Raw genomic sequence first — 57671 nt, forward strand, 5'->3', positions numbered from 1 at the left:
AAAAGGTGGAAAACTTCGTTTCAGTGAGCTCCGAAAAGCTATTTCAGGAATAACCGAAAGGATGCTGACTTTACAGCTAAGAGAGTTGGAAAAAGAAGGATTGGTAACGAGAACCGTATACGCTGAAGTTCCACCAAGGGTAGATTATGAACTTACTGAAATTGCAATCGATTTGATTCCAATATGGAACCAGCTTAGTAAATGGGGTGGAAAACATAAAAATTTAATACAAAATAAAGAAGCAGATGTATAAGTATTGCCACGAATGCACGAATTATTTTATACTATTTGCTTATTTAATTATAAAAAACTCATAGTAAGATATAGGTTTTAAGGATTAAAAACTATAGTGTATTCGTGGCAATATTTTAATTAAGCCTTATTCACTTTATTACAGAAAAGAATATGGGCAATGAGAGCCAAGACTCCAAATAAAGTTCCTACAAAACAAACGCCTGTCCATTGTGCCTTTTGCCATGCTATAGAAGCAAGCCAGGTTCCCAGTGACCCCCCGATAAAATAGGAAACCATATAAACCGTATTGAGCCTGTTCACCGCATTGGATTTAATCATAAAATAATTCGTCTGGTTCATGATGTGACTGGATTGCACACCCAAATCCACAAGGATTACCCCTATAATTAATCCCCAATATGTTTCTCCTGCAAAATAAGTAAAGCCCCAGCTTCCTATCAGAATCAGTAAGGAATATAAAATAATCCTATTGATATCCAGATATTTCTGTAAATTTCCAACTTTCGCTGCCGCTAATGCTCCTACTGCTCCTGCCAATCCAAAACTTCCCACAACGGATGATCCTGCATTAAAAGGAGGCTTCTCCATATGAAAAACCAACGTGGTAAATAAAGCACACATAGAACCGAATGCCATAGCACCACGGAACGAAGCAAGCTGAAGAATCGGCTGGGTTTTCGCAAGGAGAGCAACGGAATTCATTAATTCTTTATATGAACCTTTAAAATTCGGGTGAAGTTCCGGCAGTATTTTGTAAACGGCTAGCCAAACCAAAATCATCAATCCAGCTGCAATTCCGAACATGGCACGCCACCCCCAGACTTCTCCTACAATGCCACCTATAAATCTCGAAAGAAGAATTCCTAAAAGTAATCCGGACATTACCAGCCCGATGTTGGCAGATTTTTCTTTATCGGATGATAGTTCGGCTGCAATGGGAACAAACAATTGTGGAATAACCGATGTTGCACCAATCAATAAACTTGCGGCATATAACATCCACAATTGATTGGCAAAAGTCATCCATAATAAAGCTCCAAATACGAGGAAAAGATCTGTAAGAATCAGCTTTTTACGATAAAATTTATCTCCAAGCGGTACAATCAATAGTAATCCTAAGGCATAACCAATTTGGGTAAGTACTGAAATTCTGGAGGCTGCAGATTCAGAAACATTCAGATCTTCTGAGATAAGGGCCAGCAAAGGCTGATTATAATAATTATTTGCTACAACCAGTCCTGAAATAATGGACATTAACCAAATCACCGTTCGTGAAATTCCGTTGGTAGAGTTCTCCTGCATGTTATTTTTTATTGATTGAAATGATGATATACAATAATTGAATATGTGTAAAATATATCATTTTAAAGGTCTCAAAGGTAATCATTTTCATAAAATATTTAAGATCTGATCATTGATTTAACCTTTGAGAATTATAGACGAAAAATTGAATTATTTCTTTATTTAATCGTTTTTACCGATGATTTATATTGATAAAAAACCTTTCAGATTTTAGAAATAATCAGGAAATTTGCAACATGAAAATCATTCCACTTAAAGAAGGAAATTTCTCTGCAAGTAAAACCAAAGACTTTACACTTTTAACAGAGGAAAACTTTGATACCACTCCCGGGATAAAAATGTCTGTGCAGCCTTTTCTTATCATTACGGAAAATGATTATATCCTTTTAGATGCAGGAATTAATTGGAAAAATGAAAATGGAAAGTCTGTAGTTTCTGAAATTCTGGAAAAAGAAAATATCAATCATACGCAGATTACCAAAGTGCTTCTCTCCCATCTTCACAAAGACCATATTGAAGGTGCTATAACATTAAAAGAGAATGGTTTTGAAGCTACTTTTCCTAATGCAGAAATCTACATCCAAAAACGTGAATTTGATTTTGCTATGGAAAATAAAGGTAATCCATCCTTTGATTTTGAGATTTTAGAAAAAATGATTCAATTACCTAATATTGTCTGGATGAATGATGATCAAGGGCAGATCAATGGTGAAATTTCTTACGAAGTGGTTGGCGGGCATACTCCATTTATGCAGGTATTCTGGATCAAAGAAAACGAAGAAACAGCTTTTTATGGTGCTGATGATCTTCCGCAGGCATCTTACTTAAAGTATCATTTGGCCTACAAAAGCGATTTTGACGGTAGAAAAGCAATGGAACTGAGACTTAAATGGGAAAAAGAAGCAAGAGAAAATAACTGGAAGATTCTCCTTTATCATGATCTTGAAAAAGCAGTGATAGAAGCATAAAAATGGTTTAAAATTCATTAAACCATTTATAAATATCTAATTCAGAGGGAATATTAAGCTTCTTTCTGATCCTGTTTTTCCTATTTTGTATTGCTTTTGGTGTAACGAAAATGCAGGTCGCAATTTCTTTTGTTGTCATATTGAGCTTAAGGTAAATACAAAAAATCAGCTCAGAGTTTTTTAAGGCTGGCTGTATAGAAGATAACTTTCCGAAAAAATGCGGATACACCAGTCTGAACTTATTCAGCAGACGGGGAGAATTTGCTTTGGCTAATGCCATGATTTCATCTTGTACAAGAATCTTTTGATTCAAATCCTCTAAGCTGGATTCAAGGTTTTTGTTTTTCATAATACTTTCTCATCTCTACTAATTTCCAATAGACATCCTTTGTCCATGGGCGCAAAATCTTTTTTTATCAATAGTGTTTTAATATCAGGGATATGAAACGGCTTTACTTATGCAGGAGTTTCATCAGCATTTCTTAAAACAATTGACATAAGGTTTGTATTTATCGAATAATTAGGTTGAAATATTCACACATTGGAATTTTAATTCATTTTTATATGGGGCAAAGAAAGAAAAAATGATTAAAATTTTATCATAATAGCGTACCACATACATACCACGTTCCATTTTTAAGTGAAATATCATAACTGCTTTTATCAGCCTGTTTGCAATTGTTTTGCTTTCCCTTTTTGATACGGTTGTAAATGTAACCAGTTTTACAGTTTACTTTTTATGATCGAGATCAATACTTTGAAACCTTTCTGAAATAATGTGGTATATGAATGGTACCAAATACCTATGCATTATTATCAGATAGGAAAAGGAAAGATCAAGCTGAATAATTATATTGAAGATGGAAAAGAATTTATTCAGAATATATTTTCAAATGGTCACAGTTTCGGAGAATCTCTTTTTATTTGTAGAACACCCCCTGGTTGCTATTCTGTTTTCAGAATGCCAAAATCCAGTTTTTTAAATTTAATACAGACTAATCCGGAGATTTCGCTCAGCATTTATCAATGTCTGGCAGAGAGAATGTATCATAAGTATATTATGTTCTATAATCTGTCTTTTCAAAATCAGGGTTCTAAGCTAAAACTCCTGTTGGACTATATGAAAAGCTATTATGAAGACAAAACGCCATACTTTTTTCTCCTCTTACAAGGCAGCAATTGGCATCCTTAACCGGGCTTTGCGTAGAAACAGTAATCAGAACCATAAAACAAATGAAAAAGATCAGATTGTGAAAATTGAGAAAAAGAAGATTTACTATTAATATCGAATCTCTTTTAAACTAAAAACTTCCAGATTGTAATACCTACTGATCAAGCTGTCTTTGAAATTCCTCCACATATTTTGCAAGGTGAATACCGTCTGCAAGCCCATGATGAGCTTCAATAGAAACTGGAAGGAACTTTTTACCATCACAGATACTGAACCTTCCGAAAGCAATTTTCGGGATAGATTCGCCTGTATTAAAATTTGTAGGATGAAGAATCGCACTGAATGAGTTCCATGGAATTGTAGTATGTCTTACATGATCTTTACCAAGCCTTTCGTTACTTAATCTAAGCCCTGTAGAATTATGAACTCCTTTGATTTCTTCCTGTAATTCTGCATTGAAGGTTTCAAAATCTTCTGAGAAATGAGTAAATGAAAAACCAAAAGTACCATCGGGTCTTCCAATTGTACTTCCGGCATGAACTGTATCAAACTGAACTACCTTCCCATCATCAATTCTAAGCTTTAGTTCATCTACTGTATTAATGGCAACCATAGATTTATGAAAGTAATAGGCAAAAAAAGAATATCCGTTTTCCTTAGCTTTGTCATAGGCTATTGTACAATCCACTTCTGTTGTAAAACCAAAATAAGGACTTTCCATACCGGAGAAAAACTCAAAATGTTCCTTTCTGTTCCAGCTTTCAATATCTACAATCTTCATTAATCTTTTATTTGGCGCAAATTTCGGGATTTTTTATCAGCTTTTACTATTAAAACGAATATTAAATTTCCATAAATATTACAGTTTTTAATAAACAGGAAAGATTGATAAGCATGATTATTGCATGTCATTTTGATAGTTGAAAATTGTAAAACTTCAAAAAATTATGAATCGTGAGAATATTTTTTGATTGCCGCGGATACACGAATGATTTCATCTTGCTTTTATATTATTATAAGAAGTATTATGTTACAAATAATTCGTTCATCTTATAAATCATTCAGATAAAAATTTTCACCTCCTTCCCTTTTCTAATTCATCAAATATACATTATTATGGAAATACTAAATTTAAAAGGAAATCACTGGTCTGCAAGAAAAACAGATCAAATTTATATGGTAAGTATTAAAAACAATTCAAGCATTGTGGAGGCTTTAACGGATTTTGTTCAGAGTCAGAATATTCAGGCTGGAGAAGTTACCGGAATTGGTGCTGTAAGTGAAGCCACGCTGCGATTCTTTAATCCTGATACAAAAAAATACATCGACAAAACATTTAAAGAACAAATGGAAGTTACCAATATTTCAGGAAATGTTTCTATAATTGATGATCAACCAATACTTCACCTGCATATTACTTTAGGCAGAGAAGATTATACAGCGCTTGCAGGACATCTTTTGGATGCTAAAATACGAGGTGCCGGAGAATTTATTTTGTACCCTTTACATACAAAAGCTGTTAAAACCAAGAATGAAGAAATAGGAATTAATCTCTATGATTTTGAAAAATAAGATTCTCATTGGTATTGAAAGTCTTATTTTTGAGGAAATATTTATCAAATGTTTGACGTCCTGCTTTCCCATATTCAGAATAAAGTTGATATAACTGAACACCAGAAAAATCAGATCCCTTCTTTTTTTACTTTAAAAAAACTTAAAAAGAAACAATATCTCTTGCAGGAAGGTGATGTCTGTAAATGTCTTTCATTTGTAAGTAAAGGCTTATTGAAATCTTATTTTCCGGATGAAAAAGGTAATGAACATATCAACATGTTTGCTTTTGAAGGTTGGTGGATCTCAGATTTCAATAGTTTTATTCATCAGGAAAAAGCAGTTTTAAATATCGATGCAATAGAAAATACGGAAGTATTAATAATCACCCTCGAAAATTATGAAAAAATGCTCCTGGAAATCCCTATAATGGACCGTTATTTCAGAATCTTATATCAAAATAGCCTGGTAACAAAAGATTACAGACTCATTGTTTCAAACAGCTATACAGCTGAAGAGAAATACATGCAGCTTGTACAGAAGAATCCTGAAATGATCAAACGTGTTCCTCATAATTTAATCGCATCATATCTTGGACTTGCCCCGGAAACCATAAGCCGCATCCGTAAAAAGAATTCATTGAAAAATACTTGATCCAGATCAATTCAAATGCGTGATCCATATCAAGAGTTCAGGCAATAATCATCCATAATTTTGCTAAAGAATTTTACAATTATGGAAAACACAGAAAATATTGCACTGGTAGTAGGTGCTACCGGAATTACAGGAAGCAATCTTGCAGAAGAGCTTATTGCACAAGATTTTAAAACCTACGGATTATCAAGAACTCCTAATGATAACATCATTGGTTTACATACTGTTAAAGCTGATTTACTGGACTTACAGAACCTGACAAAAGCGTTATCGGAAGTATCTCCTACCCACGTTTACTTTACAACCTGGATGCGAAATGATACAGAAGAGGAAAACATTCGTGTAAACAGTCTGTTAGTAAAAAATCTTTTGGATGTTTTATCGCCTAAAAAATCGGTTAAGCACGTTACATTAGTTACAGGATTAAAGCATTATCTCGGACCTTTTGAAGCTTATGCTAAAGAAGGAGTATTACCGATCACACCCGTAAGAGAAGAACATCCGAGGCTTCCTCTTCCCAATTTTTATTATGCGCAGGAGGATGAAGTATATAAGGCTTCTGAAAGAGACGGCTTTACATGGAGTATTCACAGACCACACACTGTAATAGGATACGCTGTCGGTAATCTTATGAATATAGCTGTTACATTAGGCGTATATGCCAGTATATGCAAAGAAGCAGGAAAACCTTTCATATACCCTGGTTCAGAAGCGCAATGGAATGGTATTTCAGATGTTACAGATGCTGGAATACTGGCAAAACAATTAGTTTGGGCTTCCACTACTGAATCAGCAAAAAATCAAGCATTTAACATCACAAATGGAGATGTTTTCCGTTGGAAATGGCTTTGGGAAAGACTCGCTAATTGGTTTGAAATACAAGCAGAAGGCTATAATGGTTCCATAAGACCTTTAGAAAAAGAAATGGAAAACACTCAGGAAATATGGACAGAGATTGCTAAAAAATATAATTTAAAAGAGAAAAATGTAAACCGCTTATCTTCGGCTTGGCATACTGACCTGGATCTCGGCAGACCGCTTGAAGTAATGTGTGATATGTCGAAAAGCAGAAAACTAGGATTTAAAGCTTATAAAAGTACCGAAGACTCTTTTATAGAAGTATTTGAAAGATTAAGGTCTGAAAATATAATTCCCTAATCTATTCTCTTTCACAAAACTTTTTTATCGCCACGAATGCACGAATTATTTTATATTATGCGCTTATTTTTTTATAAAAAACTCATAGTAATATATAGTTTTAAGGATGAAAAATTAACTTTTAATAATTCGTACATCCGTGGCAAATAAAAACTTTGATTTTTTAGTTTATACTTTAGTTGTCGTAACTCCAAATTTCTGTTTGAATGAAAAATAGAAATGAGACAAATTTTCAAATCCCAGATCAAGATAAATATCTGATGGACGTTTATCTTTATTTTTAATTAAATAATAAGCTTCCTTTAATCTTCTTTCTTTAAGCCATTGTTTAGGGGTCATATTAAAGATTTTATTAAAATCCCTTTTAAAACCTGAAAGACTACGACCAGTAAGTCTTGCAAAAGCTTCAATAGAAACATTAAACATAAAATTCCTGTTCATAAATTCCTTGAGATCAATCTTATGAGGTTCTGAAAAATCAAATAACAGATTCTTAATATCAGAATTACTTTGAAGAAGAAGTTCTATAGCTTCTTTTACTTTTAAAGCAGCCAGTCTTGGAGGAATATCTTTTGTCCTGTGAGCATAAGGAATAAGTGATGTAAAGTAGGTCTTAAAAAATTCATCCGGTTCAAAAAATATTTTTTGAGGATCAGGAAATGAATGATTGGTAACAATCTTATTTTCAGTAGAATATTGTCTCAACGTTTCATCATCCAAAGTAATGGAAAGGAACTGATACTTTTCATTCTTAGAAGGGTATTTCATTGTTCGTATCAATTGATTTTTTCTGACCAGAACTACTGTATTTTCTTTGATGACAGTTTTTCCATGTTCATGAAAGGCATGCGTTTCTCCTGACAACTGAAACCCTAAAAAATGATCAGGAATAAATTCTTCATGTCCTTTATAAGATTCAAAAGCACATGAATATACTAATTTATCAAATATGATCTCAGAGGTTTTTTCCATGATACAAATATCTAAAATTTAAGTAATAGCAGAAGCTCCAGCTGTTGCAATTTCTTTATCCTGCTCAGGAGTCCCCCCCGACGAACCTATTCCTCCAATTACTTTCCCATTTTTATCTTTAATAACAACTCCACCTGCAATAGTTAAAAGTCCATCATTGGAGTTTAACATCCCATATGCATGAATCTCATTTAAAGCAATAATACTTCCCATAATATCACTGTCTACCCCAAACATAACAGCTGTTTTTGCCTTTTTCACAGCAAAATCAATAACTCCATACACGCTGTCTAACCTCGCAAAAGCAACCAGATGCCCGCCGGAATCTATAACGGCAATACTTACTGGAATACCCAAAGTTCTTGCTCGTTCTATTGCGGATTGCAATACTTTTTCTGCTAAACCATAATTGATTTCCATTCTACTAACTTTTTGAAGTCCAAGCATCTGCCTGAAGTTGTTTTACAAAATCTTCCGTTTCTTTAGGATGTACATTTCTGAAGCTGCTTTCGTCATTCAATGTAACATTCACAATAACCTCTGCCATAGATTTTGGATCCAACTGATTAGCAAGAGATTCTGAAACTCCATCAAAAGCAGATTCTGGAGTGAAATTTACCTTCGGATCATACCAACGGAATATAGAATCTACTCCTCTATCATTAAAGCCCGTCCCGAATACACCTGGATTACAGGTTGCGATTTTAATGTTGAAGGGTGCCAATTCAGTTCTTAATCCCTCTGCAATAGACTCCAAAGCGTGCTTTGATGCACAATAAGCAGCTACATAAGGGACAGTCCATAATCCTCCCATTGAAGACGTGAAAACAATCTTTCCGCTTTTTTTCTCAACAAACTTTTTAATGAATCCCTGAGCAAGCTCCAAAGCCCCGAATACATTTACATCAAACATAGATTTTACTATGTCCAAAGGCTGCTCTGCAATAGGTCCGCCCTCCATTACCCCTGCATTACTGATCAGAATGTCAATATCATATTTATTTAAAATATAAGCGATATCTCTTGAATCCGTTACATCCAATTTATCAACAGTAAGATTTATTTCCTTTTCCTCTGCTTCACGAATTAAATCACTCATCTGAGGGTATACCTGCGTGGTTGCAATTACATGATGTCCTTTTTTCGCAAGATCAAAAGCGGCAATCTTTCCGAATCCACTTGCTGCTCCAGTAATTAAAATTGTTTTGCTCATTATATTTCTTTTTAGAATGATTACAAATTTCAAAGATTTTAAATAATAACTTGTTGCTGTAAAGTTCAAATTGATATTGTTTGGAGGTCCACTATACAACATAGAGATTCCTATCGCTACGATTGCACGAATTATTTTATAAAACAATTAAAAATATTACCTTAAAGTATATTGTGAAAAATAAGGAGTAATCCTTACTGATTGGTGCATCCGTGGCAATTTTTATTCAGAATACACTCTTATCTTCAATAAAATCTTTACGTCTAAAATGTTTTCCAACACACACAGGTTGTAAACAACTTTTCTTTCATCATAGACACTGAATTACAATAAAATCAACAGTTTATCGTAAATTGGTTAAGTTTTTGAAGCATCTTACCCAAACCAATCACACCATTGAAGCTAATCACATTTACAAAAAAAGGAATTTACTGCCCTCAGGGAAAATTCTACATAGATCCGTGGCGACCTGTAGATTTTGCCATTATTACTCATGGACACGCTGATCATGCCCGCTGGGGAATGAAGAACTACCTTTGTCATCATTTTACAAAACCAATTTTATATCAAAGAATTGGTGTGGATATTAATTGTCAGAGTGTAGAATATGGTGAAAAAATCAACATTAATGGAGTCAATGTTTCATTGCATCCTGCGGGACATATTATAGGTTCGGCACAGATAAGACTTGAATATAAAGGATTTGTAACGGTTGTTTCCGGTGATTATAAAGTTCAGAACGATGGTTTAAGTACCCCTTTTGAATTGATAAAATGCCATGAATTCGTTACAGAAAGTACTTTTGGGCTACCCATTTATAACTGGCTTGAAATTGATGATTTAAATAAAAAACTACAAAATTGGGTATTAAAAAATAAAGAAAATAATAAAACGTCTGTATTCATCGGTTATTCCCTTGGAAAAGCACAACGCATAATGAAAGCAGTAGAAGGATTGGGCAAAATTTATGTTCACTATTCTATTGGAAAGCTTAATGAGGCATTTGAATCCGTAGGAATCCATCTTCCAACATATGAAATTGCAGACTTCAGAGAACATCCTAAAGATCTGGAACATGAAATTGTTATTGTTCCGCCTGCTTTATTAGACAGTAATGTGATCAGAAAGATTCCTGATCCGGCAACCGCTATTTGCTCAGGGTGGATGCAGGTTCGGGGTGCCAGAAGATGGCGAAGTGCCGATGCTGGGTTTGCGATGAGCGATCATGCAGATTGGAAAGGATTATTGCAGACCGTAAAAGCTACAGAAGCAGAGATCGTTCATGTTACCCACGGACAGACCGAGATATTTTCAAAATATCTGAATGAAACTGGCATAAAAGCAGATGTTGTAGAAACATTGTTTGGAGAAGAAGAAGAAGAAGAAACAGAACAGGAAACCATCAAAACCTCTGAATCATGAGACATTTTGCAGATCTTATCAACGCTTTGGAAACTACTAATAAAACCAATGCTAAAATAGATGCCATCATCGATTATCTGGAGCGTACTCCTGATGAAGATAAAGTGTGGTTTATTGCCCTTTTCACGGGAAAAAGACCCAAAAGAAATGTGAATACCAATTATATGAAAGAATGGGCGTTGGAAATTACAGGACTCCCGCTCTGGCTCTTTCAGGAAAGCTATTCTTCCGTTGGAGATCTTGGGGAAACCCTTTCATTAATTCTTCCGCCACCACAGGAAAAGATTGAACGAAGTCTTTCTCAATGGATGATAGATATTGTTGATTTAAAAGATAAAACAGAAGCTGAAAAGAAAGAATTTGTACTCAATTCCTGGAATGGTTTAGATTACACGGAACGTTTGATTTTTAACAAATTAATAGGCGGAAGTTTCAGAATTGGCGTATCTGATAAAACTTTGATCAATGCACTGACAAAATTCTCAGGACAGGAATCCAGCACACTGATGCACAGCTTAATGGGAAAATGGTTCCCTGATGAAGTCTCTTTTAAAGAATTAATCTCCGCTGAAAATATAAACCCTGATAATTCAAAACCGTATCCTTTCTGCCTTGCCTATCCTCTTGAAAAAGAAACTAACGCATTGGGGGAACCCGATGAATGGCTGATAGAATATAAATGGGACGGTATACGAGGGCAGATCATCAGAAGAAATGACGAAGTTTTTATCTGGTCAAGAGGTGAAGAACTTGTCACAGAACAATTTCCTGAAATCACGGAAGTAGTCAAAAATATGAAAGGAAACTTTGTTATAGATGGGGAAATTCTTGCGGTAAAAGAAAATAAGGTTTTGAATTTTAGTGAATTACAAAAAAGATTAAACAGAAAAACCTTAACAAAAAAAATGCTGGAGGAAATTCCGATTGAAGTATTTGCTTATGACTTATTGGAACAGGAAGATAATGACCTTCGCGAAAAACCAATTTCTGCAAGAAGAGCAATGCTGGAAGAACTATTATTAAATGAAAATCCTAAAAATATTAAGCTTTCTCAAAGTATTGATTTTGAAAAATGGGAAGAACTTAATGATATCAGAGAAAATTCCCGATCTGTAAACAGTGAAGGTCTTATGCTAAAACAGAAAAGTTCGCCTTATCACTCCGGACGAAAAAAAGGAGATTGGTGGAAATGGAAGATCAATCCCTTTACCATTGATGCTGTTTTAATCTATGCACAAAAAGGAAGCGGCAGGCGTAGTGCCTATTACACCGATTATACTTTTGCTATAAAAAATGAAGATAAATTGGTGACCATTGCCAAAGCATATTCCGGACTTACAGACAAGGAGATCATGGAAGTAAGCAAATTTGTAACAAAAAACGCGATTGAAAAGTTTGGTCCTGTACGAACAGTAAAAGCAGAGCTTGTTTTTGAAATTGCCTTTGAAGGAATTGGGTTCAGTAATCGCCATAAAAGCGGTGTAGCACTCCGTTTTCCAAGAATTGTCAGATGGCGCAAGGACAAAACGGTGGATGAAATAGATAATCTTGAAGAAATTAAGAAATTAATACAATAGAAATGACAGCCTTTGAACATACCAACGGATTTACAATGATCCAGCAATGGATGAAAGATAAAGGAATGTCTCCTTTTAAATTTCAAACCGATGCCTGGCGGAAGTTCGGAAGCGGATATAGCGGAATGGTCGTAGCTCCTACAGGTTTTGGGAAAACTTTTTCTGTTTTTCTGGCTTTAGTTTCAGACTTTCTAAATCATCCTGAAAACTATAAAAAAGGGCTTAAAATGATCTGGATCACTCCCCTGAGGTCTTTGTCTAAAGATATTGCCAAAGCAATGCAGGAAGCAATGGATGAAATCGGTCTGGATTGGGTCGTAGGTGTAAGAAATGGAGATACAGATCCCAAAGTACGACAACAACAGGTCAAAAAAATGCCGGAAATCCTTGTTGTAACCCCTGAAAGCTTACATTTACTTCTTGCTCAGAAAAATCATGAAACCTTTTTTAGTGGCTTAAAATGTACCGTTGCAGATGAATGGCACGAGCTACTGGGCTCAAAACGAGGAGTCATGGTAGAACTGGCAATCTCACAGCTTCGAAAATATACTCCGAAGATGAAAATCTGGGGCATTACCGCTACCATTGGAAATCTGGATGAAGCAATGGAAGTATTAATTCCTTATAATATTAAAAAAGTAAAAATTACAGCAAAAGAACATAAAAAAATCGATATTATTCCCGTCATTCCCAATGAGGTTGAAATATTACCTTGGGCTGGACATTTGGGAAACAAACTTGCAGATCAGGTAGTTCCTATCATTCTCAATTCGAAATCAACAATTGTTTTTACCAATACGCGCAGCCAAAGCGAAATGTGGTATCAGTTACTTCTAGATGCACACCCTGATTTTGCAGGACAAATTGCCATCCATCACAGTTCCATTGATGCCCATTTACGAATCTGGATTGAAGAAAACCTAAGTTCAGGAAAGCTGAAAGCCGTTGTTTCTACATCGTCATTAGATTTGGGAATAGACTTTAAACCCGTTGATACCGTAATTCAGATCGGATCTGCAAAAGGTGTTGCAAGATTCCTTCAAAGAGCCGGACGTAGTGGACACTCCCCTTTTGAAACTTCAAAAATCTATTGTGTTCCCACTCATTCTTTAGAACTTATTGAAGTAGCGGCATTAAAAGAAGCTGTAAAACAAAAAGTGATAGAGCCTAGAGAACCACAGGTTTTATGTTTAGATGTATTGGTTCAGTTCCTGATGACTTTAGCAGTTGGAAACGGTTTTTATCCCGATGAAACCTATGAAAGAATCAAAAAAGTATATGCTTTCCGGGAAATGATGGATGAAGAGTGGAAAAGCATTCTGGAATTTCTTACGATTGGTGGCAGTGTTTTAAAAAACTATGAAGAATTCCATAAAATTGTCATTTTGGAAGATGGGTTGCATAAAGTAACTTCACGAAAGATTGCCATGCTTCATCGCATGAATATGGGAGTCATTGTAAGTGATGCGATGCTGAAGGTTAAGTTCATTTCAGGCGGATATGTCGGAATGATTGAAGAATATTTTATTTCAAAACTTAAAAAAGAAGAAAAATTTATTTTGGCAGGACGAACCTTGGAGGTCGCGATAATCAAAGATATGACCGTATATGTAAGAGCAGCAAAAGGAAAAGCTTTAGTCCCCAGTTATCTTGGAGGAAGACTGCCTCTGAGCTCTGATCTGGGACATTTTTTAAGAGAAAAACTCTCCCATGCTTTGAGTCCTAAAGCCTCTGAAAAAGAACTGAAATTTTTACATCCTTTATTAATCAATCAGGAAATAAACTCCCACATTCCCAAAGAAGATGAATTCCTGGTAGAAATGATCAGAAACCGCGAAGGCTATCACCTTTTCATGTACCCTTTTGAAGGACGTCTGGTTCATGAAGTGATGGCTGCATTAATTGCTTACCGAATTTCAAAACTGGCACCTATCTCTTTCTCTATGGCAATGAATGATTATGGTTTTGAACTTTTCAGTGATAAGGAAATCCCGTTGAATGAAGAGAATTTACAACAGATTTTAACCCGAGAAAATCTCATGAACGATGTTATTGCAAGTATCAATTCCGCAGAAATGGCAAGACGAAAATTCAGGGATATTGCTGTGATTTCAGGAATGGTAATTCAAAATTATGCAGGCAAACAGCGTTCAAATAAATCATTACAGAGTTCAGCAGGATTGATTTTTAAAGTCCTGGAAGATTATGACCCTAATCATTTCCTAATCAGGCAGGCTTATACGGAAGTTTTTAATATGCAGCTTCAGGAACAGAGACTGGTGGAAGCATTTAAAAGAATTGAAAAATCAATAGTTATTTTAAAACATTCCCGTTCCTTTACTCCATTAAGTTTTCCAATCAAGGTAGACAGTCTGAGACAGACGCTTTCCAGTGAAGGATTAGATGCAAGAATCAGAAGGATGTTGAAATTATGAATGAATAAAATAAACCTTAAATCACTTTTACAATAAGGTTTTTCATTGATTTCAAATATTTTTTTAAGTTTGTTATATCAATTAAAATTAAGACAAAAATCATCTGTTTCTTTTTTGATAAGTTTAAGAATAGCTGTACCTTAGAGTATCTTCTCTGAAGAGTAAAAAATTAAATGATGACAAAATTATTTTTAGTCCGACACGGGCAGTCACTCTGGAATCTTGAGAACAGATTTACAGGCTGGCAAGATATCGATATTACAGAAGTTGGCATTGAAGAAGCAAAAAAAGCAGGGATATCTTTAAAAAAAGAAAAGATAAATATTGCCTTTACCTCAGTACTGATCAGAGCAAAGCATACCCTTTCCATTATCCTTAATGAAATAGGAAATCCTAATATTCCGGTTATTATGGATAAAGCTCTTAATGAACGTTCCTACGGAAATCTGGAAGGACTTAATAAAGCTGAAACAGCCCTGAAATATGGTGATGAACAGGTTCATACATGGCGAAGATCTTATGACGTTGTTCCGCCTGGAGGGGAAAGCCTTAAAGATACTTATAACAGAGTTATTCCTTATTTTGAAAAAGAAATTATTCCTTTCCTGAAAAAAGGTGAAAATGTTTTGATTGTGGCTCATGGAAACAGTCTCCGTTCATTGATCATGTATCTGGAACATCTTTCTCCTGAAGAAATTCTGGAAAGAGAGATCGCAACCGGAATTCCGATAACGTATATCTTTGATGAAAATTTTCATGTAAGCAGAGTGGAAAATTAATAATTAATCTTAAATTCAAAACTTTAAACCCTCTCCTGTGTTTATAGCTACAAAAGAAATCCTTATTCAAAATGAAACCTTTACGCTGACCAATCAACGGGCTGTATTTTGGAAAACCGAAAATGCGCTGATCCTTTCTGATCTTCATATTGGAAAAACAGCACATTTCCGTAAAAATGGAATTGCCATAGCCAATCATATCATGAAAAGCGACCTGGAAAGACTATCCGCTCTGATTGAACTTTTTCAGCCAAAAAAGCTTATTGTGGTGGGTGATCTGATTCATGCTGGTGATAATTCTGACGTAGATGAATTCTGCACATGGAGAAATCAATATCCTGATCTGAAATTTCACCTTGTTGAAGGTAATCACGACCGTATTACAAAGACATTGGAACAGAAACTTTGTCTGGATTTTAAGGCTTCTTTGCTGGAAATAAGAAGATTTTCTTTTATTCATGATTTTGATAAAACGAAATCAGATTTTCAGATTACCGGGCATATTCATCCGGGAATTATGTTAAATTCTGCAGTTAAAAGTATCAGACTTCCCTGTTTTGTTATTAGTGATAACCAGTTGCTACTTCCTGCTTTTAGTGAATTTACAGGTTTGGATACAAAGAATTTGCCTAAAAAAAGTAAGTTTTTTGTATTTACAGATTTGGAAATTTATGAGATTTGATTTACCACATAAATCATTACAAACAAAGAATGCAGACAAAAAATCTGCATTCTTAATATTACTACCCTATAAAAATATTTAGTTTTCTTTTTCATTCAGCCATACTACTTTCTGTATTGACGAATGCGTCTGTCCAATTATATCTTTGTATAGCTCAGGTCTCCTTGCCTCCAAATATCGGTAACCACCAGCCTGATTCAGTTTTTGAGGAGTAATAATCGCCGTTTCAAAACTATTCTCAAATGAACGACATTCTGCAATAATATCACCAAAAGGATCAATAATCATAGAACATCCATTTTTAAGCTGATCATCATCCATTCCTATAGGATTGGAAAAAACAATATAAGCACCGTTGTCATAAGCTCTTGAAGGAAGCCATTTCATCAACCAGTCTCTGCCTTTCATTCCATTAAATTCCAATCGTAAGGAAGTAGGATCAGATTCCTTGTTTTCCCAAAGTTGAGGATCTACAAAACCAGCTCCCGGTCTTGTAGAAGGTGTACACATTGTTACGTGAGGCATAAAAATAATATCAGCCCCCAAAAGCTTGGTTGCTCTTACATTTTCTATAATATTGTTATCATAACAAATAAGAATACCACATTTCCAGCCTAGGATTTCAAAAACACAATATTCATTACCCGGAATTAGATGTGGGTTGATAAAAGGATGCAGTTTTCTATATTTTGCTTTCAATCCTGTTTTATCCACACATACATAAGCTTTGAAAAGGTTATTATTTTCATCCTTCTCAAAAAGTCCGGCAAGAATTGTAATCTTATATTCGGAAGCTATCTGTTGTAATCTTTTAATGCTTTCTCCGTTAGGAATAAGTTCAGCAATATCAAGAAGTTGATCCTTTGAAAGTTTTCGGGCAAAAGTATATCCCGTGATGGAACATTCATGAAAGGCAATAACATCAGAGCCATTGGCAGCTGCCTGTTTAGCAAGTTTTTCAATGACGGATAGATTGTAATTTTTATCTCCGCTTCTATTTTCAAACTGTGCGGTTGAAATTTTAATATTCATTGATTTTTTTCAGCAAAACTAGACAGTATAGCCCCTGAAAAATTGTATAAAACCGACATATCTGTTTTACAGCTCAATGAAATTAACAGCGATTTTATTTTCCGTTTTTTGATATTGTTTAGGAGTAAGCCCGATATTATTCTTAAATTCTCTGATAAGATGTGACTGATCAGAATATCCGGCTTCATAAGAAAGTGTAGTCAGGTTTTTATCATCAGTACCTTTATTCACAAGGCTTAAAAAGTAATGTAAACGGATAATATTTGCATATTTTTTAGGACGCATTCCCATATGATATTCAAACTTTCGTTCTAAATGACGTTCAGAATATCCGGTAAAATGTTGCAGATCCTTGGAAGATATTGTCCCCTTATTATTCAGAATATACTGTTGAGTAGCCGAAATAAGATGATGATCCATACTCGTTCTTTCTGATAAAAAATGGGTAAAAAAGATATTCAGGTCTTCAATAATACTTAAAGGATTTGTTTTATTAAACAGTTTTTCTTCAAATACTTCCATCTTATTCTTCAATACATCTTCTACGGAAATAATTTGATTACTCATTTCTTTCGCAGAAGTTTTCAGAAGGATATTCAAAAAATAAGGTTGAAAAACAACAGCAATTAGGGAAAATCTACCTTTCGAAGAGAAGTCTTTGTATCCGTTTAGAGTTCCATAAAAAAAGGAAAGTGGCATCCGATCTTTTGAAACTTTGGAATACAGATTCATATTTCCGGATAGAATAAGCCCGGAACTTCCATCAGTGAAGAGCCTTAAATTCCTCATATCCTCTTCGGAGTTCTCCAAAAAGATATAATGCCTGATATAAGGAGCCAAATGCTTAGGAGGTGAAATCTGCATTTATCAAATGTACATAAAACTTATTTGTAGAAAAAGAAGGCTTCAAAATATCTTTTAGTTTTTAAGCTGAGATACCACATTTAATTTGCTTTTGGTCAGGTATTTGAATGATTTAATGCATATTATTCTCCATTTTGTTGGATATATATATTTAATCAAAATACCAACCACTTAAAATATTATATCATGTCGACACAAAACCTTACCCATCTGGAAGCAATCAGGAAGATCAAAGAACTATCTGAAAAAGCAAAAATATGTATGTTCTGTACCGAATTGGAAACAGTTCCTGTTAATTCAAGACCTATGACTTTGCAGGAGACGGATGACAATGGTAACCTTTGGTTTATCAGCAGTGGAACCAGTAACAAAAATTTTGAAATAAAGGAAGACCGAAGAGTACAGTTATTCTTCATGAACAACAGTGATGCTCAATATCTTTCGGTCTACGGGAAAGCTTCTGTTTATAAAGACAGAGAAACCATTGAAGAAAAATGGTCACCTTTGGTAAAAGCATGGTTTGATGGTAAAGATGATCCTAATGTTACAGTCATTCGAGTAGAACCACAGGAAACCTATTATTGGGACACAAAGGCGGGAAAACTTCTAAGTCTTTTCAGTTTTGTAACAGCTGCAATTACAGGACAGAAAACCAATAACTCTGATGGTATAGAAGGAAATGCCATTATCTAAAGCTTTTTTCCACGAATTCACGAATTTAATTATTACTTCATAAAGCCTATGTTCCTATGTGATTTAAAAATATTATTGAATTATGTTTAATTCATTTTAACAACATAGAGACATAGGCTTATATGTATACGTGCATTAGGGGTACTAATTCTTTATTCCAATAAGAATCTTCCTGAACTCTTCAAATTCTTTTTCAGTCAGAGGTTTTAAAGGTTTTCTTAAATGTCCGCTTTCCTCTCCTAGAATATCCAATCCGGCTTTTACCGCCCTTGGTAATCCTTTCGCTACAATAAATTTTAATAACTCAACTTGTTTATAGAAAACATTCTGAGCTTCAGCAAGCTGGTTCTTCTCAATGGCTTTATAAAGATCAAGGTTCAATTCCGGGATAAGATTCGGAGCAGCTGTACACCAACCTCTTGCTCCTGCAGCAAATGCCGCAAGTGCTAATGGATTAGAACCATTATAAAAAGTAACATCTTCGCCCAATTCTTTTCTCAAAAAATGCATTCTCTGTATATCACCAGTACTTTCTTTGATCATCGTAACATTTGGTATCTCAAGCAGTCTTTTTAATAAAACCGGAGACATATCTACTCCACCTGTTGCCGGATTATTGTATGCCATAATCGGGATTGAAATTTTCTTTGCCACAGCATCATAATGAGCCACTATTTCATCATCTGTAAGCTTCCAATAGCTCATAGGAATGATCATTACTGCATCTGCACCTGCTTTTTCTGCAAATTGGGCATGATGAACAGTTCTCTCCGTAGTAAGATTTGAAACTCCTATCAGAGTAGGAATTCTACGATTTACCTGTTGGATTGTGGCTTCTGTAACAGCTTCTTTTTCATCATCAGACAGATAAGGCATTACTCCGGCACTTCCCAAAGAAGCAATACCATGACTTCCTGTAACCACCAGTTTCTCAACCATATTCCTGAAAAGAGGAAGATTTATAGTATCATTTTCATCAAAAGGAGTGATTGGATAAGCGATAATCCCTTTAAATGGAACGTTTTTCATATTCTTATTTATAAAATTAAAAGTTATAGTAAAGTGTGTTGAAATGAAAAATTAAGAGGTATCTGGCTGATTTTTATTAATATGAATGAACTAAGTAGTTTTTTTAAGCCTTAATACCTCTTAATAATTAAAGATCCCTTCCTTCTTCCTCTCTTAATGCAACTCCAAGATTCTGTAACTGAGGTGCATTTTCACAGGCAATATATTTGGCAGGCTCCGTATCGCTTAAATTCTGATGCTTATGCCAAGCCCATGAAGGAATATATACCGCATCTCCCGCTTCCCAATGAACGCGCTCATCTTCTACCTCTGTCCAGCCTTTTCCTTCAATTACAAATAATACGGTTTCGTAGGTATGGCGGTGTCTGTTGGTCTGTTGCCCCGGCAACAAGCCTCCGATAGTCATACTTACATTTTTGCTGGGAAGATCGACAAAGAATACAGGATGCTTTCTTTCCGTTGAAAATTGATTGTGCTCCCCTGCATTTTCTACATTCTTATGAATTAAATGACTTGGCTTTACATACTTTGGTCTTGCAAACGTTTCGTGAAAGTCTTTTGAACTGAACTCTTTTTTGTTCATGATTTTAAAATTTAAAAATTCTGTGCTTTATTGCATGACAAAATTATTTTATATTTGGACTGTTTAAATAACTCAGTTTTTACATAAATAAGTAGTCCAGATGCTTCGACCTTGGAAATTAGAATTTGAAATTGATAAAAAGCTAGATAAAGCAGTCTATTTACAGATTGCAGATACAATAATTACCGACATCCGTTCAGGAAGACTGAAAGCAGGTGATGCTCTTCCCGGAAGCCGAAATATGGCAACAATGCTTAAAATCAATAGAAATACTGTTGTAGAAGCTTATCAGGTATTGATTAACGAAGAATGGGTCATTTCCAAAGAAAGACGGGGAATCTTTGTCTCCGATAATATTCCCGTTATGCATTCAAAAAGAATGAACAGTATTTCAGAGGTTCAAAATATCCAGGTAACAACTGATAAAATGATGATTAACTTTGATGATGGGCATCCGGATAGTAAAATTGCACCGGTTACAGAACTAGCAAGAGCTTATCGTCAGATATTTGGTATAAAAGCTAAATGGCAGATGATGGGTTATGGCAATGAACACGGAGATATTGAGTTCCGGAAAACAATTTCCAAAATGCTGAACCACCAGCGTGGTATGCAGATCAATGAAAACGAAATATCCATTACCAGAGGCAGCCAGATGGGGATGTTTCTGGTAGCACAAACTCTTTTGACTTCAGGAGATTGCGTTATTGTAGAAGATCCGGGATATCAACCGGCATGGCAGGCTTTTGAATACACAGGAGCAACATTATTACCTGTATCTGTAGATGAAGAAGGCATTGATGTTCAATCTGTAGAAAATCTGTTGATTCATCACAAAAATATAAAAGCAATATACATCACTCCTCATCGTCAATATCCTACAACGGTTACATTAAGTTTGTCAAGACGTTTAAAACTGATTGAATTATCCAATCAATATAATATTACCATTATTGAAGACGATTATGACAATGAATTTCACTTCGGATACCGTCCTATTCTTCCATTATCAAGCTTTCCTGAGCTCAATAATTATGTTTATATTGGAACATTAAGTAAAGTAGTTGCTCCCGCTTTGAGAATAGGTTATCTGGCTACTAAAAACGAAAATCTCTTGAAGAAAATCGGGGATTTAAGGAAAATCATTGATGTGCACGGAGACGTTATTATGGAACAGGCAGTTCTCCAACTGATCAGAGAGGGAGCGGTAAAAAAGCATATCAAAAAAGCCACTGTTCATTACAAAAATAAGAGAGATTTTGTATACAACCTTTTGACTAAACACCTGAAAAATGTTGCGGATTTTACTTTACCGGAAGGAGGATTAGCATTTTGGATCGTCCCTAAAGTCGTATTGGATTGGGATGTAGTAACAACGCTTTTATCAGACAAAAATATCAGGATCATTCATCCGAAACAATACAGCAGAAGTTCTGTTAATGGCTTTAGATTAAGCTATGGTTCCCTAGGAGAAGAGCAATTGGAGCAAAGTATAGAAGTTATTTCCGAAATATTGATAAAGCTTTCTAAAAAATGATCAAAACGACTTTAAACAAAGATGCTAATAAGAAATTCGTGCATTCGTGGCGAAGAAATATACCACGAGTACACGAATAAAGTTTATATTATTACAGATTACTTTAAACATAATAATCTATAAAATCTGCGAGAGTAATAAATACTATTCCACTTCAAAAACAGCCTGAATTTCAACAGAAGAATTTACAGGGATAGATGATGCTCCAAAAGTAGCTCTGGCATGCTTTCCTTTTTCTCCAAAAACTTCTACCGTCAAATCAGATGCAATATTCATTAAATCAGCATGTTTTGTATAATCATCCTTTGTATTAAAAATACCTGTAAGCTGTACACATTGTTTTACTCTGCTTAAATCTCCGCCTACTGCTTCATTTAATACAGAAATAACATTTAGCATCGTAACTTTTGTAGCATCTTTTACCTGCTGATCCGTAACATCTACCCCTAATTTTCCGGCATTGAAAATCTTACCATCTTTTAAAGCAACCTGATTGATGAATATAAGATTCCCTGAACGTACAAACGGCTGATAATTTCCAGCTGGTTTAGGAACTTGAGGAAGTATAATATTCTTTTGTTTTAAGATTTCACTGAAATTTTGGTGGTTTTCAACGATTGGACTATTTTTTTTAGGACGGGTATCCTTTAAAGCTAAAGCAATCTTTGCAAAATTTTTCCCTTGAAGTTCCGCCAAATGTCTTTCTCCTTTTGTGGGTCTATCAACATCTTTTAAAGAAGCCATACTCGTGATTCCCAACACTGTATTTCCCTGTGGTATAGCTTTATTCAACTCTTCAGTTCCACGGATTCCATTGGAAACTAGTACCATTCCATGTACGGCAAGACTATTCCAGAATGCCTGTAGAGCAAGTTCTTTTCCTGCTCCACTTCCTGCAGACATAAAAACTGTTGCCGGAACGCCTTCCAGAGCATGATTGGTCCAAAGCTGAACCGTTTTAGACAAAAATTCACTCATCCCTGTACTTATATTTCCGAAATAAACAGGTGATCCAAAAGCAATTCCGTCATAATTTGTCAGCTCTTCCACGGTAGCTACGGGAAGTTTTTTTAAATTTGGATTTTGTGATGCTTTAACCAATTTAATGGAAGAAACAGCATTATTTTCACTTTCAATTCCTTTGGCAATTTCTTTGGCAAGTTCGTAAGTTCCTCCATTATCCGAATGGATGAGAACTAATATTTTAGCTTTATTTTGTGCCGTGATGTTGCAGGTGCTAAATAATAAAATTAAGATAAAAAAAAGACATAATTTTTTCATTCTGAATAAAATATAGTTTTAATATTATTGTTCGTTTTTCATATGAATTCCACTTTTAAAAACTTCAGGCGAACTCACATGAAATAACATTTTTTTGATATTACAAAATTAATATTGGCGTTTTTATTAAATTTGCCAAAAAACACATGCAGAACGACACTTTAAAATGTGGCTTATTAGAAAAAACTGAAAGTCAATTTATAGATACCACAGAAAAGGAAGCTTATGTATGGTGTGAAAAAGACTGGAAACATGATACATATGAGCACGTTCACGACCGGGCTCAGCTTACTTTTGTAGAGGAAGGTTATCAATACTTTCATATTGACCAGAAGATTTATCTTGTTCCCCAACATCATGTGATATGGATTCCTTCAAAAAAAGCTCATAAAACCACTTCAGAAGCCAAAACAGTAAATCTGATGGTATTCTTATTTAAATCTGTTTTTGATGATGATTTTTATCAAAATGTTCAGGTTTTTGCAGCACCTCCTGTTCTTAAGGAAATGCTTTTTTATACCTCAAAATGGAATCAGTCATTGGAAGAAAATGAAGAGCAGGATATATTTTTCAAAGCAATTTTAAAAAGCTTACCCAACTTTTATAAGGAAAGTAGCGGATTAGAAATTCCGGTTCCTATGGATGTAAGACTCATCCCTGTCTGTAAAGATATTAATGTAAATTTTAAGTACAATCTGGATATTGATACACTCGCAGAGAAAGCAACAATGTCTGTAAGAAGTCTTCAAAGAATTTTTAAAAAGGAAACAGGAATTACTTTACAAAAGTATCTTCAACTGACCAGAATTTTAAAAAGTATAGAACTTATAGATACTCAGCAGTATACATTGAGTGAGATAGCTTATAAGGTAGGCTATCAAAGTCTTTCTGCATTTACAACTGCCTATTTTGCTGTGATGCAGTCTAAACCTAAAGTTCATAAAGATTAAAAAGTACTTTATAATATCACTTTTTAATCTTTATGAATTAAATTTTCTATTTATTTCGCAAACTTCTTAGTTCCGGCAACACATAAAATAACACCAACAGTTACTCCTAGCATTCCAATACTTACCTGCTCATGAAGAAGATAAGCCGCCAGAGCAAGCCCGAAAAACGGCTGTAATAGCTGAAGTTGTCCTACCGTAGTAATTCCACCTTGTGCCAAACCTTTATACCAAAAAATAAATCCGATAAACATACTGAACAGAGAGATATACCCTAAACCAAACCATCCTTTGAAACTTATAGCTTCTATATTTTGAGGAAAATAAACAAAAAACAATGGAAGCATTATTGGTAAAGATAAAACAAGCGCCCATGAAATCACTTGCCACCCGCCAAGAGTTTTAGACAGCTTAGCACCTTCAGCATATCCTAATCCACACAAAATAATGGCTAACAACATCAGAATATCTCCTATCGGCGAAGCTGAGATGCCTTGAGAGAATGCATATCCTACCACTAAAAGGCTTCCAATCACAGAAAACAGCCAAAATATAGGATGAGGCTTTTCTCCACCACGAAAAACACCAAAAATAGCTGTAGTAAGAGGAAGCAACCCAAGAAATACAATAGAATGCGCAGAAGTAAGATACTGTAATGCTAATGAAGAAAGCAACGGAAATCCAATGACACAGCCGATAGAAACCAAAGCTAATGAAAATATCTGATTCTTTGCAGGACGTCTTTCTTTATATAATAATAAGACCGAAAGTGCCAAAACCCCAGCGATTACCGCACGAGCTATTGTTGCAAATATAGGGCTCATTTCCATCACAGCAAGTTTGGTAGCAGGCATTGAACCACTGAAAAGCAATACACCTATGAACCCATTGATCCAACCACTTACAACCTGATCTTTTGAAATTGTATCTGTCATCATTTTTTTACAAGTTTTAATTAATGGTTCAAAATTATAAAGGAAAATTAAATAAGCACAGTATCAGTTTTGTATATTTGCATGAACACAGTTAAGAAAATGAGTAAAGAATTTTTATATACAGAGATTGCAGATGGTATTGCTGCCCAAATTAAAAGTGGAGTCTTAAAGGCTGGTGATAAACTTCCTTCCGTAAGAATGCTTTGCGCTGAACATCAGGTAAGTATGAATACTGCAAAACGTGTTTTTCTTGAGCTAGAATCATTGTCCTTGGTAGAATCAAAGCCACAATCAGGTTATTTTGTGAGCCAGTTATTATCCGTAAAGCTGCCGTTGCCTGCCGTAAGCCGCCCTTCTTTAATTGCAAACAATGATGAACCTGATGAACTGATCAGTAAAGTATACGAAAATATGGGACTAAAGGATATTACCTTTTTTTCCATTGGAATTCCATCTGGAGACCTTTTACCTCAGGCTAAGCTTAAAAAGGAGATCGTACATGCCATACGTGAACTAAAAGAAGGCGGTACTGAATATGAAGAACTTCAGGGCAATCTTAAACTACGGAGAATGATCGCCATACGCTCATTACAATGGGGAGGAAATCTCAATGAAAGTGATTTAATCACAACCAATGGTGGAATGAATGCGCTATCCTTCTGTCTTATGGCTTTGGGAAAACCTGGTGATACTATTGCCATCGAAAGTCCTTGTTATCCTGGAATTTTACAACTTGCCAACGGATTAGGGTTAAAAGTACTGGAACTTCCCACTCATCCCACTACAGGAATAGAAATTGAAGCTTTAAAAAAATTAATTCCACAAATTGATCTGTGTCTGTTAATTCCAAATTTCAATTCACCTCTGGGAAGCTGTATGCCTGACGAAAATAAAAAAGAAGTTGTAAAAATTCTTTCTGAGAATAATATACCATTGATCGAAGATGATGTATACGGAGATCTCTATTTTGGTACCAGCAGACCCAGGTGTTGTAAATCTTTTGATAAAGACGGAAGCGTTCTGTATTGCAGTTCTATCTCAAAAACATTAGCTCCTGGATATCGTGTAGGCTGGATTGCTCCAGGAAAGTATAAAGATAAAATATTAAAACTTAAATTATTACATTCCACTTCATCAATTTCCATTGTTAATGAAGCCGTTGCTAATTTTCTAAAATCTGGAAAATATGAAAAGCATCTTCAGCAATTGAGAAAAACACTACAGAATAATTATCAGAACTACGTTCAGACCATTGCAGAATACTTCCCGGAAGGAACAAAAACCAGTCGCCCACAAGGAGGCTTGTCTCTTTGGGTAGAATTTGATAAAAAAATACGTACTAAGGAACTTTATGATCTAGCGATTAAACAGAACATAAGTATTGCCCCCGGCAGAATGTTTACTTTTCAGGAACAGTTTGAAAACTGTATGAGACTTTGCATCGGTCTTCCCTGGTCAGAAGAAACACAGACAAAACTAAAACAGGTTGGGCAGCTTGCCAAAAAGATCTATTTAAAGTAAGGAAAATAGAGGCTGGAAGAAAGAAATAGTTATAAAGCTAGCTTCTTTCTTCCAGCTCTTTTTATTTGTTATCCGGGATGAAATTTTTCCTTGCCAGTTCTTTTCTGACACGGCTCAAGCTCTCAGGGGTTATCCCAAGATAAGAAGCAATCATCCATTGAGGAACTCTCAGCAACAAATCCGGATACATTTTAATAAATTTCATATATCTTTCTTCCGCAGTTTCTCCCAATAAAGAATTGATTCTGTTTTGAAGACTTCTGATATGCTTTTGAAGCAAAAAATCACTTCTTTCAATACTGTTTGGAAATTGCTCTACCAGCTTATTAAAAAAGTCCGGATGCAGAAACAATACTTCCGAATCTTCTACCGCTTCAATATAATAATTGGATTTTTCATTGAAATAAAGACTGCTTCGGTCAGAGATCAACCAACTTTCAGGAGCAAATTGTATAATATGTTCCTTTCCGTTTTTATCAATGGAATACATTTTCAACAGCCCTCTTTCTACAAAGAATATATGTCTGCATATTTCTCCGTATTGAAGCAGAAACTGGTTCTTAGGGATTTTCTTTACTTCATAATGCAGACTGCACGCATTCACACTTTGAATCGGAACATTCAGAACCTTAGCTAAATAATCATTAATATTCTTCATTATACAATCTGGCTTAAAGAAATGTCCTGGTGCGAAGCGCTGTTAACGGGTTTTCCATTTTCTATAACAATCAGCTGTGGACTTTCATGTCTTATTCCAAAGTCCTCAGCAATTTTATTGGAAATAGGTCTGTAGGCTAATAAATCCAAAAAGTAAAGTTCCGGCTTCTCCTCAGAACCATCCACTTCTTTTTCAAAGTTTTTCAGTACAGTTCTGCTGATGAAACAACTTGTCGAATGTTTAAAAATAGCTATTTTATGTTGGTAAGAAAGTTCAATTGCTTTTGCCAGATCCTCTTCTTTCTCAATATTTTTCCAGAAAGATTTTTGATCAGGGGTTTCATTATTACTTCCACCGAATATTTTATCAAAAAAACTCATACATTAAATTGTTTTAAATGATGATTCAGATGTTTATATTCTAAAAATTCCCAGTCTTTTTCAGTCATGTTCCCGAATAATTGATGGCTGTTCGGCAGTGTTTTATTTTCACATGCATTCCGAAATTCGATCAATGTTTTCAGTAGATTGGTTTTTGATTCATCGAAATCACACTCAAAATTAACGATTAGTTTTTGAAAAGTAGGCATATTTCTGGGAATTCCGTTATTGAAAACATACATTTCTCTTTTCGTAAGAATACCAATTCCTTTAAAAAAGATATTTATTGATGGAAGCTCTATTTTCCGCAATGAAACCTGAAGTACTAGATCACAATGCTTTAACATCTGCGAAACATTCATTTTGCCCCATTTCCCAGGGCTGTTTGCAGACAATTTGGAAATTCGGTCTATGATTTCCTCAAAATAGATCGGGTTTTTAAGGCTTTTCTTTACCAACCTTTTTCTTTCTTCAGATTTTCAATATGTGCAAAATGATGATCACAATGCCATACATATAAGGCAAGACTTTCCCTAAGGTCGTAACTTTTTTTATGCTCAGGATGATAAAACGTCCTCTCAAATTGTTTATTGGTAAGGCTTTTAAGAAGTACCGTCCATCTTTGATGAGTTCCTTTAAGCATTCTCATAGCAGGTTTCACGGGCATATGAAAACTATCCTGAAGTTCTGCCCATTTTGCTTCGTCATACGGCTTAATAGTAGGATTGTCCTCAGTAAGAGCTAGTTTAAAACGGATAAAACTGTTCATATGACTGTCTGAAAGATGATTTATGAGCTGCCTTACCGTCCACCCTCCTTCTCTGTAAGGAGTATCCAGCTGTTCATCCGTAAAATGTTCAATGAGATTTTTTAATCTTCCAGGGAAATCTTTTATGACTTTGATGTATGTATCCAAAGTTGTGTCACAAATTTTTTCCGGGGTTTCAAATTGTCCTATCGGAAATTTCTTTTTCTCTAAATCGCTCATTGGTCAGGCTTTTATTTTTTTTATTGCTTAATGATTTATTTATATAGTTGAAGACAAACAGCCTCGTAAATTTATCAAAATTCGAGAAATTTAAATATGAAAAAAACATTAATTGTGTATATTCTATCATTATGAAAACAAAAAAGCTCCAATCTTATTTGATCGAGCTTTTTTATTCTTTATAAATGATATTAATAACCGTGTAAATTTATCTCTTCTGTTCTCTGCAAAGGTACTTTTTTCCCCATTTTCTTTTGAATAACTCTGAAATGCTGTAGTTCATCATCTGTTAATATAGTAATCGCGGTTCCTTTTTCGTTGGCACGTCCTGTTCTACCAATACGGTGAATATAATCCAAAGGTGAGCGGGGTAATTCATAATTGATGACACAAGGCAGAAAATCAATGTGTATACCTCTACCAATTAAATCTGTAGCCACTAAAATCTGTGCTCCGTTTGATTTAAATTCTTCGAGATTATTTCTACGCGCCCCTTGTGACTTTTGGCTGTGAATGGCTACCGCCTTAATTTTATTCTTCTTAAGTTTTTCAACCAGATTATCCGCAGATCTTGTAGACGAAACAAAAATCAAAGCTTTCTCAACCTTCTTTTCTTTAATTAGATAACGTAAAAAAGGTCCTTTATTTTCAGGAGCAACATGATAGGCAAGTTGTTCAATATTATCAATTTCAACTTCTTCTTTCTTAATTTCAACAATGACAGGATTAATGGATAAACGTTCCTTCATCTCTGAAACTTTATCATTTAACGTCGCCGAAAATAAAGTGGTTTGCTTTACTACAGGCATCAGAGCAAAAAGCTTATTCATTTCCTCTCCAAAGCCAAGCTGAAACATTTTATCCGCTTCATCAATCACCAGATGCTGAATTCCGGAAATACTCAATGCATTATGATCAATCAGATCCAATAGACGCCCCGGAGTTGCTATAAGAACTTCCACACCAAACATCCCTTTCATCTGCGGATTAATGGAAACTCCTCCATAAACAGCCATTGTGCGGATTTCACGCTTCAAATTATCAGTAAAAGCTTTAAAAACTTCATCAATCTGAATTGCCAATTCTCGGGTAGGCACTAGGATTAAAACCTGAACATTACGTCCTTTTTTAACTTCAGAATTCTGTAATTTCTCTAAAATAGGCATTACAAAACAAGCCGTTTTTCCAGAACCTGTCTGTGCAATTCCCATCAGATCTTTTCCCTGCAAAATAACAGGTACAGCCTGCTCCTGAATTGGAAATGGCTTTAAATAACCCAATTTTTTAACAGATCGAATAATATTGTGTGATAATCCTAAAGATTCAAATGACATAAAAAAAATATTTCCTGCAAAGATACGCTAAAAGGCTGGATGCTGGGAAAAGTAATAATACTCTTTTAAAGGTGACAGTTCGTCTTTGTAGCATTAATAGTAACTTTCTGTTTCTTTCCATGATTCCTACCTTTAATTTTTTTTGCCGATTTGTCCGATAATTTAAGTTTGGACAAATTTTTGCCTGTTAGTTTTGTAAATTTATCAAAAATTCGAGAAATCAAAATATGAAAAAAGCGTTAATAATAGTCGATGTACAGAATGATTTTTGTGAAGGTGGAGCTCTTGCAGTTCCTGGAGCAAGTGAAATTATTCCATATATTAACCTTCTGATGGAGGAAAATGAGTATGATCAGGTAGTTTTAACACAGGATTGGCATCCGGTAGGACATAAGAGTTTTGCCAGCAGTAATGGCAGAAACGTAGGTGAAAGTATTATTCTTAATGGTGTACCTCAATTTATGTGGCCAGATCACTGTATTCAGGGAACTTTCGGGGCAGAATTCCATAAAGATCTGAACCAAAACAAAGTAACTCATATAATCCAAAAAGGAAAAAACCTTGAAATTGACAGTTACAGCGGATTTCAGGATAATAATCACTTCATGAAAACCGGATTGGATGATTTCTTGAAATATCATGATATTCAGTTGGTAGAAATCGTGGGATTAGCAATGGATTATTGTGTGAAGTTTACAGCTTTGGATGCTGTGGCAAGCGGATATGTTACTTGCCTTCACTTCAACGGAACCCGCGCAGTAAACGTAAAACCGGATAATGGCAGAGACGCAATCTATGAAATGATTGAAAAAGGAGTAACTGTATTAGGTTAATCTTAAATTCAACAATAAACTAAAAGGACAGAAAATTATTTTCTGTCCTTTTTTAATACACCTTTCTTCAGTTATAAACAATAAAAAGACGCTGAAATAATCAGCGCCTTTTATATTTTAAACTTAAAATTTATATAATTCTGAACTAGAAAACTCAACGTTCGTTATTATATTAAAGCATTTTAAGATTATTCACTTCCAGCTCAGAAAGGATTCTCCAGTGTCCTCTTTTGATGTTCTTCTTCGTTAATCCGGCAAACATTACTCTATCTAAAGATTCCACTTCATATCCTAATCTTTGGAAAATTCTTCTGATAACACGGTTCCATCCGATGTGAATCTCAATACCAATCTCATTCTTAGGTTTACCTTCGATATAAGAAATCTGATCTACAACTGCTAATCCTTCATCTAAACGAATACCTTCAGCAATAAGACGTAAGTCTTCACCTGTTAACTTTTTATCCAGCGTCACGTGATAGATCTTTCTGGCATCAAAAGATGGGTGTGTCAACTTCTTAGTCATGTGCCCGTCATTAGTCAACAAAATAACTCCTGTGGTGGAACGATCCAATCTTCCTACCGGGAAAAGTCTGTAAGGAGAAGCATTCGCTACAAGATCCATTACTGTTTTTCTCGCTTTGTCATCTTTTGTTGTTGAAATATAACCTTTTGGTTTATTCAGAAGTACATAAACAGGTTTTTCCGGAGTAATACTTTGTCCGTCAAAAACAACTCTGTCGGTTTTCTGTACCTGATATCCCATTTCAGTTACTACCTTTCCATTTACCTCTACAAGCCCTTGAGTTATAAGCTCATCAGCTTCTCTTCTGCTGCAGATTCCTGAATTAGCAATATACTTATTAAGACGGATGCTATCTTTATGAACATCTTTTTCGATTTTATTCAATCTTCTCTTTTGTACAAAAGATCTTGTCTTATCCTCACTTCTATCGTCTCCGGTAGATGGTCTTCTACCATACTTTAAGCTACCTCTTTCGTACTTATCTCTGGTATCGAAATTTTTCCCTCCTCTTTTAGGTTTACCAAAAGATTTCTTCTCAAAGCTCTCACTTTTATTCGTGATATAAGGTTTTCTGTCTGATTTTGATTCAAAATCATCATTGGAGCTATCAAAACTTCCGGTATTTTTCTTGAACGGTTTCTTTTCAAATTTTGAGTTGGACCCTCTGTGTTCTGGACCTTTTCTGTCTCCATCTTTAGAGAAAGGTTTTTTAAAAGGTTTTGATCCTGAAGAATTTCCAGATCTGGAAGCACGAGAATCATCAGAACTTTTCTTGGTTGAAATTCTTGGTCTCTTTGGTCTGTCTGAATTATTATTATCTCTGCTCATTCTAAAAATTTCTGCAAAGATAGTAATTTAGTTATGAGTTAAAAATTAAGAATCATAACTTTGCAATATAGTTTACGTTTTTAACTTTATATATAGACTAAGATGATAACAATATTAAACGATAATTTTTCTCAGCTCAACGACTTTCTTCACGAAAAATCATTCAGCAAAATTTTTATACTTGTGGATGAAAACACGCATGAATACTGTCTTCCCGTTCTTTTAGGAAACATGGAGACAGATCTTGGGTTTGAAATTCTGGAGATTGAAGCCGGAGAGGAAATGAAGAATATCCAGACCGCTAATCAGCTTTGGGAAATTCTTACAGAAATGCAGGCAGACAGAAAAGCATTGGTTATCAATCTTGGTGGCGGTGTGATTACAGATATGGGAGGATTTGTAGCTTCTACTTATAAAAGAGGAATACAGTTCATCAACATCCCTACTACCCTTCTTTCTATGTGTGATGCTTCTATTGGTGGGAAAACCGGAATAGATTTAATGCATTATAAAAACATGGTAGGAACTTTTGTTTTTCCTGAACAAATCTTTATTTACCCTAAATTTTTACAAACCCTTCCCTTCAAAGAATTAAGAAGCGGCTTTGCAGAAATGTTGAAACACGGATTAATTGCTGATAAAAACCATTGGAATCAGTTGACGCAAATTCATAAACTTGATGTAGAAGCAGTTACTCCACACATCCAGACCTCAATGGATATTAAACAAGATGTCGTTGAAAAAGACTTTCATGAAAGTAATATCAGAAAGACATTAAACTTCGGACATACGATAGGACATGCTGTTGAAAGTTTATGTTTACAGCAGGGAAATCCAATTTTGCATGGAGAGGCGGTTGCAATGGGAATGATTGCAGAAGCTCATCTTGCTTATCTTGAAAATCTTATCTCAGAAGATGACTCAAAGGGTATTATTGAAAATATCCAGAGATATTATCCTTATTTAGATATAAGTGATTTTAATGATGAAAATATCACGGAATTACTTTTAAATGATAAAAAGAATATAGACAGTAAGATAAACTTCTCCCTTCTTTCAGGTATTGGTTCATGTACTTATGACCATCAATGCAGTCAAAAAAATATCCTTGAATCATTATCTTTCTACAGAAAATTGAATGATGCATAGAGAATTATACTATTTGTTTAGATAATTTTTGACAAAATTGTCAATTTAGATCATTTCTAAACAAATGTTTAATTAAATTTCTAAATATCTAATAATCAAGATATTAAATCAAAAACCACTTAATCAATAAGTGTTTTTTTTATTGACTTTAATCATGAAAAATATTTTTGGCAAGCAATTTGAAAGATATCCAGCGTTCCACAGAAATGTGAACAAGTAGTAAAATTTAAAATTAAGAAAGAGTAAAAATTAAAAATTTAAAGTTATGAAAAAGTTAATTTTAGGATTAGCAGTAACTGCAGGAACATTAGCATTCGCTCAACAGACAAATTCTTCTAATCCGGTATCATTTGGGGTAAAAGGTGGAATGAACGTATCTTCACTTTCGAAAGATAGTGGTCTTGATGATCAAAAATCTAAAATTGGTTTCAATGCAGGTGTATTTGCAAACATCCCGGTAGCAACTTCATTCAGTATTCAGCCGGAGGTATTATATTCTCAATATGGTAACAAATCAGACTTTACAGCACTTGGAACTAAGTATTCAGCTTCTACTAAATTAGATTATATCGCTGTACCAGTAATGTTCCAGTATAACGCCCTTCCAAATCTTTATTTAGAAGCAGGACCAGAATTTGGTTTTATGGTAAGTGCTAAAAACAAACTTAAAAACGAATCAAACGGAGATTCTACAACTTCAGACAACTACAAAGATAATTTTAACACATTCAACTTTGGTATTGGTCTGGGTGCAGGATACTATTTCACTCCAAACTTAGGAATTACAGCAAGATATGTAGCTGGTTTAACAGACATTGCGAAAAACAGACCTAGTGGTTCTGATGCGGTAAGAAACAATGTATTCCAGGTAGGATTGGCTTATAAATTCAAATAAGCCACAACATTCACTAACAAATTTTATATTCAATAAAAGATCAGATTATTTTAATCTGGTCTTTTTTTTATGTTAAAACTTAAAAGTATGTTAATTAAGATAAATCAATTTAGCATGAATTAAAAACCATATTCTATTACACTGATTAAAAGATGTTTTATATAAACAAAAAGAGTGAAAACATTATACTATTTTTTTTGGCACGCTGTTTGATAATATACAAAGTGTTAAATAAAACTTAAAAACTATTAAATAAATACTTATGAAAAAGATTTTTTTAGGCCTAGCATTAGTAGCAGGTACTTTCACTTTCGCACAAAAAACTTCTAGTAATACATCTTCATCTCCAGTTAGATTTGGTTTAAAGGCTGGTCTTAACGTATCTACCCTTTCAGGTGATGGTATGAAAGCAAAAGCTGGTTTCTATGCTGGTGCATTCGCTAACATTCCAGTAGCACAGGATTTCTCTGTACAGCCGGAAGTTTTATATAGCGGTATGGGAGCTAAAGATGATTATAATTCAGATACTAAATTAAACTTAGATTATATCGCAGTACCGGTAATGTTCCAGTATAATGCACTTCCTAACCTTTATTTAGAAGCAGGTCCTCAATTCAGCTTCTTGGTAAACTCTAAGCTTAAAAATGGATCTAATTCAGTAGATGTAAAAGATTATACTAAAGGATTTGATTTCGCTCTTGGTTTAGGTGCCGGATACTACTTCACTCCAAACATTGGTGTTAACGTAAGATATGTTGCTGGTTTAACAGATATCGCAAAAAACAGACCTAGCGGAGCTGACACTTCTAAAAACGGTGCATTCCAAGTTGGATTAGCTTATAAATTCTAAGCTTTGGCTTAAGATTTAAAAAAAAATTATCAACCGGATTATTCATTTAATCCGGTTTTTTATTTCTTTATAGATATTCAGATTTTTTTGGCAAGAAATTTGCGTACTCTATAAGAGGGTATATTATTCTGGATATTAACATATTTATTTTGATGTAATTTCCGGAGGTAAAATAATATTACCTGAGATACAGAATCTCTAAAAAAATAAATACATTTTGATTTCAATAGAAAAAGTCAGGTTTACTCGTTTAAGTCTGACTTTTTCGCGTTTATATGATTTTTGTCATTTTCTTCTCTTTGGCGGAGGATTTGCTGCGGTATGATCAATTAATTGAAACTTTAAACCATGAAAAAATTATTCTTAGGACTGGCATTTATTGGAGCTCTTTTCGTGAATGCTCAGGAGAAAAAAACATCTTTACCTATTTCCTTTGGAGTTAAAGGAGGATTCAATGCTTCTACTCTTTCCCGTACCAATTCAGATCGTTATAATTACGGCAGCCATTATGAAGAACAAAATAATGATGACAGATTAAAACCTGGTTTTCATGCGGGAGTATTTGTAAATATTCCGGTAGCTCAGAAATTTAGTGTACAGCCTGAACTTCTTTTTAGTCAATTAGGTTCAAAAGTAGAGGAAAGATACAGATATGCTTCGGGAGGTTCTATATACAAACGTGATGTTGATTTCACCACAAACTTAAACTACCTTACCCTTCCGATTATGGTTCAATATAATATTCTTCCTCAGCTTTATGTAGAGGCAGGTCCTGAATTCGGATTATTAATTGGAGGAAAATTAAGAGGAGATATGAACGTTGAGGAAAGATCAGGCAGTCAAACAAATATATATCGTGATAGTTTTTCCAATAAACTGGTTATGGACTTTTACAATAGATTTAATTTTGGTTTAGGTGTAGGTGCCGGATATTATTTTACTCCAAAATTTGGAGTAACTGCAAGATTTACAGCAGGTCTTACTAATATTATGAAATACACGGATTCTGATTACAAAGTAAGAAATAATGCGATTCAGGTAGGTGTAGCTTATAAGTTTAAATAGATATATTCAGTATTTTTCAAGTGATACCGGGTTTTTATGACCCGGTATTTTATTTATATACTATAAATCATGAATTAAATTCGTCTGATTTGCCGTTTTAAATAAAATTTATTAGATACAATAAATTTAACAGAAAAAATATTAAAAATATTCAATATATATTGAAATATTTCAAAGATAAGAAAGGAGAATAGTTATTTTTTTAATTGCAAAAACCACTACAAAACCCCTGTTTATCGGCGTTTATTGAGTTTGGCAAGCATTTTGCAAATTATAGTGCAAATAGTAAAATTAAAAATAAAATTATGAAGAAGTTATTTTTAGGACTGGCATTAACTGCTGGTACATTAGCCTTTGCTCAGGAATCAACAACTGTAAATACATCACCTCTTAAAAAAGACGTTCAACCTGTAAGATTCGGTGTTAAAGCCGGAGGAAACTCAGCTTATTTCAGTGCACAAAAATTCGGAATGAACAGCCAAAAGCTAGGATTCCACGCTGGTGCATTCGTGAACATTCCAGTTTCTAAGCAGTTTAGCATCCAACCGGAGGTATTATATAATCAAATGGGAGCAAGAGATGTGATCTCTAATTCTCCAATTGAGAACGGAAATGTAAAAGTACAGGATAAAGTAACAATGAACTATATCTCTGTTCCTTTAATGGTTCAAATGAGACCAATGGATAAGTTTTATGTAGAAGCAGGTCCTGAATTCAGTTATTTCATCAATGGTAAAAACAAAGGTGATGTAACGAGAACAACTACAACAGGTGGTATTACAACTACTACAACTCAGTCTCACTCTGAAGATATTGACAAAGATCAAATCAATAAATTCAACTTCGGTTTAGGACTTGGTTTAGGATATGATATCACAAACAATATCGGAATCAATGCAAGATATACTAATAGCTTGACAAAGATCGATAAGAGCAGACCAGCTGCGGAAAACAACAACAGAGTATTCCAATTAGGTCTGAACTATAAGTTCTAATTAAAAATAAACCAATTTTTTAACTCCAAGTGCATGTATGTGCATTTATAAAATAGCCGGCAGATTTTCTTCCGGCTATTTATTTTTTTGAACATGAATTAATATATAACAATAGTTTGATTTTTTTAACCCCATAGGCGTATAGAGATTTTCCAATTGTTATTCGAATATTCTGGGATCATCGGTAATAACACCGTCTATTCCTATTTCTTTTAGTTCCTTTAGTCTTTCTTTGGTATTCACTGTCCAAGGGATAACTTTCATTCCTAATGCATGGCACTCTTGGATAAGTTGCGGGGTTACAAGTGTATGTTCCGGGCTATAGATAGTTGGTGTGAAGCTTAAGAACTTCATATCTTCTGCTACACCATTCAGATGATTGGGATATTGTTTGAATTTTTCTAAAGGAATATTTTTGAAATGATATTGTTGTTGAGCCAGTTTTTTGTCATCTACTTTTTCTACTAATAATGCAGTCATTATTTTAGGATACTCTTTATGGATAATTTCCAGTGTTCTTGGATCAAATGACTGAATAATTACTCTATCCTGAATTCCTTTTTTAATAATAATCTTCATCATCAGATCTACAAACTCCTTGGGCTCCGGGTGAAAGATATTATCTGAGAAAGGGCGTGTTTTGGTTTCTATATTGTAAAAAGGTAAAGGTCTTTTAAGTTCCTTGGCATAGGCTTCACAAGCGTCTATAACATCCGAGAAAAGAGGTTTTTGAGCTTTCATTTTCTTTTGATCGGGATAGTTATTAAGCTTTTTTAATCCTACATCAAATGTCTTAATTTTATCATACGGCATTTCATAAATTTTATAATAAAATCCTGAATCTTTTGGAATATAGCTTCCATCCGGTTTTGTAACTAATTCCGGAGAAAGAAAGGCGTCGTGAGATAAAATTACTTTTTTATCTTTTGTGATTGCCAGATCCATTTCCAAGGTTTTGACATTCATTTTTAAAGCATTTTTCATTGCCGGAATTGTGTTCTCAGGATATAGAGATTTCCCACCACGATGTGCTTGATTATCGAAAGACTGAGCGTAATAAAATTGAGTAAATACCAGGAAAATTCCTGTAAAAAAGGCATGCTTCATATGTTCTGTTTTAACCTTATAAAATTAAAGCTTGTCTTATTCTTCTAGACTCCAGAAATATTAAGCTTTTGCTATATTTTCCTTCGTTTACCTACTTTTTGGTAACATTTAGTTATAACAAAAAGAGCCAGATAAAAAATCTGGCTCTCTATTTTATGTAAGAATATAATATTAATTGAATAATCCTACTTCTTCTCCTTTTCCTACCGGATATTCTTCTGTAAAGCATCCGAAGCAGTGATTAGAAGATCCTAAAATTTCTTTAAGATTATCAATGCTTAAGAACTCTAGAGAGTCTACTCCAAGGTAGTTTTTAAGTTCTTCTGTAGACATATTTGCTGAAATCAGATCATCTTTTGAAGGGGTATCAATTCCTAAGTAGCATGGAGCAATAATAGGTGGAGAAACACTTCTGAAGTGAATTTCTTTTACGCCTGCATCTTTTAGAATTTTCACCAATCTTTTGGAAGTAGTTCCACGAACGATAGAATCATCAATGATCACTACTTTTTTGTCCTTCATTTCTGAAATGATCGGATTAAGCTTAAGATTCACTACTCTTTCTCTCATTTCCTGTGTAGGAACGATGAAGCTTCTTCCGATATATCTGTTTTTAATCAAAACAGGACGGAAAGGTATTCCTGAAGCCTTTGAGAATCCAATGGCAGCCGGAACTCCGGAATCCGGAACACCAATTACTAAATCAGCTTCTATAGGTGCCTGTTCCCAGATTTTTTCTCCAGATTTTTCTCTGATTTCGTAAACGTTGATGTTCTCTAAAGTAGAGTCAGGTCTTGCAAAATAGATGTATTCAAAAGAGCAGATTCTCTGTTTTCCTTTAGCTTCATCCATCATATAAGAATGAAGTTTTCCAGGTTCATTTTCATTGGTGTAAATAATTTCTCCCGGAAGGATATCACGTACATATTGAGCTCCTACAGCGTCTAATGCTACAGATTCTGAAGCAACAACATAAGAGTTTTCATTAATTGCTCCTAAAACCAATGGACGGATACCATTGAAGTCTCTGAACGCAAAGAATTTATTTCTGGTCATTCCCACTACGGAATAGGCACCTTCAATCTTCTCCATGGTTGCTTTGATAGCTCCACGAAGTCCCAAATCAAGGTTTTTCTGGATCAGTCTAAGGATTACTTCGGAATCGGAAGTAGCTCTGAAAACCACGCCTTCAGCTTCTAATTCAGCTTTTAATTCTTTCGCATTGGTAAGGTTACCATTATGCGCTATAGAAAGTATAATCTGGTCATATTCGTTTTTCGCGAAAAATGGCTGGAAGTTATATTTCTTTTTATCTCCTGCAGTGGTATAACGAGTATGCCCAATTGCAGAATTTCCCATAAAAGTTTCAGGTTCCTGAATGTCTTTATAAACATCTAAAACCAATCCTTCATCTTTCATATTGGTGATTCTTCCATCTTTTAAAACGGAAATACCACAAGCTTCCTGACCTCTGTGCTGCAAAGCAAAAAGCCCAAACTGTGAAAGGGAGAAGGTATCCAGATCATTATCTGAATATAAGCCGAAAATACCACATTCTTCGTTAGGAGCATCTAATCTTTCCTCTTCCTGAGTTCTGAAAAGATTTCTTCCGTAAACCTGGTTTTCAAACTGTTTTAAATATTCACTTTTATGAATGTCTAAACTTTTCATTTCTATTTTTTCTAATTGTAGATCTTAGAAGTCAGATTTCAGATCTCAGACTAAAAGCTAACTTCAAATTGTAATTTTGTTTTACTAACAAAGTATTTTCAGTGTCAACATCTGATGTCTGACATCTGGTATCTTATTTTCCTAAAAGATTTTTAAGACGGTTGTAGATCTCAACGTATGCCTCTGTTACTTCACCTAAGTCTCTTCTGAATCTGTCTTTGTCAAGCTTCTTCATTGTGTCTTTGTCCCAAAGTCTGCAAGTATCAGGAGAAATTTCGTCTGCAAGGATGATTTCACCGTCTGAAGTTTTTCCTAATTCGATTTTAAAGTCTACTAAGATGATATTGATCTTGTCAAATAAGTCGATAAGGATCTCGTTGATATCTGATGTTAACTCGTACATTTCGTCAAGCTCTTCGTAAGTTGCAGCTCCTAAGAAAACAGCGTGGTGATCATTGATAAGCGGATCTCCTAATTCGTCTTTTTTGTAGCAGATATCGAAGATTGTTACAGGAGATTTAATTCCTTCTTCCACTCCTAATCTTTGTGCCATACTTCCTGCAGAATAGTTTCTCACAACCATTTCTAATGGAATGATAGATACTTTTCTTACCAATTGTTCTCTTTCGTCCAATTGTTTGATGAAATGAGTTTTGATTCCTTTTTCATTTAAGTATTCAAAGATAAGGGTTGTGATTGCGTTATTCATCTCCCCTTTCAGATCAACCTGACCTTTCTTTTGAGCGTTAAATGCTGTAGCATCGTCTTTGAAACGTACTACTACTTCATCAGGATTATCGGTAGCAAATACTTGTTTCGCTTTCCCCTCGTACAACATTTCTTTCTTTTGACTCATAATTTTACTTTCTAAATTGTAGTTAGATTTATTGATTTACTTTATTATTATTCCTGTTAAGACAGCCAGTCCAAAACTCAGCAATGTACCAATTAATACATATTCCGTGAGTTTTCTCTGTTTTGCCTGTGCAAGGTCACTGAATCTGAAAACAGACTTGGCAGCAACCATGAAACCTACGCCTTCCCAATGATTCACCAGAATGAAGGTGAAAACAAGAAGACGTTCTAAAATTCCGATATATTTTCCGGCACTTGTTAAAGATTCGGTTTGGATATTGTTGGGACCATCCGGAGCAGGTGTCCATGATGATAATAGGATCTTAATAAAAATAGAAGCAGGCGTTGTAAGAAACAATGCTGCCATTATTATTTTTAAAAATTCCTGATTTTGTAAAAAGTCAAATGTAAATTCTCCGAAATAAAAAGATATACCGCTGATCACTAAAACATGCAGCAGCTGATCTATAAAAAACCATCTTTTTTTCGTTTTTACATTTTGAAAACTAAGCTTTGCCAAATCAATAATGAAATGAGAAATACCCACCAATACTGCGACCCACCAAAGTTTTAAATCCCAAAGGAAAATTAAACTTAAAGCAGTGTGAATCAGAATATGAAGATATAAAAACTTGCTTTTTAGTTTATAGTTCTCCTTATCTGCAACCCATGAATTTGGCTGAAGTATAAAATCTCCGAGTAGATGTGCCAATATGAGTTTGATAAAGATCATGCCTATAGTTCTGAGATTTTCTTTCTGAAATACTGATTGGTTTCCACGATGAGCTCATAGTTAGCCCGTTTCAGTCTCTGGCTGATAGAAGACTGTGAAATAGCAAATCTTTTGGCAAGATCTTCCTGGGTAATATCCTGGTTCATAATCATTTCGTGAATGATTTCTGAAGTAGCCATTGTCCAGTTGTCAAAATCCTTTGATGACCATTTCAGAAGGATATTCAGATCCCTGTCTACAGCATCGTTGGACGTTTTGATGGCAACGGTATGTCCATCGTTTTTAAGGTCGTTCAATAGCCTTCCTGAATGTACATAAGCGGTACCATTGGATTCGGTAATTTTCTCAGATGAAAAACTTTCTTCTCCAATACCTATGGCAATCCTCACATCGAGATTTTCCTGACTTTTAATAAGAGATTTAATGGCTAGAAAATGCCAGAAGACAGAGTCTATACTACATTTAAACTGAAATTCATCCCCTCTGTAAATTTCCCATGTATCAGGAGCGCTCCCCCAATTTTCGAGAAGATTTTTCAGCTTGGTGATCCAAACTTCAGTATCTGCATGTTGTGAATTTATAATATCACCGGTAATGACCGCTATCATACTGCAAATATAAGCATAATTACTTATATATAAAAAATATAAGCAAAAACACTTATAGATATTGATTATTAGTGAATATGCTTATATCGATTATATCGTAAACATAAGGTTTTGAAGGCTTTAAAGGAATTTATAAAATTATAAAAAAGTAAAAAGATGATTGATTTTTTTTACAACTCATGAATATTAACTCAACTTTTTTAATATTTTTTCATTCTGGGAGCTGTTTCCCGCTATTCACTCATACTCCTCGCGCCAGGCTTTTCCTCCACTGCTGTGGGGTAACCGTTACTATCGGGGCTAAGGAGTCATTGTACAAAGCAAAGCGATCTCATTATAAAAAAACCTCATAGATTTTAAAAATCTATGAGGTTTACGCATCGTATGAAGGTAAAATATACCTTGATTTATTTCTTTATAAATTGCTGTACTTTATCATCCAATCTCAGAAGATAAACTCCTGCAGGAATTCCTTGTACAGAAATGTTTTTCTTATTTCTAAACGGATCTTTTTCCGTGTAAACTACTTTTCCTGAGAAATCAATGATTTGTGCAGTTTTTACCTTTTCAGTCTCCCCGCTTACATAAATATTTTCAGAGACTGGGTTTGGGTAAATCTTAAACTCTTTATTAATTGAAGTAATAAGCTCCGAAGTAGATAGGGTTCCCCCCAGATCCTGACAATAATCTACCGGATAAATATCCCATTCCGTACTATTAAAAGAACTTGAAGGCTGACTAACAGAAGTTTTTCTGTATAAAGAAACATCTTTTAAGGTAGAAGCATTGGACTGATTTTTAATTCCTAAAGCATCAACTGTTGTTGATTTATATCTCAATTCATAATATTTATCTCCGTCATAAGCTAATTGAGGCGCTGCCGTCACAAATCTTGCCTGTTCCATATTGAAACATGTTAAATTAGACCTTGGATTTAAAATTACGATCTTTTCATTATTTTGTATCATCCCTTCCATTTCAAAGCCGGCAGGAAAATAATAATTAGAATTACCGTATGCCTGAACAGACAGTTTATAATCTTTAAGATCTACAGGATGACCTGTTTTATTCGTGATTTCTATTGCTTTATTATCAGATGTTCCTTCAATATATTTAGAAATAAACAGATCTTTTGCAAAGCCATCCGAAGCAACAGTATTTACAACAACAGCATTACTGTCTGATGAATTCAAATATCCATTATCATAAGACTTCACGGTATAAGTATAGGAAGAAGAAGGATTGAGATGATCAATAACCAGTGTTGTTGACTTGGTGGAGCTTAAAAACACTCCATTCTGGTAAATATTATACCCAATCACATCTGAACTTGTACTTGGTGACCAGCTTAAGGTTGTAAAATAGGCGCCGGTTTGCCCTGCTGTTACATTTAAGGGAGCCTGAGGAACAATTGCATCCGGTGTCTGATTCCATATTTCGTTTACCCATTGTGGATTATCAATGAAAGGATTTCTATTCTTTTGGATAGCAAACACCGCATTATTTCTGTTGATTTCTCTTGGAGAAACCGGATCCTGCTGATGCCATTGAAGAAGCATAGCAATATATGGTGCATCAAATGCCCTTTCTATTGTTCCATCAAGAGCAGACCTGTCTACTGCCGGATTAATATTAGTCGAATAATTAAATGATGGCAACTTGTTTTCATAGCGGACAACAAAGTACAACAGCATTCTGGCTACATCACCTTTAAATTCATCAATAGGCTCATACACCCTATTTGTATAAGCATAATTTGGAATGGCGCTATTGGCAATTTTTGAAGTATTCGTAAAGGTGTAATGCAACGTTGAATTACCAATACCATAAGGGTAATTGTTTCTCAGTTGGTTAATTTTAGCGTCCGTAGGAATTACAAAATGTAAATCAGAAAACATAGGATAGCTACTGCTAAATGTACTCTGAGGCACAGCATGCTCTCTGTTGTACCCCTCTCCTTCACCACCTGTACTACTAATAAGGTTGGCTGAAGTATATTCATAAGCATCAGGACCAGTAGGATTTTCAGAATAAATATCTAACAAAATGGTACTATTGTTAGCTTGTGTATGACCATCATAATACCAGTCAAGATCAGTCTGATTGTAAAATCCGGGAAGATCATCATAATGCCAGTTGATATTTTTTTTAGAGATAATCTCATGAACCTTTGTTTTCAGGGCATAGCCTGTAAGTCCTGCTGTTCCGTCATAATAACCGGCAGGAGCCTGCGCGAAAATATAAGAGGATATCAAAATAATAGGAAGTAGAATTTTTTTCATGCCTTAAAAATTGGGAGGCTAAATTAGTGAAATAAAATACGCAAAAACCTGAATATTTTATTACGAATATATTAAATTATAAAAATATAAAAAACTGGAAATTAAAATATTGGAAATTGCCCTATTATGGTTTGAATAATTTTCTTTAGCATTCCGCCAATTTAATTATCTTTGGGAACTAACTATTATCAATATGAATACAGAGACAATTGACAACATCAAAATGATAGCGGAGACAGCTAGAGAATTTGCAGAAAAGAATATCCGACCAAATATTATGGAGTGGGATGAGAGCCAGACTTTTCCGAAAGACTTATTTCACCAACTTGGAGAAATGGGCTTCATGGGAATCGTAGTGCCTGAGCAATATGGAGGTTCCGGACTGGGCTATCACGAATATGTTGCTATTTTGGATGAAATTTCCCAAGTAGATCCTTCTATTGGACTTTCTGTAGCAGCACACAATTCTCTTTGTACAAATCATATTTATGAGTTTGGAAATGAAGAACAGAGAAATAAATGGCTTCCTCAATTGGCATCCGGAAAAGTAATCGGAGCTTGGGGATTGACAGAGCACAATACAGGTTCCGATTCTGGTGGTATGTCTACAACTGCTGTGAAAGACGGTGACGAATGGATCATCAATGGAGCTAAAAACTTTATTACCCACGCTATTTCAGGAGATATTGCTGTGGTAATGACAAGAACAGGAGAAAAAGGAGCTAAAAATAACTCTACAGCTTTCGTTTTAGAAAAAGGAATGCCAGGTTTCACTTCCGGTAAAAAAGAAAACAAACTGGGAATGCGTGCTTCTGAAACTGCTGAATTAATTTTCGATAATGTACGTGTACCGGATTCTCACCGTTTAGGAGAAGTAGGTGAAGGTTTCAAGCAGGCTATGAAAATATTAGATGGTGGTAGAATTTCTATTGCTGCTTTAAGTTTAGGTACGGCAAGAGGAGCTTATAAAGCCGCTTTAAAATATGCTAAAGAAAGACATCAGTTTGGAAAATCAATCTCTGAATTCCAGGCAATAAACTTCATGCTTGCTGATATGGCTACTGAAATTGATGCTGCTGAACTTTTGATCCAAAGAGCTTCTACATTGAAAAATGCTAAGCAAAAAATGACAAAAGAAGGTGCAATGGCAAAATTATATGCTTCTGAAGCTTGTGTAAGAATTTCTAACAATGCGGTTCAGATCTTCGGAGGTTACGGATATACAAAGGACTTCCCTGCTGAGAAATTCTACAGAGATTCTAAGCTTTGTACTATTGGAGAAGGAACTTCTGAAATCCAGAGATTGGTGATCGGAAGAGATATTACAAAATAACTTTAATCCTCATACAAATGATCAAACAGGCACTTTTAGGTGAATTTTTGCATGAAGCAGAAAACACCAGAAAAATTTTAAAAGCAATCCCTGACAGCGCTTTAGACTGGAAACCGTCTGAGAAAAACTGGACAACAGCTCAGTTAGCTTCTCACATTGCTGAAGTTTACAACTGGTACGACTCTACCTTCAACCAGGATGTTTTTGACATGGGAGAATATCAATACGACAAAGGTGATATCTCCAAAGCTGAAAATATTCTTGCCAAATTTGAAGAAAATGTAGCTCAGGCACAAAAAGTTCTTGAAAATTCAGATGAAAACACTTATTTCAATGAATGGAAAATGGAAATGAACGGAAATGTACTTTTCCCTCCTTCACCAAAAGTTCAGGTTGTAAGAGGTTTTCTGTTTAATCATTTGTACCATCACAGAGGTGAACTGGTTGTTTATCTAAGATCTACCGGTAATAAGGTTCCCGGACTTTACGGACCCACCGCTGATGATAAGATGTAAATACAATCATTTTATTTGATATACGAATGCCATATGTTTTATACATGTGGCATTTTTCTTTTCTGGAAACGTCTTTTCAATCATATACAATGTTCTACATAGTAAATTAAACATAAAGTCTAAAATTTTCTTAAATAATTTTGTTTTTCGTAATATATTTTTTATTAATTTCGATTTACCATAATAAAAACAAATATTTAATATGAAAAGACAATTAACCCTGATTGGAATGCTCCTAATCACTGGAGTTTCCTATGCACAGACTGACCGTCTTTGGTCTCAAGACTCTAAAAGAACTTCTTCGGAGATCTTTGAAAACAAAACAAACATTAATAATCCAAAGGTTTACAGCCTCGACATCAACGGATTAAAGAACGCTTTAGCAAAAGCACCCAAAAGACTGGCAGCCGGTGAAAAATCAGAGATTATCATCTCTTTCCCAAATTCTGAAGGAAAAATGGAAAACTTCAAGGTAAGGGAAAATTCCAACTTTACTCCTGAATTGGCAGCAAAATATCCGGACATCAAATCCTACATAGGACAAGGTCTTGAAGATCCCAATTCTACAGTTTATTTCAGTGTGTCTTCACTAGGATTATCTTCAATGGAGATATATGGTGACAGATCAGCGGTATTCATTGAGCCTTATTCAAAAGATCTTTCAACGTATGTAGTATACAAAAAGTCTGATAAGAAAGATGATTTAAGCAAATTTGAATGTACAGTAATAGATGTAGCCAAAAAAGGAGCGAATAATGCAGACCTTGCGGCAAGACCAAATGCCGATGATGCGAAATTAAGAACATTCAGACTGGCATTGTCAACTACAGGAGAATATACAGCTTATTTCGGAGGGACAAAAGCTCAGGCTTTAGCTGCCATCAATAATACTATGACCCGTGTGAACGGTGTTTTCGAAAAAGATTTTGCTGCAAGAATGGTATTAATTGCCAACAATGACGCTGTTATCTATACCAATGCTTCTACAGACCCTTATTCTGCCGCTTCAGGAATGAGCAGCTGGAATTCACAGTTACAAAGCACTTTAACATCTGTAATCGGAGAAGCTAATTACGATATAGGACACTTATTCGGGGCTTCCGGAGGTGGAGGAAATGCGGGTTGTATCGGTTGTATCTGTACAAATGGCTCAAAAGGTAGCGGTTACACCTCTCCTGCAGATGCCATTCCATCAGGAGATAACTTTGATATAGATTATGTGGCTCACGAAATGGGGCATCAATTCGGAGGAAATCATACTTTTTCTATGAGTAATGAAGGAACAGGAGCTAATATGGAGCCAGGTTCCGGATCTACCATCATGGGATACGCAGGGATTACCAGCCAGGATATCCAACCCCATTCTGATGCATTTTTCCATGCAATAAGCATTCAACAGATCACTAATAATATTAAAGCTAAAACCTGCTCGGTAAATACAAATACAGGAAATTCTATTCCGACAGCTAATGCAGGTCTTGATTATACTATTCCGAAAGGAACTCCATTTGTACTTAACGGCACAGCAACAGATGCAGACGGAGATTCTTTAACTTATATCTGGGAACAGATGGATAATGCGTCTTCTTCTCAAACAGGCGCAAGTTCGGCAGCAAGTGCTACAAAAGCTTCAGGACCTAATTTCAGATCATGGGCTCCAACTACGGTTCCTACAAGATATTTCCCAAGAATGGCTTCCATATTGACAGGAGCAACCACAACTGCCGGTTCTGAAATTACTGTTGAAGCACTTTCTTCAGTAGCCAGAACACTCAATTTCAGATTTACCGTTCGTGATAATAAAGCAGGAGGCTCAGGAAATAACTCCGATGATGCAGTAATCACTGTTAACAGCACTGCGGGACCTTTTCTTGTAACATCACAGAATTCAGCAACTACCTATGCGGGAGGAAGCTCACAAACTGTAACATGGGATGTAGCAGGAACTACCGCTAACAATGTAAATACTGCTAACGTAGATATTCTTTGGTCTACAGACAACGGAACTACTTGGACTACTCTATTATCAGGAACTCCAAATGATGGTTCACAGGCTGTAACAATTCCTAATGCTACTACCACTACAGGAAGAATTATGGTAAAAGGATCTAATCATATTTTCTTTGATGTAAACAATGCCAATATTTCAGTAAATGCTGGTTCAGGAACACCTGATACTGTTGCACCTACAGCACCTACCCTTGCGGCTTCAGGAACTACCTCTACAAGCACAAACCTATCTTGGTCTGGAGCTACAGACAATGTGGGAGTTACAGGTTACGATGTATATCAAGGATCTTCATTGATTGGTTCTACAGCTTCCACCACTCTTACTGCAACAGGATTGACTCCTTCTACAACATACAGTTTCTCTGTGAAAGCAAAAGATGCAGCAGGTAATACTTCTTCTTCAAGTAACACAGTAAGCGTTACTACTCTTGCAGGAGGAGGTACAGTTACTTATTGTTCATCTTCCGCATCTAATACAGCTGATGAAAGAATTGGAAATGTAAGCTTCGGAACGATCAATAATACGTCAACAGGAACTGCAGGTTATGAGAACTTCACTTCTGTTTCTACAAACGTTACCAGAGGGAACTCTTACACTATCTCTATCACGCCGGTTTGGACATCTACCAAATACAGCGAAGCTTATGCTGTTTACATTGATTACAATGGTGACGGAGACTTCACAGACAGCGGAGAATTAGTTTGGACAAAAGCTGGATCTACCACTTCTCCGGTTACAGGATCTATTACGATTCCTGCAACTGCTGCAATTGGCTCAACAAGAATGAGAGTCATGATGAAGTACAGCTCAATCCCTACATCTTCATGTGAAGCTTATACCTATGGACAAGTGGAAGATTATACGGTGAATATCGTTTCTTCAGGAAGAGGTGATTTGTCTAACACTAATGATCTGATCACAGGTATTAAGCTATATCCGAACCCTGCAAAAGATATCATGCATATTTCAAATACATCATCTGAAGATTACAAAATCTTCGATATGGGTGGAAAACTAATTGACTCAGGAAAACTTCAGAGAGGTACAGTAAATGTAAGTAACCTGGTAAAAGGTGCTTACATGCTCCAAGTTGGAGAAAAGGCTCAAAGATTCATTAAGAACTAATAGTCTATTAAAATTTTAAACGATGTGAAGACTGCTCTGTATAAGGGCAGTCTTTTTTTTATTTATTATCAACGAGTTATACATTTCACTTATTTCTTATTTTAAATTATTCTAAAGAAAAATTATTTTTTTACTAATATTTTAACTAGTTTTGAACTGCAAAAATTCACGGCAACATGAAAAAACAATTATTAATGATGGGGATGCTGGTGTTATCTGGCGTTTCTTTTGCGCAAACAGACCGTCTATGGTCTAAAAGATCTGAGAAAAATTCCTCGCCCATTCTTGAAAACATGAAAAGTATTGATAATCCAAGAGTTTTTCATCTGGATATTGATCGTTTAAAGAATTCATTGGCAAAAACGCCAAAAAGATTAACTGAAAAATCGGGAGTTACAATTTCTTTTCCAAACTCCAATGGAAAAATGGAAGCTTTCAAGGTAACTGAAAATTCAAATTTCACTCCTGAGCTGGCAGCCAGATACCCTGATATCAAATCTTACGTAGGACAAGGTGTAGAAGATCCTTCTTCGACTATTTACTTCAGTATTTCCTCTTTAGGGCTTTCTTCAATGGAAATTTATGGAGATAAATCTGCGGTCTTCATTGAACCTTACACCCAAGATCAGTCAACTTATGTAGTATATAAAAGATCTGACAGAAAAGATAACTTAAACAAACTTGAATGTAAAGTTCTTGAAACAGCACAAAAAGACACTTCCGGTCTTATCAGTGCAAAGAATGCCAATGATGCTACTTTAAGAACATTCAGATTAGCGCTTGCCTGTACGGGAGAATATGCAGCGTTCTTTGGTGGTACTAAGGCACAGGCTTTAGCAGCAATGAACAATACACTTACCCGCGTAAACGGTATTTTTGAAAATGACTTTGCTGCAAGAATGGTCTTGATTCCCAATAATGATGTTATTGTCTATACCAATGCTTCAACAGACCCATTCTCTCCATCCGGACAAATGAATAGATGGAATCTTGAGCTCATGAATGCTTTGAGTTCTACCATTGGTAATGAAAACTTTGACATCGGTCACTTGCTGGGTGCAACAGGAGGCGGTGGGGATGCAGGCTGTATCGGCTGTATATGCAGTGATGATATGGGAACCTACCTTAATATGGGAACTTATCCTGATAATTATAAAGGTGCCGGATATACTTCTCCATCCAATGGAATTCCTTCAGGTGATACTTTTGATATCGATTTCGTAGCTCATGAAATGGGACATCAGTTCGGTGGAAATCACACATGGTCTTATAGTACACAAACGGATTTACAGCCTGTAGAACCGGGCTCTGGATCTACTATTATGGGATATGCTGGTATTACCGGATATGATGTTCAGGCTCATTCAGACCCTTTCTTTCATGCCCGAAGCATTGAACAGATTACCGATAATATTAAAACAAAAACATGTTCTGTAAACTCTCCTACCGGAAATTCAATTCCTACGGCGGATGCGGGACAAGATTATACGATTCCTAAGGGTACTCCCTTTGTGCTTACAGGTTCCGGAACGGATGCTGACGGGGATTCACTTACTTATATCTGGGAACAGATGGATAGAGGAACGTCTTCTCAAACAGGAAGCAATTCTGCGGCTACTCCTACAAAAACTTTAGGACCAACTTTCAGATCATGGACACCTACAACATCTCCTGTAAGATACTTCCCACGAATGTCAACTGTGTTAGCCGGCTCAACCAAAACAATGGGAGCAGAAATAGACGTAGAAGCCTTATCTTTAGTATCAAGGAACTTAAATTTCAGATTTACCGTTAGAGACAACAGATTAGGAGGAGCAGGAAATAATTCGGATGATGCAAAAATAACAGTAAATGCAGCAGCTGGTCCTTTCATTGTGACTTCACAAAGTGATGCCATCTCTTACACAGGAGGAAGCTCACAAACTGTGACGTGGAATGTTGCAGGAACCACAGCAAACAACATCAATGCTGCCAATGTAGATATTCTTTGGTCTACAGACAATGGAAATACGTGGACTACTCTATCAGCAGAAACTCCAAATGACGGTTCAGAATCTGTAACGATTCCAGATACAGCAACTACTTCCGGAAGAATTATGGTAAAAGGAAGTAACCATATTTTCTTTAACGTGAATAAGGCAAATATATCTGTAACAGAATCAGGAAAACTATCCACTGTAGAAACTGGTTTTACTAAGTCTACAGAAATAAAGCTGTACCCTAACCCTGTGAAAGACATTCTTAGGTTATCCAATACAAATTCCGAGGATTACAAAATCTATGATATGTCAGGAAAACTGGTAATGTCAGGAAGCCTTCAGCAAGGAACAGCTGACGTAAGAATATTGGTAAAAGGAAATTATGTAATCCAGATTGGAAAATTCTCCAAGATATTCATCAAAGAATAAATCTATATTTACCATAAAAAAAGCTGCTCTTTAAAAGGGTAGCTTTTTTGATTTTAAATAAGTCGCATGATTTAAAATACAGCATATATGCTATTAAATATTTTAATACAAAACATTAATATTTATTCAATTAATTCTTAAATAATGTTTTATTATAAATAATTTCACTAGTTATTGACTTTTTAATTAAATTTACCATTCAATACATTACTTTTAGTTGTACCGTACTCTAATTTGTATTTAAGGGAATTTTACCTGTGCTTTTCAGGCAATATACAGGTTTATTTCGTTGACAGAAATTGATTGGTTATACTTTAAAAGTTATTCTAAGTTACAAAGTGCAATTTTAGCCCTCTTTATATTTAAATCATTTTTACAAAGCCATAACGGTAAAAGACACCTGCCATTCCCTGATAATACTTAATTAATTTTTTACATAATTTAAAATTTATTATATGAAACATTTATTTAAGTACTTTTTTATTTTAACGATTGCCTCTTTTTCAATTGCCTGTAGCTCAGACAGAGATGAAGAAGTTGACAACAATCCTGTAAAAATTGTATTCTACAAAAACGCAGATGAACTTGCTGCCACCTATGATACAGCCGGAACCGTAAGTGCCACCATCAGAAATCAGGCATACGATTTATACAAACAGGGAAAATGGAGCGAACTTGAAGCTCTTTTCAAAGCAAATAACCTGAACGGAGGCTGGCCACCGGCAAACGGAGGTTATAATATTGTAGATGATGTACCTTTTGTAGCGGGACAAAAATTCGACAGATACAGCGGGGCTATCGGAAGCTATGACGGAACGGGTGTTCCTACATTGGGAGGAAGCTTTACAAGTCCTATCATTAACGGATATGTATATACCTTTACTCAAAGAGCATTAAATCAGCCGGAAAACAAATATGATTTCTATTACGAGATTGATGTGGTAAATAATGCACTCCCTTTCAAATCACAAACTGCGGATATTATCCCTTGGTTTAATATGGAAGGTAAAGGCAAACAAACTATGTGGAAAATTCCGATTGATATTGCAACAGGATATCAAAAAACATGGAATAAATTAGCCGAAGAAGGTTATGTAAAAATCACCATCAAAAAAAGTCCAAGCGGCAAATACCCTAATAGTGTAGGAACCGTTATTCAGTAAAAATAAATTCAGATGTATTCAATATCAAAAAAAATAAGCATTGGTAAAAAAGCAGCTCTAGCAAAAGACAGATTTGTCAATGATGAAGCAATTCCGGCTGCGATTACTCAATTTACATGCTGTAACTGTAATCATGAAAATACCATTAAAATATTTCCTTATCAATCAGGGTTTCCAATCATTCAGGTTTATCATGAAGATAAAGTTTTACCTAAATCCGAATTATTAAAAAACGGAATGGTTGCAGAAACTTCACAAAGGATGATCCATTTGGGAGAGCTGACAGTAAATGATTTACCAACTCTATATTTCGGAACAGATTGCCCATCATGCCAGTCAAAATATATTTGCGTATTCAGTTACGGGGAAAGACAACCGGGATTAGAAATCTTACAAATCTCAGGAATCTGGGAGTATCAGGAACTGGAACAACTGAAATTGAACACATTACAAAACAAAGCTACAACTTTAGAGTTGTAGCTTTTTTATAGTTTTAGTTTAAAGCTTATAACTTGTATTTTTAATCAAAGATTAGTACAAATAAATACATATAAATAATCAAGCTTATTTACCTCGGACATTTCACCATTAACGAATCGTTTTCTATCTTTGTCATAAATAAAAAAATTCATGGATAAAATTGATAGTTTGAACCAAGTAGCAGAATTCCATACTACTTTCAAAGCCCCTATTCTAGACACCCCACAAATTCCTTCTCCTGAAAGATGCAACCTGAGAGTTGAACTTTTACAGGAAGAATTAAACGAACTTAAGCAGGCAATTGCAGATAACAATATCGTAGAAATTGCTGATGCTCTTTGTGATTTACAATATGTTTTGAGTGGTGCCGTTCTGGAATTCGGTCTTGGCAATAAATTTGTAGAACTATTCAACGAAGTTCAGCGTTCTAATATGTCTAAAGCATGTGACAATGAAGAGCAGGCTAATGAAACCGTTGAATTCTATAAAGAAAAGGAAGTAGAATCTTTTTATGAAAAGTCTGGTGAAAAGTTCAACGTTTACAGAAAAGCAGACCATAAAGTATTAAAAAACAAATACTACTCTCCTGCTGATCTAAAGTCAATTATTGAGAAATAAAATATGAAAAAATTTATTACAAACCTTGTTGCCGTTTCAGGTCTATTTTTAGCGACCCAGCAGCTTAGCGCTCAAAAAGTAGTGGTAAACCGCGAAGTAAATACAGAAAAAGACGGCAAAATGCTTTTGGGACATCAGCTGAAAGAGCAGTTCTTAAAGGCTCCCTATGCAGATTGGTATGTAAAAGAACACGATGAATATGCTTTGGATCAAAAAGCAATCAGTGAACTGAAAAAAGAAAGACTTGGATCTTATGATATCATTGTTTTCATGGGAACCTGGTGTGAAGACAGCCACAGAGATATTCCAAGATTAATGAAAATATTGGAAGAAGTAGGTTTTCCGGAAAGTAAGCTCACCATTATTGCGGTAAACCGTAAAAAAGAATCTCCAACAGGAGATGAATCTCTATATAATGTACAGAAAGTACCTACCATTATCCTGAAAAGATATGGCAAAGAAGCCGGAAGAATTATAGAAATGCCTACTACCGGTTATATTGAAAGAGATATGGTTGAAATCCTGAAAAAGAATGATTCGTCTGTAATTAAAGATATTTTTAAATAGATTTTGAGAAATTATAAAACAATTTTATCATTTGCAGCCGGTGCCGGAGTGATGGTACTGCTCTTTTTTGGTCTTAAATCCTGTCTTAACCTTGGAAAGAAAACGGAGAAATCAGATTATTATATTCTGACCAACCAGATCTCCAAGATGAATAAGATGGTAGTGATAGAACAGAACAGTTCTACCATGCAGAAAACCAAAATGGGTTATGAATTTCTTGGAAAAGAAGTTTCAAGTAACAGTATCATTACCTATACCAAAACCAATGCTCAGGTTTCTTATGATCTTAATAAGATGAAGCTTGAAGTGGATTCCATCAATAAAAAGCTGATCATTGCAGAACTTCCTGATGCAGATATAAGAATTACACCCAGTGTGGAAATTCAATCGCTGGATGATTCATTTTTTAATAGAATTTCTGAAAAAGACATTAAAAATGTAACTACAAAAGCGAAGGAAACTGCGGTTAAATCGATTGATCAGAATCAATTAAGAAGTGAAGGACGCAAACAATTAATGGAAAATCTTGATAATATTTTCGTTTTGGCAAAAGCTTTGAATTATACTATAGAAGATAAGACCGGAAAGATCGGTGTTCTTGGACTCTAAATAATTCAGGCAATGGACTCAAAAGGAAACAGCAAAAAGAAAGAATCTGCCAATACAGCAGAGACTAAAAAGCAGAATCAGGATTTCCAGAATATTCCTGCTTCATCGAAAAAGGTTAATCCCCCTGACATTGACAAAGAAGACATTCAAAAATCTTCTAAAAACAAATCAGGAAAAACGGATAATACAAAGGAATAAGATAAACCAATGAAGGTTGATTTTAATTTCAGTTTTAGAATAAAAAACAAAAGGTTCTGTCTCTATATGAGGCGGAACCTTTTTAATTCTATTTATTTAAAATTATTGTAAAGAAATATTACCGTTTAAAAAGTCGAAAGGCTCTGTATCATATGAAACAGAACCTTTCTTCTAACTATCTATCTAAGTGAACTTTTTTATTTATACAATGGTAGATTTACCGATTTTTACATTTTCAAAATTATAATATGATTTTTCAGAATATTTAATGTGATCCGCAATGAAGCTTCCCACTTCGCTTGTAGAATAATATTGTTTGCTGTTAAGATCTATGGTAACATACTTATTTTCAATAGCATGCTCTACAGATTGTCTCAGTTTATTAGCGGCAGCATGAAGATTAAGATGATCCAGCATCATTGCTACACTTAAAATGGAAGCTATCGGATTAGCAATGCCTTTTCCTTTCGCCTGTGGATAAGAACCGTGGATAGGCTCAAATAAAGCATTACTCTCTCCTACTGATGCAGACGGAAGCAAACCGATGGATCCACCAATTACACTTGCTTCATCAGAAATAATATCACCAAACATATTCTCTGTTAAAATAACATCAAACTGTTTCGGATTGATAATCAGCTGCATCGCTGCATTATCTACAAACATATAATCCAATTGTACATCAGGATATTCAGAAGCAATTTCCTGACAGATTTTTCTCCATAGCCTTGAAGTATCCAGCACATTCGCTTTATCAATTAATGTCAGCTTTTTATTTCTTTTCTGCGCTTCCTGGAATGCCATATGAGCAATCGGAAGAATATCTTCTCTGCTGTATTTACAGATATCATAAGCGTAAGCCCCCTCAGGATCAGTAAATTTTTCACCGAAATAAATACCGCTTACCAATTCTCTGAAGATCTGAATGTCTGCTCCTTCAACAATTTCTCTTTTCAATGGGCTTTTTTCAATCAGAGAGGCATATGTCTTTAACGGACGGATATTCGCAAATAATCCTAACTCTTTACGAAGTTTCAATAATCCCTGTTCAGGGCGTACTTTTGCTTCCGGATTATTATCAAATGCAGGATCACCAATCGCTCCAAAAAGCACGGCATCAGATTCTTTACAAATTTTTAAAGTTTCATCTGGCAAAGGATTTCCTGTTTTAAAAATAGCTTCAGCACCGATCAATCCATAATCAAACTGAAATTTATACTGGAATGCTTCCGCAATTACATCTAATATTTTGATGCTTTCACTGATGATTTCGGGACCTATTCCATCTCCGGGAAGTACTGCGATTTTAAAATAATTGTTGCTCATTTGTTTTTTGTGTTTTTAGTTCAAAATTTGTGATCGCCTGTTTTTTGCTGATTAAAAAATCAATATCGTCATAGCCGTTTAATAGGCATATTTTTTTATATGAATCAAGTTCGAAAGTTTCTGTAGTATCTTTAAAACTGATAGACTGCAATTCTACATCAATGGCAATTTCATTATCCGGATTTTCATTAATTCCTTCCAAAATCTCCTTTAAAAATTCTTCAGAGACTTTTACTGGAAGAAGTCCGTTATTGAGAGCATTTCCTTTAAAAATATCTGCGAAATAACTGGATATAATCACCTTAAAACCATAATCTGTCAGCGCCCATGCCGCATGTTCACGGCTACTTCCACATCCGAAATTATTCCCTGCCACCAGAATTTCACCACTGAATTTTGAATTGTTTAAGACAAAATCAGGATTGGGTTCATTGGTATGAATATTAAACCTCCAGTCTCTGAACAGATTTTCTCCAAAACCTTTCCTGTCTATACTTTTCAGGAATCTTGCCGGAATAATCTGGTCTGTATCTATATTTTCTGCAGGCAGAGGAACTGCACTGGATTTTATTATAACTAATTTTTGCATGAATTCTTTTTAATTTAAACTTTCAAAAGCAGAAATTCTACCTTCTATTGCGGCTTTTGCTGCTGTAAGCGGACTTGCCAGGATTGTTCTCGCTCCCTGCCCCTGTCTTCCTTCAAAGTTTCTGTTGGAAGTAGAAACACAATATTCTCCTTCAGGAATTTTATCATCATTCATCGCCAGACAAGCTGAACATCCGGGCTGGCGGATCTGAAACCCCGCATCATTGAATATTTTATCCAAACCTTCTTCATAGATCTGCTTTACCACCTGCTGAGATCCGGGAACAATCAACGCTTTTACAGCTTCTGATTTACTTTTTCCTTTGATATACTGAGCCGCAGAGCGGAAATCTTCAATTCTTGCATTGGTACAGCTTCCTATAAACACGTAGTTTACCTTAATGCTGGATGG

The 57671-nt window shown here is 35.0% G+C and carries 59 protein-coding genes (2 of these 59 cut by a window edge); 32 read left to right on the top strand and 27 right to left on the bottom strand.

Annotation, left to right across the window (positions count from 1 at the left end):
* A protein-coding gene (locus tag BBI01_RS09555) for a winged helix-turn-helix transcriptional regulator (RefSeq protein ID WP_065394447.1) crosses the window boundary here: on the top strand, positions 1-253 show its 3' portion. 122 nt of this gene lie to the left of the window's left edge; the window shows 253 of its 375 coding nt (coding positions 123-375); the start codon falls outside the window, past its left edge; its stop codon occupies positions 251-253.
* Between the two features lie 119 nt (positions 254-372).
* Here the strand turns inward: BBI01_RS09555 and BBI01_RS09560 are convergent, their stop codons facing one another.
* Positions 373-1557: an MFS transporter gene (locus tag BBI01_RS09560; protein ID WP_065394448.1), complete on the bottom strand. Its 1185-nt coding sequence runs from the start codon at positions 1555-1557 to the stop codon at positions 373-375.
* A 236-nt stretch (positions 1558-1793) separates the two neighbouring features.
* On the opposite strand from BBI01_RS09560, the gene BBI01_RS09565 reads away from it, so the two are divergent.
* A complete protein-coding gene (locus BBI01_RS09565; RefSeq protein WP_065394449.1) occupies positions 1794-2525 on the top strand; it encodes an MBL fold metallo-hydrolase in 732 nt (243 codons plus the stop codon).
* A 7-nt stretch (positions 2526-2532) separates the two neighbouring features.
* On the opposite strand, the gene BBI01_RS09570 is transcribed toward BBI01_RS09565, so the two are convergent.
* A complete protein-coding gene (locus tag BBI01_RS09570; RefSeq protein ID WP_065394450.1) occupies positions 2533-2874 on the bottom strand; it encodes a helix-turn-helix transcriptional regulator in 342 nt (113 codons plus the stop codon).
* 456 nt (positions 2875-3330) lie between these two features.
* Between BBI01_RS09570 and BBI01_RS09575 the strand changes: the two genes are divergently transcribed.
* Entirely contained in the window at positions 3331-3717 is a 387-nt protein-coding gene (locus BBI01_RS09575) for a Crp/Fnr family transcriptional regulator (RefSeq protein WP_228393974.1), read from the top strand.
* The gene (locus tag BBI01_RS23065; protein WP_262487290.1) at positions 3705-3779 is read left to right on the top strand and encodes a hypothetical protein; all 75 of its coding nucleotides are present in this window, start codon (positions 3705-3707) and stop codon (positions 3777-3779) included. The genes BBI01_RS09575 and BBI01_RS23065 overlap by 13 nt, the downstream gene beginning before the upstream one ends.
* Before the next feature lie 71 nt (positions 3780-3850).
* On the opposite strand, the gene BBI01_RS09580 is transcribed toward BBI01_RS23065, so the two are convergent.
* Positions 3851-4477: a chloramphenicol acetyltransferase gene (locus BBI01_RS09580; protein ID WP_065394451.1), complete on the bottom strand. Its 627-nt coding sequence runs from the start codon at positions 4475-4477 to the stop codon at positions 3851-3853.
* 335 nt (positions 4478-4812) lie between these two features.
* Between BBI01_RS09580 and BBI01_RS09585 the strand changes: the two genes are divergently transcribed.
* The 3 genes from BBI01_RS09585 to BBI01_RS09595 all read left to right on the top strand — a co-directional run bounded on the left by BBI01_RS09585 (position 4813) and on the right by BBI01_RS09595 (position 7059).
* Positions 4813-5268, top strand: coding sequence for a PPC domain-containing DNA-binding protein (locus BBI01_RS09585; RefSeq protein WP_065394452.1), 456 nt, complete (start codon positions 4813-4815; stop codon positions 5266-5268).
* A 48-nt stretch (positions 5269-5316) separates the two neighbouring features.
* The gene (locus BBI01_RS09590) at positions 5317-5901 is read left to right on the top strand and encodes a Crp/Fnr family transcriptional regulator (RefSeq protein WP_065394453.1); all 585 of its coding nucleotides are present in this window, start codon (positions 5317-5319) and stop codon (positions 5899-5901) included.
* A gap of 81 nt (positions 5902-5982) precedes the next feature.
* The gene (locus BBI01_RS09595) at positions 5983-7059 is read left to right on the top strand and encodes an SDR family oxidoreductase (protein WP_065394454.1); all 1077 of its coding nucleotides are present in this window, start codon (positions 5983-5985) and stop codon (positions 7057-7059) included.
* A 168-nt stretch (positions 7060-7227) separates the two neighbouring features.
* Here BBI01_RS09595 and BBI01_RS09600 read toward each other — a convergent pair whose 3' ends face one another.
* Genes BBI01_RS09600 through BBI01_RS09610 form a run of 3 tightly spaced genes read right to left on the bottom strand, consistent with a single transcriptional unit; the run spans position 7228 to position 9244 of the window.
* Positions 7228-8031 (bottom strand): helix-turn-helix domain-containing protein, encoded by an 804-nt coding sequence (locus tag BBI01_RS09600; RefSeq protein ID WP_065394455.1) that lies wholly within the window; start codon positions 8029-8031, stop codon positions 7228-7230.
* 18 nt (positions 8032-8049) lie between these two features.
* On the bottom strand, positions 8050-8451 hold the full coding sequence (locus tag BBI01_RS09605; RefSeq protein WP_065394818.1) for a GlcG/HbpS family heme-binding protein: 402 nt from the start codon (positions 8449-8451) through the stop codon (positions 8050-8052).
* A gap of 4 nt (positions 8452-8455) precedes the next feature.
* On the bottom strand, positions 8456-9244 hold the full coding sequence (locus BBI01_RS09610) for an SDR family oxidoreductase (protein WP_065394819.1): 789 nt from the start codon (positions 9242-9244) through the stop codon (positions 8456-8458).
* Positions 9245-9640: 396 nt separating this feature from the next.
* Between BBI01_RS09610 and BBI01_RS09615 the strand changes: the two genes are divergently transcribed.
* From BBI01_RS09615 to pdeM, 5 genes are all read left to right on the top strand, one after another.
* Positions 9641-10666, top strand: coding sequence for a ligase-associated DNA damage response exonuclease (locus BBI01_RS09615; RefSeq protein ID WP_065394456.1), 1026 nt, complete (start codon positions 9641-9643; stop codon positions 10664-10666).
* The gene (locus tag BBI01_RS09620) at positions 10663-12243 is read left to right on the top strand and encodes an ATP-dependent DNA ligase (protein ID WP_065394457.1); all 1581 of its coding nucleotides are present in this window, start codon (positions 10663-10665) and stop codon (positions 12241-12243) included. Before BBI01_RS09615 ends, BBI01_RS09620 begins: the two co-directional genes overlap by 4 nt.
* A 2-nt stretch (positions 12244-12245) precedes the next feature.
* A complete protein-coding gene (locus BBI01_RS09625) occupies positions 12246-14678 on the top strand; it encodes a ligase-associated DNA damage response DEXH box helicase (protein ID WP_065394458.1) in 2433 nt (810 codons plus the stop codon).
* A 176-nt stretch (positions 14679-14854) separates the two neighbouring features.
* A complete protein-coding gene (locus tag BBI01_RS09630) occupies positions 14855-15457 on the top strand; it encodes a 2,3-bisphosphoglycerate-dependent phosphoglycerate mutase (protein WP_123862124.1) in 603 nt (200 codons plus the stop codon).
* Between the two features lie 37 nt (positions 15458-15494).
* Positions 15495-16139 (top strand): ligase-associated DNA damage response endonuclease PdeM, encoded by a 645-nt coding sequence (gene pdeM, locus BBI01_RS09635; RefSeq protein ID WP_065394460.1) that lies wholly within the window; start codon positions 15495-15497, stop codon positions 16137-16139.
* A 78-nt stretch (positions 16140-16217) separates the two neighbouring features.
* Here pdeM and BBI01_RS09640 read toward each other — a convergent pair whose 3' ends face one another.
* Both BBI01_RS09640 and BBI01_RS09645 read right to left on the bottom strand, forming a co-directional pair.
* Entirely contained in the window at positions 16218-17171 is a 954-nt protein-coding gene (locus BBI01_RS09640; protein ID WP_065394461.1) for a nitrilase family protein, read from the bottom strand.
* Between the two features lie 66 nt (positions 17172-17237).
* Positions 17238-18035, bottom strand: coding sequence for a helix-turn-helix domain-containing protein (locus BBI01_RS09645; protein WP_065394462.1), 798 nt, complete (start codon positions 18033-18035; stop codon positions 17238-17240).
* Between the two features lie 186 nt (positions 18036-18221).
* On the opposite strand from BBI01_RS09645, the gene BBI01_RS09650 reads away from it, so the two are divergent.
* The gene (locus tag BBI01_RS09650) at positions 18222-18728 is read left to right on the top strand and encodes a pyridoxamine 5'-phosphate oxidase family protein (RefSeq protein ID WP_065394463.1); all 507 of its coding nucleotides are present in this window, start codon (positions 18222-18224) and stop codon (positions 18726-18728) included.
* Between the two features lie 144 nt (positions 18729-18872).
* Here the strand turns inward: BBI01_RS09650 and BBI01_RS09655 are convergent, their stop codons facing one another.
* Both BBI01_RS09655 and BBI01_RS09660 read right to left on the bottom strand, forming a co-directional pair.
* Complete coding sequence (locus tag BBI01_RS09655) at positions 18873-19757, bottom strand: dihydrodipicolinate synthase family protein (RefSeq protein WP_065394464.1); 885 nt, start codon at positions 19755-19757, stop codon at positions 18873-18875.
* Between the two features lie 127 nt (positions 19758-19884).
* A complete protein-coding gene (locus tag BBI01_RS09660; protein ID WP_065394465.1) occupies positions 19885-20340 on the bottom strand; it encodes a cupin domain-containing protein in 456 nt (151 codons plus the stop codon).
* A gap of 100 nt (positions 20341-20440) precedes the next feature.
* Here BBI01_RS09660 and pdxR point away from each other — a divergent pair, with 100 nt between their 5' ends.
* On the top strand, positions 20441-21877 hold the full coding sequence (gene pdxR, locus BBI01_RS09665) for a MocR-like pyridoxine biosynthesis transcription factor PdxR (protein WP_065394466.1): 1437 nt from the start codon (positions 20441-20443) through the stop codon (positions 21875-21877).
* Between the two features lie 144 nt (positions 21878-22021).
* Here pdxR and BBI01_RS09670 read toward each other — a convergent pair whose 3' ends face one another.
* Positions 22022-23158 carry an NAD(P)H:quinone oxidoreductase gene (locus BBI01_RS09670; protein ID WP_065394467.1) on the bottom strand — a complete coding sequence of 379 codons (1137 nt, stop codon included), beginning with the start codon at positions 23156-23158 and terminating at the stop codon, positions 22022-22024.
* A gap of 146 nt (positions 23159-23304) precedes the next feature.
* On the opposite strand from BBI01_RS09670, the gene BBI01_RS09675 reads away from it, so the two are divergent.
* The gene (locus BBI01_RS09675) at positions 23305-24108 is read left to right on the top strand and encodes an AraC family transcriptional regulator (protein WP_065394468.1); all 804 of its coding nucleotides are present in this window, start codon (positions 23305-23307) and stop codon (positions 24106-24108) included.
* Positions 24109-24158: 50 nt separating this feature from the next.
* On the opposite strand, the gene BBI01_RS09680 is transcribed toward BBI01_RS09675, so the two are convergent.
* The gene (locus BBI01_RS09680) at positions 24159-25043 is read right to left on the bottom strand and encodes a DMT family transporter (protein ID WP_123862125.1); all 885 of its coding nucleotides are present in this window, start codon (positions 25041-25043) and stop codon (positions 24159-24161) included.
* Positions 25044-25139: 96 nt separating this feature from the next.
* Between BBI01_RS09680 and BBI01_RS09685 the strand changes: the two genes are divergently transcribed.
* Complete coding sequence (locus BBI01_RS09685; RefSeq protein ID WP_065394470.1) at positions 25140-26561, top strand: aminotransferase-like domain-containing protein; 1422 nt, start codon at positions 25140-25142, stop codon at positions 26559-26561.
* A gap of 61 nt (positions 26562-26622) precedes the next feature.
* Here BBI01_RS09685 and BBI01_RS09690 read toward each other — a convergent pair whose 3' ends face one another.
* From BBI01_RS09690 to BBI01_RS09710, 5 genes are all read right to left on the bottom strand, one after another.
* Positions 26623-27219: a Crp/Fnr family transcriptional regulator gene (locus BBI01_RS09690; RefSeq protein ID WP_065394471.1), complete on the bottom strand. Its 597-nt coding sequence runs from the start codon at positions 27217-27219 to the stop codon at positions 26623-26625.
* Entirely contained in the window at positions 27219-27599 is a 381-nt protein-coding gene (gene ytxJ, locus BBI01_RS09695; protein WP_065394472.1) for a bacillithiol system redox-active protein YtxJ, read from the bottom strand. Before ytxJ ends, BBI01_RS09690 begins: the two co-directional genes overlap by 1 nt.
* Positions 27596-28057, bottom strand: a complete 462-nt coding sequence (locus BBI01_RS09700) for a DUF1569 domain-containing protein (RefSeq protein WP_228393975.1) — start codon at positions 28055-28057, stop codon at positions 27596-27598. The genes ytxJ and BBI01_RS09700 overlap by 4 nt, the downstream gene beginning before the upstream one ends.
* Entirely contained in the window at positions 28051-28587 is a 537-nt protein-coding gene (locus tag BBI01_RS09705) for a YfiT family bacillithiol transferase (RefSeq protein WP_065394473.1), read from the bottom strand. Before BBI01_RS09705 ends, BBI01_RS09700 begins: the two co-directional genes overlap by 7 nt.
* Before the next feature lie 191 nt (positions 28588-28778).
* Positions 28779-29921 (bottom strand): DEAD/DEAH box helicase, encoded by a 1143-nt coding sequence (locus tag BBI01_RS09710; protein WP_065394474.1) that lies wholly within the window; start codon positions 29919-29921, stop codon positions 28779-28781.
* A 227-nt stretch (positions 29922-30148) separates the two neighbouring features.
* On the opposite strand from BBI01_RS09710, the gene pncA reads away from it, so the two are divergent.
* A complete protein-coding gene (gene pncA, locus BBI01_RS09715; protein WP_065394475.1) occupies positions 30149-30754 on the top strand; it encodes a bifunctional nicotinamidase/pyrazinamidase in 606 nt (201 codons plus the stop codon).
* Between the two features lie 172 nt (positions 30755-30926).
* Here the strand turns inward: pncA and BBI01_RS09720 are convergent, their stop codons facing one another.
* Entirely contained in the window at positions 30927-32108 is a 1182-nt protein-coding gene (locus tag BBI01_RS09720; RefSeq protein ID WP_123862126.1) for a pseudouridine synthase, read from the bottom strand.
* Positions 32109-32210: 102 nt separating this feature from the next.
* Here BBI01_RS09720 and aroB point away from each other — a divergent pair, with 102 nt between their 5' ends.
* The 5 genes from aroB (at position 32211) to BBI01_RS09745 (ending at position 37062) form a co-directional block, all read left to right on the top strand.
* A complete protein-coding gene (gene aroB / locus BBI01_RS09725; RefSeq protein ID WP_065394476.1) occupies positions 32211-33257 on the top strand; it encodes a 3-dehydroquinate synthase in 1047 nt (348 codons plus the stop codon).
* Between the two features lie 265 nt (positions 33258-33522).
* The gene (locus BBI01_RS09730) at positions 33523-34152 is read left to right on the top strand and encodes a porin family protein (RefSeq protein WP_065394477.1); all 630 of its coding nucleotides are present in this window, start codon (positions 33523-33525) and stop codon (positions 34150-34152) included.
* A 262-nt stretch (positions 34153-34414) separates the two neighbouring features.
* The gene (locus tag BBI01_RS09735; protein WP_065394478.1) at positions 34415-35002 is read left to right on the top strand and encodes a porin family protein; all 588 of its coding nucleotides are present in this window, start codon (positions 34415-34417) and stop codon (positions 35000-35002) included.
* A gap of 348 nt (positions 35003-35350) precedes the next feature.
* Positions 35351-36067, top strand: a complete 717-nt coding sequence (locus BBI01_RS09740) for a porin family protein (RefSeq protein ID WP_065394479.1) — start codon at positions 35351-35353, stop codon at positions 36065-36067.
* Between the two features lie 305 nt (positions 36068-36372).
* On the top strand, positions 36373-37062 hold the full coding sequence (locus BBI01_RS09745) for a porin family protein (protein WP_065394480.1): 690 nt from the start codon (positions 36373-36375) through the stop codon (positions 37060-37062).
* A gap of 159 nt (positions 37063-37221) precedes the next feature.
* Here the strand turns inward: BBI01_RS09745 and BBI01_RS09750 are convergent, their stop codons facing one another.
* From BBI01_RS09750 to BBI01_RS09775, 6 genes are all read right to left on the bottom strand, one after another.
* Positions 37222-38169: a glycerophosphodiester phosphodiesterase family protein gene (locus tag BBI01_RS09750; protein ID WP_065394481.1), complete on the bottom strand. Its 948-nt coding sequence runs from the start codon at positions 38167-38169 to the stop codon at positions 37222-37224.
* Positions 38170-38340: 171 nt separating this feature from the next.
* Positions 38341-39840: an amidophosphoribosyltransferase gene (gene purF, locus BBI01_RS09755; protein ID WP_065394482.1), complete on the bottom strand. Its 1500-nt coding sequence runs from the start codon at positions 39838-39840 to the stop codon at positions 38341-38343.
* Positions 39841-39973: 133 nt separating this feature from the next.
* Positions 39974-40696, bottom strand: a complete 723-nt coding sequence (purC, locus tag BBI01_RS09760; protein ID WP_065394483.1) for a phosphoribosylaminoimidazolesuccinocarboxamide synthase — start codon at positions 40694-40696, stop codon at positions 39974-39976.
* 36 nt (positions 40697-40732) lie between these two features.
* Positions 40733-41428: a DUF3307 domain-containing protein gene (locus BBI01_RS09765; RefSeq protein ID WP_065394484.1), complete on the bottom strand. Its 696-nt coding sequence runs from the start codon at positions 41426-41428 to the stop codon at positions 40733-40735.
* Between the two features lie 2 nt (positions 41429-41430).
* Positions 41431-42036, bottom strand: a complete 606-nt coding sequence (locus BBI01_RS09770) for a SatD family protein (RefSeq protein ID WP_065394485.1) — start codon at positions 42034-42036, stop codon at positions 41431-41433.
* 407 nt (positions 42037-42443) lie between these two features.
* Positions 42444-44318: an endonuclease gene (locus BBI01_RS09775; protein ID WP_065394486.1), complete on the bottom strand. Its 1875-nt coding sequence runs from the start codon at positions 44316-44318 to the stop codon at positions 42444-42446.
* A 193-nt stretch (positions 44319-44511) separates the two neighbouring features.
* Between BBI01_RS09775 and BBI01_RS09780 the strand changes: the two genes are divergently transcribed.
* From BBI01_RS09780 to BBI01_RS09825, 10 genes are all read left to right on the top strand, one after another.
* On the top strand, positions 44512-45651 hold the full coding sequence (locus BBI01_RS09780; protein WP_062699683.1) for an acyl-CoA dehydrogenase family protein: 1140 nt from the start codon (positions 44512-44514) through the stop codon (positions 45649-45651).
* A gap of 17 nt (positions 45652-45668) precedes the next feature.
* The gene (locus tag BBI01_RS09785) at positions 45669-46166 is read left to right on the top strand and encodes a DinB family protein (protein ID WP_065394487.1); all 498 of its coding nucleotides are present in this window, start codon (positions 45669-45671) and stop codon (positions 46164-46166) included.
* Positions 46167-46368: 202 nt separating this feature from the next.
* Positions 46369-49302 carry a reprolysin-like metallopeptidase gene (locus BBI01_RS09790; protein WP_065394488.1) on the top strand — a complete coding sequence of 978 codons (2934 nt, stop codon included), beginning with the start codon at positions 46369-46371 and terminating at the stop codon, positions 49300-49302.
* A 176-nt stretch (positions 49303-49478) separates the two neighbouring features.
* On the top strand, positions 49479-51710 hold the full coding sequence (locus BBI01_RS09795) for a zinc-dependent metalloprotease (protein WP_065394489.1): 2232 nt from the start codon (positions 49479-49481) through the stop codon (positions 51708-51710).
* 455 nt (positions 51711-52165) lie between these two features.
* A complete protein-coding gene (locus tag BBI01_RS09800) occupies positions 52166-52873 on the top strand; it encodes a glycohydrolase toxin TNT-related protein (protein WP_065394490.1) in 708 nt (235 codons plus the stop codon).
* A 12-nt stretch (positions 52874-52885) separates the two neighbouring features.
* Complete coding sequence (locus BBI01_RS09805) at positions 52886-53353, top strand: hypothetical protein (protein WP_065394491.1); 468 nt, start codon at positions 52886-52888, stop codon at positions 53351-53353.
* Positions 53354-53503: 150 nt separating this feature from the next.
* Positions 53504-53971 (top strand): pyrophosphohydrolase domain-containing protein, encoded by a 468-nt coding sequence (locus tag BBI01_RS09810; RefSeq protein WP_065394492.1) that lies wholly within the window; start codon positions 53504-53506, stop codon positions 53969-53971.
* A gap of 3 nt (positions 53972-53974) precedes the next feature.
* Positions 53975-54538, top strand: a complete 564-nt coding sequence (locus tag BBI01_RS09815) for a TlpA family protein disulfide reductase (RefSeq protein ID WP_065394493.1) — start codon at positions 53975-53977, stop codon at positions 54536-54538.
* 3 nt (positions 54539-54541) lie between these two features.
* The gene (locus BBI01_RS09820) at positions 54542-55147 is read left to right on the top strand and encodes a DUF4230 domain-containing protein (protein WP_065394494.1); all 606 of its coding nucleotides are present in this window, start codon (positions 54542-54544) and stop codon (positions 55145-55147) included.
* 12 nt (positions 55148-55159) lie between these two features.
* The gene (locus tag BBI01_RS09825) at positions 55160-55345 is read left to right on the top strand and encodes a hypothetical protein (RefSeq protein WP_065394495.1); all 186 of its coding nucleotides are present in this window, start codon (positions 55160-55162) and stop codon (positions 55343-55345) included.
* A 201-nt stretch (positions 55346-55546) separates the two neighbouring features.
* Here BBI01_RS09825 and leuB read toward each other — a convergent pair whose 3' ends face one another.
* The 3 genes in view from leuB to leuC are tightly spaced (at most 9 nt apart) and all read right to left on the bottom strand, a layout consistent with a single transcriptional unit that may run on beyond the window.
* Positions 55547-56671, bottom strand: coding sequence for a 3-isopropylmalate dehydrogenase (gene leuB, locus BBI01_RS09830; RefSeq protein ID WP_065394496.1), 1125 nt, complete (start codon positions 56669-56671; stop codon positions 55547-55549).
* Entirely contained in the window at positions 56652-57260 is a 609-nt protein-coding gene (gene leuD, locus BBI01_RS09835) for a 3-isopropylmalate dehydratase small subunit (RefSeq protein WP_065394497.1), read from the bottom strand. The genes leuB and leuD overlap by 20 nt, the downstream gene beginning before the upstream one ends.
* A 9-nt stretch (positions 57261-57269) precedes the next feature.
* On the bottom strand, positions 57270-57671 hold the final stretch of the coding sequence (leuC, locus tag BBI01_RS09840) for a 3-isopropylmalate dehydratase large subunit (protein WP_065394498.1). The gene runs 987 nt beyond the window's last position; only the last 402 of its 1389 coding nucleotides appear in the window; its start codon lies beyond the right edge, outside the window; the stop codon is at positions 57270-57272.

This window comes from Chryseobacterium artocarpi, assembly GCF_001684975.1.
Lineage (GTDB): Bacteria > Bacteroidota > Bacteroidia > Flavobacteriales > Weeksellaceae > Chryseobacterium > Chryseobacterium artocarpi.

Excerpts from the sequence above, each read along its gene's own strand:
- purF (WP_065394482.1), bottom strand. The coding sequence starts at position 39,840 with ATGAAAAGTTTAGACATTCATAAAAGTGAATATTTAAAACAGTTTGAA.
- BBI01_RS09690 (WP_065394471.1), bottom strand. The coding sequence starts at position 27,219 with ATGAAGAATATTAATGATTATTTAGCTAAGGTTCTGAATGTTCCGATT.
- BBI01_RS09655 (WP_065394464.1), bottom strand. The coding sequence starts at position 19,757 with ATGAAAAACGTTCCATTTAAAGGGATTATCGCTTATCCAATCACTCCT.
- leuB (WP_065394496.1), bottom strand. The coding sequence starts at position 56,671 with ATGAGCAACAATTATTTTAAAATCGCAGTACTTCCCGGAGATGGAATA.
- BBI01_RS09685 (WP_065394470.1), top strand. The coding sequence starts at position 25,140 with ATGAGTAAAGAATTTTTATATACAGAGATTGCAGATGGTATTGCTGCC.
- BBI01_RS09770 (WP_065394485.1), bottom strand. The coding sequence starts at position 42,036 with ATGATAGCGGTCATTACCGGTGATATTATAAATTCACAACATGCAGAT.
- BBI01_RS09565 (WP_065394449.1), top strand. The coding sequence starts at position 1,794 with ATGAAAATCATTCCACTTAAAGAAGGAAATTTCTCTGCAAGTAAAACC.
- BBI01_RS09625 (WP_065394458.1), top strand. The coding sequence starts at position 12,246 with ATGACAGCCTTTGAACATACCAACGGATTTACAATGATCCAGCAATGG.
- BBI01_RS09595 (WP_065394454.1), top strand. The coding sequence starts at position 5,983 with ATGGAAAACACAGAAAATATTGCACTGGTAGTAGGTGCTACCGGAATT.
- BBI01_RS09600 (WP_065394455.1), bottom strand. The coding sequence starts at position 8,031 with ATGGAAAAAACCTCTGAGATCATATTTGATAAATTAGTATATTCATGT.
- BBI01_RS09795 (WP_065394489.1), top strand. The coding sequence starts at position 49,479 with ATGAAAAAACAATTATTAATGATGGGGATGCTGGTGTTATCTGGCGTT.
- BBI01_RS09815 (WP_065394493.1), top strand. The coding sequence starts at position 53,975 with ATGAAAAAATTTATTACAAACCTTGTTGCCGTTTCAGGTCTATTTTTA.
- pncA (WP_065394475.1), top strand. The coding sequence starts at position 30,149 with ATGAAAAAAGCGTTAATAATAGTCGATGTACAGAATGATTTTTGTGAA.
- BBI01_RS09785 (WP_065394487.1), top strand. The coding sequence starts at position 45,669 with ATGATCAAACAGGCACTTTTAGGTGAATTTTTGCATGAAGCAGAAAAC.
- BBI01_RS09730 (WP_065394477.1), top strand. The coding sequence starts at position 33,523 with ATGAAAAAGTTAATTTTAGGATTAGCAGTAACTGCAGGAACATTAGCA.
- BBI01_RS09735 (WP_065394478.1), top strand. The coding sequence starts at position 34,415 with ATGAAAAAGATTTTTTTAGGCCTAGCATTAGTAGCAGGTACTTTCACT.
- BBI01_RS09560 (WP_065394448.1), bottom strand. The coding sequence starts at position 1,557 with ATGCAGGAGAACTCTACCAACGGAATTTCACGAACGGTGATTTGGTTA.
- BBI01_RS09750 (WP_065394481.1), bottom strand. The coding sequence starts at position 38,169 with ATGAAGCATGCCTTTTTTACAGGAATTTTCCTGGTATTTACTCAATTT.
- BBI01_RS09680 (WP_123862125.1), bottom strand. The coding sequence starts at position 25,043 with ATGATGACAGATACAATTTCAAAAGATCAGGTTGTAAGTGGTTGGATC.
- BBI01_RS09790 (WP_065394488.1), top strand. The coding sequence starts at position 46,369 with ATGAAAAGACAATTAACCCTGATTGGAATGCTCCTAATCACTGGAGTT.
- BBI01_RS09590 (WP_065394453.1), top strand. The coding sequence starts at position 5,317 with ATGTTTGACGTCCTGCTTTCCCATATTCAGAATAAAGTTGATATAACT.
- BBI01_RS09605 (WP_065394818.1), bottom strand. The coding sequence starts at position 8,451 with ATGGAAATCAATTATGGTTTAGCAGAAAAAGTATTGCAATCCGCAATA.
- BBI01_RS09580 (WP_065394451.1), bottom strand. The coding sequence starts at position 4,477 with ATGAAGATTGTAGATATTGAAAGCTGGAACAGAAAGGAACATTTTGAG.
- BBI01_RS09645 (WP_065394462.1), bottom strand. The coding sequence starts at position 18,035 with ATGCAGATTTCACCTCCTAAGCATTTGGCTCCTTATATCAGGCATTAT.
- BBI01_RS09620 (WP_065394457.1), top strand. The coding sequence starts at position 10,663 with ATGAGACATTTTGCAGATCTTATCAACGCTTTGGAAACTACTAATAAA.
- BBI01_RS09650 (WP_065394463.1), top strand. The coding sequence starts at position 18,222 with ATGTCGACACAAAACCTTACCCATCTGGAAGCAATCAGGAAGATCAAA.
- BBI01_RS09640 (WP_065394461.1), bottom strand. The coding sequence starts at position 17,171 with ATGAATATTAAAATTTCAACCGCACAGTTTGAAAATAGAAGCGGAGAT.
- BBI01_RS09570 (WP_065394450.1), bottom strand. The coding sequence starts at position 2,874 with ATGAAAAACAAAAACCTTGAATCCAGCTTAGAGGATTTGAATCAAAAG.
- purC (WP_065394483.1), bottom strand. The coding sequence starts at position 40,696 with ATGAGTCAAAAGAAAGAAATGTTGTACGAGGGGAAAGCGAAACAAGTA.
- BBI01_RS09630 (WP_123862124.1), top strand. The coding sequence starts at position 14,855 with ATGACAAAATTATTTTTAGTCCGACACGGGCAGTCACTCTGGAATCTT.
- BBI01_RS09805 (WP_065394491.1), top strand. The coding sequence starts at position 52,886 with ATGTATTCAATATCAAAAAAAATAAGCATTGGTAAAAAAGCAGCTCTA.
- BBI01_RS09575 (WP_228393974.1), top strand. The coding sequence starts at position 3,331 with ATGCATTATTATCAGATAGGAAAAGGAAAGATCAAGCTGAATAATTAT.
- BBI01_RS09675 (WP_065394468.1), top strand. The coding sequence starts at position 23,305 with ATGCAGAACGACACTTTAAAATGTGGCTTATTAGAAAAAACTGAAAGT.
- pdxR (WP_065394466.1), top strand. The coding sequence starts at position 20,441 with ATGCTTCGACCTTGGAAATTAGAATTTGAAATTGATAAAAAGCTAGAT.
- BBI01_RS09660 (WP_065394465.1), bottom strand. The coding sequence starts at position 20,340 with ATGAACAAAAAAGAGTTCAGTTCAAAAGACTTTCACGAAACGTTTGCA.
- aroB (WP_065394476.1), top strand. The coding sequence starts at position 32,211 with ATGATAACAATATTAAACGATAATTTTTCTCAGCTCAACGACTTTCTT.
- BBI01_RS09670 (WP_065394467.1), bottom strand. The coding sequence starts at position 23,158 with ATGAAAAAATTATGTCTTTTTTTTATCTTAATTTTATTATTTAGCACC.
- leuD (WP_065394497.1), bottom strand. The coding sequence starts at position 57,260 with ATGCAAAAATTAGTTATAATAAAATCCAGTGCAGTTCCTCTGCCTGCA.
- BBI01_RS09705 (WP_065394473.1), bottom strand. The coding sequence starts at position 28,587 with ATGAGCGATTTAGAGAAAAAGAAATTTCCGATAGGACAATTTGAAACC.
- BBI01_RS09775 (WP_065394486.1), bottom strand. The coding sequence starts at position 44,318 with ATGAAAAAAATTCTACTTCCTATTATTTTGATATCCTCTTATATTTTC.
- BBI01_RS09745 (WP_065394480.1), top strand. The coding sequence starts at position 36,373 with ATGAAGAAGTTATTTTTAGGACTGGCATTAACTGCTGGTACATTAGCC.
- BBI01_RS09710 (WP_065394474.1), bottom strand. The coding sequence starts at position 29,921 with ATGTCATTTGAATCTTTAGGATTATCACACAATATTATTCGATCTGTT.
- BBI01_RS09825 (WP_065394495.1), top strand. The coding sequence starts at position 55,160 with ATGGACTCAAAAGGAAACAGCAAAAAGAAAGAATCTGCCAATACAGCA.
- BBI01_RS09585 (WP_065394452.1), top strand. The coding sequence starts at position 4,813 with ATGGAAATACTAAATTTAAAAGGAAATCACTGGTCTGCAAGAAAAACA.
- BBI01_RS09765 (WP_065394484.1), bottom strand. The coding sequence starts at position 41,428 with ATGATCTTTATCAAACTCATATTGGCACATCTACTCGGAGATTTTATA.
- BBI01_RS09610 (WP_065394819.1), bottom strand. The coding sequence starts at position 9,244 with ATGAGCAAAACAATTTTAATTACTGGAGCAGCAAGTGGATTCGGAAAG.
- ytxJ (WP_065394472.1), bottom strand. The coding sequence starts at position 27,599 with ATGAGTTTTTTTGATAAAATATTCGGTGGAAGTAATAATGAAACCCCT.
- BBI01_RS09720 (WP_123862126.1), bottom strand. The coding sequence starts at position 32,108 with ATGAGCAGAGATAATAATAATTCAGACAGACCAAAGAGACCAAGAATT.
- BBI01_RS09780 (WP_062699683.1), top strand. The coding sequence starts at position 44,512 with ATGAATACAGAGACAATTGACAACATCAAAATGATAGCGGAGACAGCT.
- BBI01_RS09810 (WP_065394492.1), top strand. The coding sequence starts at position 53,504 with ATGGATAAAATTGATAGTTTGAACCAAGTAGCAGAATTCCATACTACT.
- BBI01_RS09740 (WP_065394479.1), top strand. The coding sequence starts at position 35,351 with ATGAAAAAATTATTCTTAGGACTGGCATTTATTGGAGCTCTTTTCGTG.
- BBI01_RS09800 (WP_065394490.1), top strand. The coding sequence starts at position 52,166 with ATGAAACATTTATTTAAGTACTTTTTTATTTTAACGATTGCCTCTTTT.